At 35.5% G+C, this 45,826-nt stretch carries 47 protein-coding genes and 2 pseudogenes; 11 read left to right on the top strand and 38 right to left on the bottom strand.

The genetic code is table 11. The annotated features are described in order from the left end of the window. Positions 1-85: 85 nt before the first annotated feature. Both htpX and ADM33_RS07545 read right to left on the bottom strand, forming a co-directional pair. Positions 86-985, bottom strand: coding sequence for a zinc metalloprotease HtpX (gene htpX / locus ADM33_RS07550; RefSeq protein WP_049504226.1), 900 nt, complete (start codon positions 983-985; stop codon positions 86-88). A 1-nt stretch (position 986) separates the two neighbouring features. Continuing rightward, positions 987-1,547, bottom strand: coding sequence for a LemA family protein (locus ADM33_RS07545; protein WP_049504224.1), 561 nt, complete (start codon positions 1,545-1,547; stop codon positions 987-989). A 94-nt stretch (positions 1,548-1,641) separates the two neighbouring features. Between ADM33_RS07545 and rsmG the strand changes: the two genes are divergently transcribed. After that, positions 1,642-2,355: a 16S rRNA (guanine(527)-N(7))-methyltransferase RsmG gene (gene rsmG, locus ADM33_RS07540; protein ID WP_049504222.1), complete on the top strand. Its 714-nt coding sequence runs from the start codon at positions 1,642-1,644 to the stop codon at positions 2,353-2,355. Between the two features lie 310 nt (positions 2,356-2,665). After that, entirely contained in the window at positions 2,666-3,949 is a 1,284-nt protein-coding gene (locus ADM33_RS07535) for a uracil-xanthine permease family protein (RefSeq protein ID WP_045763816.1), read from the top strand. A gap of 134 nt (positions 3,950-4,083) precedes the next feature. Here the strand turns inward: ADM33_RS07535 and ADM33_RS07530 are convergent. The 6 genes and pseudogenes from ADM33_RS07530 to ADM33_RS07505 form a co-directional block, all read right to left on the bottom strand. Further along, positions 4,084-4,836, bottom strand: a pseudogene (locus ADM33_RS07530) (CPBP family intramembrane glutamic endopeptidase). A gap of 35 nt (positions 4,837-4,871) precedes the next feature. After that, positions 4,872-5,783 (bottom strand): DMT family transporter, encoded by a 912-nt coding sequence (locus ADM33_RS07525; protein ID WP_049504221.1) that lies wholly within the window; start codon positions 5,781-5,783, stop codon positions 4,872-4,874. 9 nt (positions 5,784-5,792) lie between these two features. Then, positions 5,793-6,725 (bottom strand): serine hydrolase domain-containing protein, encoded by a 933-nt coding sequence (locus tag ADM33_RS07520; protein ID WP_049504219.1) that lies wholly within the window; start codon positions 6,723-6,725, stop codon positions 5,793-5,795. Beyond that, positions 6,722-7,447 carry a CppA N-terminal domain-containing protein gene (locus tag ADM33_RS07515; protein ID WP_049504217.1) on the bottom strand — a complete coding sequence of 242 codons (726 nt, stop codon included), beginning with the start codon at positions 7,445-7,447 and terminating at the stop codon, positions 6,722-6,724. Before ADM33_RS07515 ends, ADM33_RS07520 begins: the two co-directional genes overlap by 4 nt. Before the next feature lie 149 nt (positions 7,448-7,596). Continuing rightward, positions 7,597-8,415 carry an endonuclease/exonuclease/phosphatase family protein gene (locus tag ADM33_RS07510; RefSeq protein WP_049504216.1) on the bottom strand — a complete coding sequence of 273 codons (819 nt, stop codon included), beginning with the start codon at positions 8,413-8,415 and terminating at the stop codon, positions 7,597-7,599. Positions 8,416-8,466: 51 nt separating this feature from the next. Further along, the gene (locus ADM33_RS07505; RefSeq protein ID WP_152906817.1) at positions 8,467-10,653 is read right to left on the bottom strand and encodes a PTS transporter subunit IIBC; all 2,187 of its coding nucleotides are present in this window, start codon (positions 10,651-10,653) and stop codon (positions 8,467-8,469) included. 191 nt (positions 10,654-10,844) lie between these two features. Between ADM33_RS07505 and ADM33_RS07500 the strand changes: the two genes are divergently transcribed. The 5 genes from ADM33_RS07500 to ADM33_RS07480 are packed head-to-tail and all read left to right on the top strand — an operon-like array spanning position 10,845 to position 15,541. Continuing rightward, on the top strand, positions 10,845-11,792 hold the full coding sequence (locus ADM33_RS07500; RefSeq protein ID WP_049504214.1) for a TIGR01212 family radical SAM protein: 948 nt from the start codon (positions 10,845-10,847) through the stop codon (positions 11,790-11,792). After that, positions 11,776-12,333, top strand: coding sequence for a tRNA (mnm(5)s(2)U34)-methyltransferase (locus ADM33_RS07495; protein ID WP_049504212.1), 558 nt, complete (start codon positions 11,776-11,778; stop codon positions 12,331-12,333). Before ADM33_RS07500 ends, ADM33_RS07495 begins: the two co-directional genes overlap by 17 nt. Continuing rightward, a complete protein-coding gene (locus ADM33_RS07490; protein WP_049504211.1) occupies positions 12,326-12,580 on the top strand; it encodes a hypothetical protein in 255 nt (84 codons plus the stop codon). The genes ADM33_RS07495 and ADM33_RS07490 overlap by 8 nt, the downstream gene beginning before the upstream one ends. An 11-nt stretch (positions 12,581-12,591) precedes the next feature. Beyond that, positions 12,592-14,646, top strand: coding sequence for a cation:proton antiporter (locus ADM33_RS07485; protein ID WP_049504209.1), 2,055 nt, complete (start codon positions 12,592-12,594; stop codon positions 14,644-14,646). A gap of 31 nt (positions 14,647-14,677) precedes the next feature. Beyond that, positions 14,678-15,541 carry a YihY/virulence factor BrkB family protein gene (locus ADM33_RS07480; protein WP_049504208.1) on the top strand — a complete coding sequence of 288 codons (864 nt, stop codon included), beginning with the start codon at positions 14,678-14,680 and terminating at the stop codon, positions 15,539-15,541. 227 nt (positions 15,542-15,768) lie between these two features. Here the strand turns inward: ADM33_RS07480 and ADM33_RS07475 are convergent, their stop codons facing one another. Together ADM33_RS07475 and ADM33_RS07470 are read right to left on the bottom strand one after the other, a co-directional pair. Further along, positions 15,769-16,710 (bottom strand): ATP-grasp domain-containing protein, encoded by a 942-nt coding sequence (locus tag ADM33_RS07475; protein ID WP_049504206.1) that lies wholly within the window; start codon positions 16,708-16,710, stop codon positions 15,769-15,771. A gap of 14 nt (positions 16,711-16,724) precedes the next feature. Next, positions 16,725-17,975 carry a dicarboxylate/amino acid:cation symporter gene (locus ADM33_RS07470; protein WP_045763826.1) on the bottom strand — a complete coding sequence of 417 codons (1,251 nt, stop codon included), beginning with the start codon at positions 17,973-17,975 and terminating at the stop codon, positions 16,725-16,727. Between the two features lie 251 nt (positions 17,976-18,226). Here ADM33_RS07470 and ADM33_RS07465 point away from each other — a divergent pair, with 251 nt between their 5' ends. Both ADM33_RS07465 and ADM33_RS07460 read left to right on the top strand, forming a co-directional pair. Further along, entirely contained in the window at positions 18,227-18,580 is a 354-nt protein-coding gene (locus ADM33_RS07465; RefSeq protein WP_060955976.1) for a DUF3397 domain-containing protein, read from the top strand. Positions 18,581-18,698: 118 nt separating this feature from the next. Beyond that, positions 18,699-20,360, top strand: a complete 1,662-nt coding sequence (locus tag ADM33_RS07460; RefSeq protein ID WP_049504229.1) for an N-acetylmuramoyl-L-alanine amidase — start codon at positions 18,699-18,701, stop codon at positions 20,358-20,360. Positions 20,361-20,406: 46 nt separating this feature from the next. Here the strand turns inward: ADM33_RS07460 and ADM33_RS07455 are convergent, their stop codons facing one another. The 24 genes from ADM33_RS07455 to ADM33_RS07340 form a co-directional block, all read right to left on the bottom strand. Next, positions 20,407-20,712 (bottom strand): hypothetical protein, encoded by a 306-nt coding sequence (locus ADM33_RS07455; protein WP_049504204.1) that lies wholly within the window; start codon positions 20,710-20,712, stop codon positions 20,407-20,409. 175 nt (positions 20,713-20,887) lie between these two features. Continuing rightward, positions 20,888-21,751: a DUF6287 domain-containing protein gene (locus ADM33_RS07450; protein ID WP_049504202.1), complete on the bottom strand. Its 864-nt coding sequence runs from the start codon at positions 21,749-21,751 to the stop codon at positions 20,888-20,890. Positions 21,752-21,932: 181 nt separating this feature from the next. Then, positions 21,933-23,066 (bottom strand): site-specific integrase, encoded by a 1,134-nt coding sequence (locus ADM33_RS07445; RefSeq protein ID WP_049504200.1) that lies wholly within the window; start codon positions 23,064-23,066, stop codon positions 21,933-21,935. 37 nt (positions 23,067-23,103) lie between these two features. After that, positions 23,104-23,439: a DUF771 domain-containing protein gene (locus ADM33_RS07440; protein WP_049504199.1), complete on the bottom strand. Its 336-nt coding sequence runs from the start codon at positions 23,437-23,439 to the stop codon at positions 23,104-23,106. Positions 23,440-23,496: 57 nt separating this feature from the next. Next, a complete protein-coding gene (locus ADM33_RS07435; protein ID WP_049504197.1) occupies positions 23,497-23,742 on the bottom strand; it encodes a DUF4160 domain-containing protein in 246 nt (81 codons plus the stop codon). Continuing rightward, positions 23,735-23,986 (bottom strand): hypothetical protein, encoded by a 252-nt coding sequence (locus tag ADM33_RS07430; RefSeq protein WP_000588738.1) that lies wholly within the window; start codon positions 23,984-23,986, stop codon positions 23,735-23,737. Before ADM33_RS07430 ends, ADM33_RS07435 begins: the two co-directional genes overlap by 8 nt. Before the next feature lie 49 nt (positions 23,987-24,035). Beyond that, complete coding sequence (locus ADM33_RS07425; protein ID WP_049504196.1) at positions 24,036-24,353, bottom strand: hypothetical protein; 318 nt, start codon at positions 24,351-24,353, stop codon at positions 24,036-24,038. Positions 24,354-24,414: 61 nt separating this feature from the next. Further along, a complete protein-coding gene (locus ADM33_RS07420; RefSeq protein WP_049504194.1) occupies positions 24,415-25,287 on the bottom strand; it encodes an LPXTG cell wall anchor domain-containing protein in 873 nt (290 codons plus the stop codon). 15 nt (positions 25,288-25,302) lie between these two features. Then, the gene (locus ADM33_RS07415) at positions 25,303-26,397 is read right to left on the bottom strand and encodes a phage tail tip lysozyme (RefSeq protein WP_049504227.1); all 1,095 of its coding nucleotides are present in this window, start codon (positions 26,395-26,397) and stop codon (positions 25,303-25,305) included. Further along, positions 26,397-28,463 (bottom strand): hypothetical protein, encoded by a 2,067-nt coding sequence (locus ADM33_RS07410; RefSeq protein ID WP_049504192.1) that lies wholly within the window; start codon positions 28,461-28,463, stop codon positions 26,397-26,399. Before ADM33_RS07410 ends, ADM33_RS07415 begins: the two co-directional genes overlap by 1 nt. Positions 28,464-28,472: 9 nt before the next feature. Next, entirely contained in the window at positions 28,473-30,980 is a 2,508-nt protein-coding gene (locus ADM33_RS07405) for an ATP-binding protein (protein ID WP_049504190.1), read from the bottom strand. Beyond that, positions 30,964-31,356, bottom strand: a complete 393-nt coding sequence (locus tag ADM33_RS07400; protein ID WP_049504189.1) for a TcpE family conjugal transfer membrane protein — start codon at positions 31,354-31,356, stop codon at positions 30,964-30,966. Before ADM33_RS07400 ends, ADM33_RS07405 begins: the two co-directional genes overlap by 17 nt. 9 nt (positions 31,357-31,365) lie before the next feature. Continuing rightward, on the bottom strand, positions 31,366-31,584 hold the full coding sequence (locus ADM33_RS07395) for a TcpD family membrane protein (RefSeq protein ID WP_049504187.1): 219 nt from the start codon (positions 31,582-31,584) through the stop codon (positions 31,366-31,368). 5 nt (positions 31,585-31,589) lie between these two features. Next, entirely contained in the window at positions 31,590-32,510 is a 921-nt protein-coding gene (locus ADM33_RS07390) for a conjugal transfer protein (RefSeq protein WP_414716792.1), read from the bottom strand. A gap of 8 nt (positions 32,511-32,518) precedes the next feature. Then, a complete protein-coding gene (locus ADM33_RS07385) occupies positions 32,519-32,992 on the bottom strand; it encodes a hypothetical protein (RefSeq protein WP_000561368.1) in 474 nt (157 codons plus the stop codon). Further along, positions 32,989-33,456 carry an antirestriction protein ArdA gene (locus tag ADM33_RS07380; protein WP_049504183.1) on the bottom strand — a complete coding sequence of 156 codons (468 nt, stop codon included), beginning with the start codon at positions 33,454-33,456 and terminating at the stop codon, positions 32,989-32,991. The genes ADM33_RS07385 and ADM33_RS07380 overlap by 4 nt, the downstream gene beginning before the upstream one ends. 22 nt (positions 33,457-33,478) lie before the next feature. Then, positions 33,479-33,847, bottom strand: a complete 369-nt coding sequence (locus ADM33_RS07375; protein WP_049504181.1) for a hypothetical protein — start codon at positions 33,845-33,847, stop codon at positions 33,479-33,481. Positions 33,848-33,906: 59 nt separating this feature from the next. Further along, complete coding sequence (locus ADM33_RS07370) at positions 33,907-34,179, bottom strand: hypothetical protein (protein WP_001152051.1); 273 nt, start codon at positions 34,177-34,179, stop codon at positions 33,907-33,909. An 81-nt stretch (positions 34,180-34,260) separates the two neighbouring features. Next, the gene (locus tag ADM33_RS07365) at positions 34,261-34,581 is read right to left on the bottom strand and encodes a hypothetical protein (protein WP_000568326.1); all 321 of its coding nucleotides are present in this window, start codon (positions 34,579-34,581) and stop codon (positions 34,261-34,263) included. After that, positions 34,578-35,807 (bottom strand): replication initiation factor domain-containing protein, encoded by a 1,230-nt coding sequence (locus tag ADM33_RS07360; RefSeq protein WP_049504180.1) that lies wholly within the window; start codon positions 35,805-35,807, stop codon positions 34,578-34,580. Before ADM33_RS07360 ends, ADM33_RS07365 begins: the two co-directional genes overlap by 4 nt. Positions 35,808-36,084: 277 nt before the next feature. After that, positions 36,085-37,836, bottom strand: coding sequence for an FtsK/SpoIIIE domain-containing protein (locus ADM33_RS07355; RefSeq protein ID WP_049504178.1), 1,752 nt, complete (start codon positions 37,834-37,836; stop codon positions 36,085-36,087). Between the two features lie 19 nt (positions 37,837-37,855). After that, complete coding sequence (locus ADM33_RS07350; RefSeq protein ID WP_049504176.1) at positions 37,856-38,314, bottom strand: hypothetical protein; 459 nt, start codon at positions 38,312-38,314, stop codon at positions 37,856-37,858. Then, on the bottom strand, positions 38,314-38,616 hold the full coding sequence (locus ADM33_RS07345; protein ID WP_049504174.1) for a hypothetical protein: 303 nt from the start codon (positions 38,614-38,616) through the stop codon (positions 38,314-38,316). The genes ADM33_RS07350 and ADM33_RS07345 overlap by 1 nt, the downstream gene beginning before the upstream one ends. Before the next feature lie 87 nt (positions 38,617-38,703). Next, on the bottom strand, positions 38,704-41,721 hold the full coding sequence (locus tag ADM33_RS07340; protein WP_049504173.1) for an SspB-related isopeptide-forming adhesin: 3,018 nt from the start codon (positions 41,719-41,721) through the stop codon (positions 38,704-38,706). A 910-nt stretch (positions 41,722-42,631) separates the two neighbouring features. Between ADM33_RS07340 and ADM33_RS07335 the strand changes: the two genes are divergently transcribed. Continuing rightward, positions 42,632-42,967: a helix-turn-helix domain-containing protein gene (locus ADM33_RS07335; protein ID WP_049504171.1), complete on the top strand. Its 336-nt coding sequence runs from the start codon at positions 42,632-42,634 to the stop codon at positions 42,965-42,967. Positions 42,968-42,969: 2 nt separating this feature from the next. Then, positions 42,970-43,395 carry an ImmA/IrrE family metallo-endopeptidase gene (locus ADM33_RS07330; RefSeq protein WP_049504169.1) on the top strand — a complete coding sequence of 142 codons (426 nt, stop codon included), beginning with the start codon at positions 42,970-42,972 and terminating at the stop codon, positions 43,393-43,395. A gap of 186 nt (positions 43,396-43,581) precedes the next feature. Here the strand turns inward: ADM33_RS07330 and ADM33_RS07325 are convergent, their stop codons facing one another. The 4 genes and pseudogenes from ADM33_RS07325 to ADM33_RS07310 form a co-directional block, all read right to left on the bottom strand. Next, positions 43,582-43,866, bottom strand: coding sequence for a hypothetical protein (locus tag ADM33_RS07325; RefSeq protein WP_049504167.1), 285 nt, complete (start codon positions 43,864-43,866; stop codon positions 43,582-43,584). Positions 43,867-43,970: 104 nt separating this feature from the next. After that, complete coding sequence (locus ADM33_RS07320; protein ID WP_049504165.1) at positions 43,971-45,191, bottom strand: hypothetical protein; 1,221 nt, start codon at positions 45,189-45,191, stop codon at positions 43,971-43,973. A gap of 4 nt (positions 45,192-45,195) precedes the next feature. Next, a pseudogene (locus tag ADM33_RS07315) lies at positions 45,196-45,525 on the bottom strand (type ISP restriction/modification enzyme); the annotation flags it as partial. Positions 45,526-45,732: 207 nt separating this feature from the next. Further along, positions 45,733-45,826 (bottom strand): choline-binding protein A (locus tag ADM33_RS07310; protein WP_049504161.1); only part of this gene is annotated, 94 nt, incomplete at its 5' end.

Raw genomic sequence — 45,826 nt, 5'->3', positions numbered from 1 at the left:
TTTTACAGCCCTACTCAACTGTGCGGAGGTGGGACGACGAAATCGAATTCTAACGAATTAACGATTTCTGTCCCACTCTCTCTTTCTACATATGTTGCAAACGTTCAATTCGGTCTGAGATTGGCGGATGGGTATAAAAGAGTTTTTGTAACCCACCTCGTTTTTGAGGATCGTTGATGAAAAGTGCACTGCTAGCATCATCTACATGACGGCTCATGGGTTTACTATTGTCCAACTTACGCAGAGCATTAATCATCCCTTGAGGATTACGAGTCAACTCCACACTTGAAGCATCTGCTAAAAATTCTCGTTGACGAGAGATGGCTAGTTGTACCAAAGTTGCTGCTAGGGGAGCCAAAACAATTGCTAGGAGAGAAACAACTAGCATAATAATTTCAAGTCCACCACTATCACGGTCATCACTTCTACGACCACGGCCTGCACCACCCCACCACATCATGCGTCCAGCCATACTTGATAAAAGCGTAATGGCACTGGCAAGGGCAACCGCGATAGTAGAAATACGAATATCATAGTTACGAATGTGACTGACTTCATGACCTATAACCGCTTCTAACTCTTCACGATTCATAACCGCTAAGAGTCCTGAAGTTGCTGCTACAGCTGCATTTTGGGGATTTGAACCCGTAGCAAAGGCATTTAAGCTGGCATCATCGATGATGAAGACACGTGGCATAGGAATTTGCGCCACCATAGCCATATCTTCCACAACATGATAAAGAGTTGGTGCGGTCTGCTCGTTCACCTCACGCGCACCATTCATACTCATGACTATCTCTGTCGATTGAAAAATCATGGACAAGGCATAGATAAAGCCGATAATCAGAGCGACAACTAAACCACCAAGACCAGACCGCATAAAGAGGTAACCAACTGCATATCCAACCAAAGCCAAAAGTAAAAAGAATACTAGTAGTAAAATCCAAGTTCTTCGCTTATTACTCGCGATTTGATCATACAACATCCTAGTCACCTAAACCACTAAAATCGACTTTAGGTACTGCCTTTTCCTCTTCAGGAGTTTGAAGAAAATCAGCGACTTTAAAACCAAAAAGTCCTGCAATTAGATTACTTGGGAAAGTCTCCAATTTAACATTATAGTTGCTAACAACACTATTGTAGAGTTGGCGAGAGTAAGAAATTTTATTTTCAGTATTGGTCAGCTCTTCTTGCAATTGTGCAAAGTTGCCACTCGCTTTTAGGTCTGGATAATTTTCTGCAACGGCAAAAATACCTGAAACCTGGCGTGTAAGAGCATCACTAGCCTTCATAGCTTCTGCTGGTGAAGTTGCTGCGGCTACTTGATTACGAAGTTCTGCAACTTTTTCAAGCGTTGAACCTTCATACTTTGCATATCCCTTCACGGTCTCAATCAAGTTTGGCAAGAGATCGTTACGACGTTTCAACTGAACATCAATCTGACTCCATGCCTCCTTAGTTTGCATACGATTTTTAACTAAACCGTTATAACTAACAATTACGAAAATAACAATAAGAGCAAGAACTCCAAGAATAATCCAAGTCATCATATAATTCCTTTCTGCTTTTAGATTAATACTAGTATATCAAATTTCCATCTTTTTGTGGTAAAATAAGATGATACTTAAGAAGGAAACTACTATGAAACCAGAAACATTTTATAACTTGCTAGCTGAACACAAGATTCATCTTTCTGACCAGCAAAAATTTCAATTTGAGCGTTATTTTGAACTCTTGGTTGAATGGAATGAAAAAATCAACCTGACTGCTATTACAGAAAAAGAAGAAGTCTATCTCAAACACTTCTATGATTCCATCGCTCCTATTACACAGGGATTGATTGAAAACCAGCCTATTAAACTCTTAGATATCGGTGCTGGAGCAGGATTTCCTAGCCTTCCTATGAAGATCCTCTATCCTCATCTAGATGTAACCATTATTGACTCTCTCAATAAACGAATCAACTTTCTGAATCTATTAGCCCAAGAACTAGGTTTAGAAAATGTTCACTTCTATCATGGACGTGCCGAAGACTTCGCCCAAGATAAGAACTTCCGTGCTCAGTTTGATATTGTTACAGCTCGTGCTGTTGCCCGTATGCAGGTCTTATCCGAGTTGACTATTCCCTACTTAAAAGTTGGTGGAAAATTGCTTGCACTCAAGGCTAGCAATGCACCTGAGGAATTAACTGAAGCTAAAAATGCCCTCAATCTTCTCTTTAGTAAGGTTGAAGAAAATCTCAGTTACACTCTTCCTAACGGAGACCCTCGCTACATTACTATTGTTGAGAAGAAAAAGGAAACTCCAAACAAATATCCACGTAAAGCTGGGATGCCTAACAAACGTCCGCTTTAGAAAGATTAAAAAATCTGCAAACTCACACCTCGCTTTCTCATTTCAAGCCTCGGGAAAAAATGATTTACAAAATCACACCTCGCTTTCTCATTTCAAGGCTCGGGAAAAAATGATTTACAAAATCATTTTTTTCTGCTATACTATCCTAAGCAAAGGTTTTTAATGTCATCCCGTGAGGTGACGAAGGCGCAGATCTATATAAAACTCTTTAAAACTTGATGAAGGAATCTTGTTTTAGAGAGGTCTTACTCTGGGAGCCTATTGCTATAAAATAATGGGCTCTTTTTTGATGCCCAAAAGTGAGGTTAATATGAAACAGGAATCAACTGTTGATTTGCTTTTAGACGTTGACCAACGTCCTTCAGCTGGAAAGGGAATTCTTCTTAGCTTCCAGCACGTATTCGCCATGTTTGGTGCTACTATCTTGGTACCTTTAATCTTGGGAATGCCTGTATCTGTTGCCCTTTTTGCATCAGGTGTAGGAACACTCATTTACATGGTTTGTACTGGCTTTAAAGTTCCAGTTTATTTGGGTTCTTCTTTTGCCTTTATCACAGCTATGTCACTTGCTATGAAAGAAATGGGGGGCGATGTATCTGCCGCTCAAACTGGGGTTATTCTTACAGGTTTTGTCTATGTCCTTGTTGCTGCAAGTGTTCGCTTTGCAGGTACAAAGTGGATCGACAAACTCTTACCTCCAATCATTATCGGTCCTATGATCATCGTTATCGGTCTTGGACTTGCTAGTTCAGCTGTTACCAACGCTGGTCTTGTAGCGGACGGAAATTGGAAAAACGCTCTTGTAGCAGTTGTTACTTTCTTGATTGCTGCCTTTATCAATACAAAAGGAAAAGGCTTCCTACGAATCATCCCATTCCTATTTGCCATTATCGGTGGTTACCTCTTTGCCCTAGCACTTGGATTGGTTGACTTCACTCCTGTTCTTGAAGCAAACTGGTTTGAAATCCCTGGTTTCTACCTACCGTTCAATACAGGTGGTGCCTTCAAACAATACGACCTTTACTTCGGCCCTGAAACGATTGCCATCTTACCAATCGCAATCGTAACCATTTCAGAACATATCGGAGACCACACTGTTCTAGGTCAAATCTGTGGACGCCAATTCTTGAAAGAACCAGGTCTTCACCGTACTCTTCTTGGTGATGGTATCGCAACTTCTGTTTCTGCCTTCCTTGGTGGACCAGCCAATACAACTTACGGAGAAAATACAGGGGTTATCGGTATGACTCGTATCGCTTCTGTCTCAGTTATCCGTAATGCTGCCTTTATTGCGATTGCCCTTAGCTTCCTTGGTAAATTTACTGCTTTGATTTCAACAATTCCAAACGCTGTACTTGGTGGTATGTCTATCCTTCTTTACGGGGTTATCGCAAGTAACGGTTTGAAAGTCTTGATCAAAGAACGTGTTGACTTCGGTCAAATGCGTAACCTTATCATCGCTAGTGCTATGTTGGTACTTGGACTTGGTGGAGCAATCCTTAAACTTGGTCCAGTTACCCTTTCAGGTACTGCCCTATCAGCTATGACAGGTATCATCCTAAACTTGATCTTGCCATACGAAAACAAAGACTAATCCATATAGAATCAACAAGAGGTCGGGACCAAAATCCCGACCTCAATTTTTATTAAAAAGAAGACTTTGACAGTGCCGTGCCCCATTGGGCTGTTGTCAAAAAATTAGGTTTCTCAATTTCCTGTCCTAAATTCCTAATTTCCCCAAGCAATCAAGAGATACAAGAGATACAAGAGACTTGAAGCAAACATATCTGCAAGAGCATGCATGATAAAGAATGGAAGTAAATTCTTGACCACACACTTGTACAAGAAATAATAAAAGAGACCATAAACAAACCCAATATCCAAGGCCCAGAGTAAGCATTGATAGGTATGGAAAGAAATTCGTATAATTACAGAATATACTAGAACCAGCCACTGATGCTTTTCTTTTACTGAAGTCAGCAATCCCAAGAAGAAAAATTCTTCATAAAAACCATTTAGAAGAGCATAACCAATGGCCATTGGCGTCAAAACCATAAATTTTCGAATGATTTCCATGGGATCAATAAAAGGGATCAACTGAGGTTTAAATCATTGTACTCACCACTAATGGTTGTTACAATATCACCAAATATCCCAACTACAGCAAAGATAAGGGGTACCCAAATTAAAACAGACCAGCTCCAGCGTATAGGTCTTGTTTAAAATCATAATTTCGAATCAAGAGATAAAGGAAAGTAATTCCTAACATCATCAATTGAAAAGTAAAATTACTAGAATAGGCCGCCCCATCACTAGCTACATTTGTCCTAGTTTCAGCAAAGTTAGTAAGAATTGAAGGTGATAAACTTGCCATAAATTGTTGGGCAGAACGAATGATAAACTCTCCGAACATTAAAACAGTCACGAAAAAATATCAAACCATTTTAAGGATCTTAAAGACTTAGATGGATGTAAACACAAAAAAACAGTCCTTGTAAAAAGACTGTTCTAGTAAATTACACTGATTGGTGTTTCTTTTCTAGCATTAAATCCTTTAATGAAATAATGGTTACAGCTAATAAAATCATAGCCATTCCAATAAAGTCTATAGGATAGAAAATATCTCCCATAATCATGAAGGCGAAAAAAACTGCTGAAATAGGCTCAATAGAGGCCAAGAGGCTAGACTTGACTGGGCCAATCATACTAGCTCCCTTAAGAAAGGCTGTATAGGCAAAGACCGTTCCGATAAGGATGATTCCTGCAAATGCAAGAAAGATATCAAAAGCTAAGGGGACACTAGCACCGATAATCCCAGTAAAAGGTATTGCTAGTATACCTGAGATGGTCATTCCAACACCAATAACCAACATGCTCCCCCATTTTTGAATCAATTTTATGGGTAAAATGATATAAAGAGCATAGGTTAAGGCCGAGAACAAACCCCAAAATAGACCAGCTGGAGTCATCGAGAGTTGATCCAATTGCCCATGGGTTGCAATGAGAAAGGTCCCACCTATAGCTAAAAACATAGAGATGATTTCTGAAAGCGTCGGAGCCACCTTATCCTTGATACAAGTGTAAGCAAGGATTCCAACTGGACAGACATACTGGAGAACTGTCGCTGTCCCAGCATTTGTCTCCTGAATAGCTGAAAGATAAGCTAATTGATTTAGAAAAAGACCAAATAAAGAAAATAACAAGAGAGAAAACAGACTTGATTTATCCTTCAGAAAAGCCATAAATTTATCCCTTGATTTAGTATAGGCAAGAAGAATCAGGAGTAATCCAGCGATTATCAAACGGATATTGGTCAGAACGAGAGCTGAAATCCCGTGAACCATCAGGTACTGACCACTGGTTCCCGACAAGCCCCAAGCAATACCTGCAATGACTGTATAAAGAGTTCCTTTTAAAGCTTTTGACATACTTCCTCCCTAGTCTGCCTCTCGAATCAAGTCCATGACCTGATTACGATCCAATATCCACTGAGCACGCTCATCTTTTTCATAAGTTCGATTGGATAAAAAGATAGCAGCTTCTTGTTTCTTACGATTCCACATGATAAAGGTTCCAGTATAGCCTGTATGGTCCAGCCAATCACCTTCAAGATTCCAGGCCAATGAGCGTTCTTTATCACTCAGATCCGAAAAATTCTGACTCAATCCTTCAGCAAAATCATCTTGCAAATAATGCTCTAAGAAGATTTTTAAATCCTGAACTGTTGAAAACAAGCCTGCACTACCTGCATGTTTTCCAAGCAATCGAGCTTTGGGATCATGGACCACTCCTGCTTTCTGTCCACGAACCGTTGGAACAGCACTACTAACTGGACCAAACTGTGTTTCTTCCATCTTCCACGGATCCAAAACTTGCTCCTGTAAAATCTGGTCTAAATCTTTCTTGAAGTAACTTTCCAAGAGAAAACCCAGCAAGAGAAAGTGCACATCCGAGTAAAGAAAGGCTCTCTTTTCACGTCGATTCAGATGAAACATAGCTTTTCTTAGCTGGTCAGCTGAAAGCTGATCCCTATTTGGGATAAAAGGATCTAAATCCGTCCCATGAGTTAGGAGTTGTCGAAGGGTGATGTCTGGATAATCCACCTCTGGAAGATACTCTCTTATGGAGTTATCTAGCTCAATCTTACCTTCCTTCCACAAGAAGATTAAGACAGTTCCTACTCCAACAACCTTACTCACACTGGCCAAATCATAGACCAAACCCTCACGAATCTGCTCGCCAATTTCTGGATTTGCTTCTCCTAGATACCAATCAGACCAAGCGCCATCCTGATAATATGCAAAAGAGGCACCAGGATAAATCCCTGCCTCAATTTGTTGCTTTATTTTTTGAATGATTTCTTGTTTCATACTTCTTCAAACCACAATTCGATGTTGTTGGCATCCTTACTTAGGAAAAACTTCTCAGATTTTGGAATAAAGTAACCAGCTTCTTCGAAACGCTTACGCAATACAGCAAGATCCAGATTCTCTACTTGAAATTTCAACATGGACAAGTCCCAAGTTACATTATTTTCAACCAGCAAATCACTACCTTGAGCTTGATTAAAAGCTAGTCGGTTTTCGATTTCTTCTTTTTCAAGCAGACTAGCTGTCTTTTCTGGCAAGTTGACTTCCACAGAGATTTCAAAGGCTGTCAAATATCTCATTTTCTCATTTTTTGAAAAAGTGACTTCTTCCTCAACTTTATTCAAATCTTTAATGTCATCTTCCGCATGGATAAGGACACAATCTCCTTCCGGAGAAAGAACCTCAAAAGCATAGCCCTTGTTTCCTTTATAGAGGCGAGGACGTTTTTCCATTCTAGCTAGTAAGGCTTCAATCTCAGATGCATTTTCTACCTTTACAAGTAGTCTAGCTAATTTTTTAATCCCTTCAACCTTACGGCTTCTCATACTTGGTGATTCTTCTAAAACTAACTTTTCAATACCTGACTGGTCTCCAAGTGATAGAAATGCAGACTCTTCAAGCAAGGGTTTCATCCCCAAAGTCTCAATATAAAATGATTCATTTAAATTTCTATTATTTACCTTTAGCGTCGGGATCATACGCTTTATTTGATTTACAATCATAAATTCCTCCAACACTTTTTATTTTAAAGGATTTTATCTTTTTTTACAAGTTATTCAATAAAAAACTTTAACTATATTAACTCCTTAAATAAATCAACCCCTTCTGCTAGTAGAAGGGGGACTGGTTTGTTTTTACTAAAATACCTTATTTAGTCTTTCCAAGCTAGTTCTGCTTGGAGACCATAATGATCGCTCACCTGTGGACTGTTTTTACCATCAAAGACGACGTGAAGATTTTCTACCTGCATATCCTTTGTCGTAAAGACATAATCAATTCGAAGTGGTTCGCTGTTCCCCTTCCAACCATCAATTTCAGGCGGAACGGTAAAGCTTCCACTTCTTTCTTTTGCAACTTCATATGCATCTTGTAAGACTAGTGGACTAGCTAGAATGGCTTGATAACCTTCCTGAACAGCAGGATTATTGAAATCACCTGCTAGTAAGAGTGACTTGTTCAATTCTTTCAGAACCGCTTCAAAGCGCGCCCATTCCTCTTGGAATCCTTTATCCCACCAAGAGAGATGGACACTGGCAACTGCAAGCTCTTTGCCTTCAACTACTGTTTCTGCTAAAGCAACTCGACGAGTGTGATAGTCTGTTGGATCATCTACATCTGAAACCAAAATTTCACGCGCTTCAATTGGTGTTTTAGATAGGATTGCAACACCTTCATGGTAACGATCATAACCGATATGATTGTAGGCCCAAGTCCAATAATAGTTTTGACCATGCTCAGCCAACTTCTCTACCAAAAGTCGCACATAGTGGTCTTGATGAATCGGCTCAGCCGATGGTAATGGCTGATAAAGTGGGCCTGTTTCTACTTGCGCCGAAGTAATTTCTTGGTTGATTTCCTGAAAACAAATCAAATCATAACTGTTTTCAAGAATATCTTGAAGTAAAAGTTGAAACTTTTGTTCAGGATCTTTTTCCATCCAACTATGGGTATTGAGTGTTAAAAACTTCATTCTTTTCTCCTATAAACAAGAGGTTGGAAACAGCTTCCAACCTCCTAAATATTACAATTCTACTTTTGCAACTGCTGTTTTAGCTGCAAGAGAACCTGTTTGTTCTAATTTAACTGATTTGATCGCGTCACCATTTGTGAAGACAACCACAGTTGTAGTTTCACGACCAGCTTCACGGATTGCACCCAAGTCAGCTGTGACAAGAAGATCACCAGCAGCAACCTGTTGTCCTTCAGTAACACGAACTGTAAATGGTTTTCCTTCAAGACTTACTGTGTCCAAACCAATGTGAACAAGTACTTCAAGGCCTGCTTCAGTTACAAGACCAAGAGCGTGTTTAGTTGGGAAGATGCTTGACACAGTACCTGATACTGGAGATACAATGTTTCCGTTTGCTGGTTCCACTGCAAATCCATCACCCATCATTTTTTGTGCGAATACAGGATCCTTCACTTGGTCCAATTCAATCACTTGACCGTCAGCAACTGAGTATACTTCTTCAGTCACACCTTTGTATACAACAGCATCTTGTTGAGCTGCTGCCTTTTGACTTGGAAGAGTTTCAGGAATCACTTCACCTGAGTCAAGAAGGTCTTGAATATCTGATTTCAAAACGTCAGCTTTAGGTCCGTAGATAGCTTGGACACCTTGTCCTTTCATGACAAGTCCCATAGCTCCTTCAGCTTTCCATTGTTCCTCTGTTCCAACTTTTTCAGCGTCTTTTACAGTAACACGAAGGCGAGTCATACATGCGTCCACATCAACGATGTTAGCACGTCCACCAAGAAGGTTAATGATGTTAACAGCTTGAGAAGCTTCTGCAACTTTTGACTCACCAGAAGCAGCAGATTCTGATGAACCTTCAGCAGTTTCGTAGTTTCCGTTACGTCCTGGAGTAGCATAGTTGAATTTTTGAATCATGAAGTTGGCGATAAAGTACATGATAACTGCAAATAGTGCTGTTACCCAGATAAAGTTAATGATATCCATACCAAGACCAGCATTGATAGCTAGTGGAGTACGAGTCAAGAATTCAATTGAACCGAATGAGTGCACACGAAGGTGAACAATATCAGCCATAGCAAAGGCAGCACCTTGAACAACAGCGTAGACAAGGTAAAGAGGTGTTGCAACGAACATGAACATATATTCAATTGGCTCAGTAACACCAGTCAAGAAAGTTGCAAGAGCTGTCGCAATCATCATACCTTTGTATTGGTGTTTCTTGTCTGCTTCAACATTACGGTAAATAGCAGCAGCCACACCCATCAAAATACCGAATGAACCAATCATTTGTCCAACTTTGAAACGAGCTGGATGAACTGTATCTAGCAATGTTTGGTATTGACTAGCATCAGTACCTTTAAGGTTTACAAGGTCTGTTACCCATGCAAGCCAAAGTGGATCTTGTCCAAATACTTGAGTGCCTTTTGCTGCACCAGTTAAAATATCGTAAGTACCACCAAGAGCTGTATAGTTCATTGGGATAGTCAACATATGGTGAAGACCAAATGGCAAGAGCAAGCGTTCCAAAGTACCATACAAGAATGGTGCAAGAACTGGTGCTGTTTCTTGTGAATTAGCAATCCAGATACCGAAGTTGTTGATACCTGTTTGAACAACTGGCCAGAAAGCTGAAAGAAGAATTGCAGCGATTGCTGAGCGAAGAATAACTACAAATGGTACAAAACGTTTCCCGTTAAAGAATGAAAGGGCATCAGGAAGTTTACGGAAATTATAGTATTTGTTAAATGCAGTCGCTCCAACAAAACCTGAGATAATCCCTACAAATACCCCCATGTTAAGGGCTGGTGACTCAAGTACACTAATGAAGTAATCAGCAACCTTGATAGATCCACCAAAGATTGTTGAAACCATAGCGTTAGGATCTTTCAACATATCCCCTGATACACCGAAGATTGTACCAGTGATACGGTTAATAAGGATAAATGCAAGACCTGCCGCAAAAGCACCACCAGCACGTTCTTTAGCCCAACTTCCTCCAATAGCGAGGGCAAACAAAATATGAAGGTTACCGATAACTCCCCAACCAATTTGCTCTAGTACGCCACCAGTAATAACTAGGGGAGCAAGGTTTGGGTCAATCATTGCAAGTGACTTACCGATTGAAATCATCAATCCAGCCGCTGGCATAACAGCGATAACCACCATTAGAGCCTTACCGAATTTCTGCCAAAATTCGAAAGACAAGACATTTTTGAATGTATCTTTCATCATTCAAATCTCCTTTTATATTTATTAGGCAAACGTTTTACGAAAACGTTTGCACTTGTTTGTGACTTAATTATACCACTTTTTATTTTTTTGTAAAGGCTTTTTTTAAAAAAATTTTCTGTCCAATCATTTCAATATCTCTCACTTATTTGCTGACTTTGAGTTTGCGGGTCTTTTCTGATATAATATTAGCTATGAAATCGTATAATACCTTGAATGATTACTATCGAAATTTATTTGGAGAAAAGACTTTTAAAGTCCCTATTGATGCTGGCTTTGATTGTCCCAATCGCGATGGAACTGTAGCACATGGGGGCTGTACTTTTTGTACGGTTTCTGGTTCTGGAGATGCAATCGTTGCTCCTGATGCTCCTATTCGCGAGCAATTCTATAAGGAAATTGACTTTATGCACCGTAAGTGGCCAGATGTTAAAAAGTATTTGGTTTACTTCCAAAATTTTACCAATACACATGAAAAGCTGGAAGTGATTCGCGAACGCTATGAACAAGCTATCAATGAACCAGGTGTAGTTGGCATCAATATTGGAACTCGACCAGATTGCCTTCCTGATGAAACAATTGAATACTTGGCAGAATTATCAGAGCGAATGCATGTTACCGTAGAGTTAGGCTTACAAACTACTTACGAAGAAACTTCAGAATTGATTAACCGCGCCCACTCCTATGAACTCTACGTGGAGACTGTCAAGCGCTTGAGAAAATATCCTAAAATCGAGATTGTTGCCCATTTGATCAATGGTTTGCCAGGTGAAACTCATGAAATGATGGTGGAAAACGTTCGGCGTTGTGTAAGGGACAATGATATCCAAGGGATTAAACTTCACCTACTTCACCTCATGACCAATACTCGGATGCAAAGGGATTATCATGAAGGTCGTTTGCAACTCATGAGTCAGGATGAATATGTCAAGGTCATCTGTGATCAACTAGAAATTATTCCCAAGCATATCGTTATCCATCGGATTACGGGTGATGCGCCTAGGGATATGTTGATTGGTCCTATGTGGAGTCTCAATAAATGGGAAGTTCTAAATAGCATTGAGGCTGAAATGAGACGACGCGGTAGCGTCCAAGGATGCAAGGCTGTAAAACAGGAGTTTATGAATGAAAAGACCACTTGAAATGGCGCATGATTTTCTTGCCCAAGTCATCACCCAAGAGGATATTGTCGTTGATGCGACCATGGGAAATGGCCATGATACCCTTTTTCTAGCTCAGTTAGCTAAACAAGTCTATGCTTTCGATATACAGGAACAAGCTCTGGAAAAAACTAGTCAACGCCTACAAGAAGCTGGTTTGGCCAATGCAGAATTAATCCTACAAGGCCATGAGACTGTGGACCAATTTGTAGGCGAAGTCAAGGCAGCTATCTTTAATCTAGGTTATCTTCCTTCTGCTGATAAAAGCATTATCACTCAACCCCATACAACCCTTGAGGCACTAGACAAACTCTGTCAATTGCTTGTTAAGGGTGGACGAATAGCCATCATGATTTATTACGGGCATGAAGGCGGAGATATAGAACGGGATGCAGTCATGGATTTTGTCAGTCACTTACCACAACAAGAATATACTGCTACGATCTATCGCACTCTCAACCAAATCAACAATCCACCGTTTTTAGTCATGATTGAAAAATTAGAAAGGTATCGCCATGGATAAACAATACCTACGAGATAAAATAGAAGGTCTTCGCCAAAAATTCGTTGAATCAACCCAACATGAACGAGCAGTTGGTATGTTAGATGAAGCTCATATGAGCAAGAAGATGTTAAAAATCAAGAAAAAAATGATAACACTTGAAATGGAGCGCTGTCAAAAGAAAATTGAGCACAAGGATTGCTCGAAGATTGATCAAAAAATCCAAGAACAAAAGGAACTTTTTGAAGCTTGTCGAAAACAAAAATAAGGAGGTAGAAGATGGATTTACTGTTTTATCTCTTGATATTTTTACTTGTTCTCATTGTTTCTAGTACGACCAATAAACTGCTTCCCTTTTTACCCATGCCCCTGATTCAGATTTTGCTGGGGATTGGGATTGGTCTGTGCTTACCGAATAACCAGTATCACCTAGACACTGAGTTGTTTCTAGCTTTGGTAATCGGCCCGCTCCTCTTTCGCGAGGCTCAAGAAGCAGATGTAACCTCTATATTAAAACACTGGAAAATTGTTCTATACCTTATTTTCCCTGTTATCTTTGTATCAACATTGAGTATGGGAGGCCTTGCCCATGTCCTTTGGATTGGCTTACCATTAGCTGCTTGCGTTGCAGTCGGAGCTGCACTTGGTCCTACTGACCTGGTTGCCTTTGCTTCCCTTTCTGAACGATTTACATTTCCAAAACGAATTTCAAATATCTTAAAAGGGGAAGGACTCCTTAATGATGCTTCTGGGCTAATTGCCTTTCGTGTTGCTCTCATCGCATGGACAACGGGAACCTTTTCAATCGCTCAAGCAGGAATTTCCCTAGCTATTTCCATCGTTGGAGGGTTTGCAGTCGGCTTTATAACAGCCTTAATCAATCGTTTCCTCCATACTTTTCTACTCAGTGTTCGAGCTACTGATATAGCCAGTGAACTTCTGTTAGATCTCAGTTTACCACTTTTAACATTCTTCATAGCTGAAGAGATTCACGTTTCTGGAATTATCGCAGTCGTTGTCGCTGGTATTTTAAAAGCCAGTCGCTTTAAAAAGATAAATCTTCTCGAAGCTCAAGTGGATACAGTGACTGAAACCGTTTGGCACACTGTAACCTTTATGCTCAATGGTTCTGTCTTCGTACTGTTAGGAATGGAACTGGAAATGATTGCGGAGCCGATTCTTAAGAGTGCTTTTTATAACAATGTGCTTCTTCTCGTCACAGTCTTTCTTTTAACCTTCCTACTCTTTGCCATCCGCTTTGTGATGATTTACGGCTTTTACGCGTTTCGAATAAAGAAACTTCAAAAAAGTCTCCACAAGTATGTCAAAGATATGCTCCTTCTAACATTTTCTGGAGTTAAGGGAACAGTTTCTATTGCTACTATCCTCTTGATACCGTCTAACTTAGAGCAGGAATATCCGCTCCTTCTCTTCCTCGTAGCTGGTGTAACCCTGGTCAGTTTTCTTACTGGTTTATTGGTCTTGCCACATCTTTCTGAAAAGCAAGAGCCATCTAAGGATCATCTCATGCACATCGCTATCCTAAATGATGTTGCCATGGAGTTAGAGAGAGATTTGGAACATACTAAAAACAAGGTTCCACTCTATGCAGCTATTGACAATTATCATGGACGTATTGAAAATCTTATTCTTAGTCAAGAAAACAAAGAAATTCAGGAAGACTGGGAAGCTCTTAAACTTTTGATTCTCAGTATCGAGAACGATGGTTTGGAACAGGCCTATGAAGAAGGCAAAATCAGTGAAAGAGGTTATCGTGTTTATCAACGGTACTTGAAAAGCATGGAGAACAATATTAAGCGAAACTTTGCTTCTCGCCTAACCTACTACTTCCTTGTTTCTATCCGGATTGTGCGTTTTCTCCTTCATGAATTGCTCACATTTGGAAAAACCTTCCGTTCTTGGAGAGACAAGGGAAATCAAAGACTACTAGCCATCGATTATGATCAGATTGCAGAACTCTACCTAGCCAACACTGAAATCATCATCGAAAGTTTAGAAAACCTCAAAGGGATTTATAAGAGTTCTCTGATCAGCTTCATGCAGGAATCGCGTCTCCGTGAAACCAGTCATATTACCAGTGGTGCCTTTGTAGAACGGGTTATCAATCGTATCAAACCCAATAATATCGACGAAATGTTGAGAGGCTACTATCTAGAACGTAAGTCTATCTTTGAATACGAGAAACAAAAACTTATTTCAGCCCAGTATGCTAAAAAACTGAGACAAAATGTGAACAACCTAGAAACTTATTCTCTAAAAGAATCAGCCAACACACTGCCTTATGATATGATGGAATTAGTTCGCAGAAATTAAGATTTAGGTTACTATTGTGGAGGATTATGCAATGAAAAAGTTGTGGAAACAACTAACTAATAGGCCTTTATTAAAAGCTTTTTTACACTACTATCATGTTTCAGATATTGAATTAACCAGTGTAGCTGTGGCTTATTATTGGTTGATTTCAATCTTCCCTTTACTTATGATAGCCGTCAATATCTTGCCTTATTTTCAAATTCCAATCTCTGATTTCTTGATTACACTAAAGGAATTTTTACCAGATACGATCTATGATGTAGTAGCAAAGATTGCTCGTGAAGTGCTGACACAACCATCTGCTGGACTATTGAGTTTTGCGGTGATATCAGCTCTTTGGACATTTTCAAAATCCATGAATTTCCTTCAAAAGGCCTTTAACAAAGCCTATGGAATTGCAAAAAATAGAGGAATTATCTCACACCAACTGATGAGTCTCCTAGTTAGTTTGGGACTTCAAATTCTCTTTGCACTTGCCCTATTCCTAAGTATGTTTGGTCATATGTTATTGGATCTGCTAAAAAACTACTGGAAATCCGAAAGTTCTCTATTTGCATATTTACAGGATTTTACAGGACCGCTGATTTATGCCTTACTTTTTGCAATTTTGATCATGCTCTATTATTTCCTTCCGAATGTGAAAGTCGGTCGTATTCGTTACGTCCTTCCTGGAAGTCTGTTCGTACTTCTTACTCTCATATCTCTATTAACGATCTTTTCAGCTTATTTCAACAATTATGTTAACTATCTCGTAGACGTTCGATTTTTCAGTTCCATCATCGTTGTTGTCATGATGTTCTGGTTTATAATCATTGCCAAGTTATTGATTGTCGGTGCAGTGATCAATGCCAGTGTTCAAAGTTTGAAGGATCCAGACTTTAAAGCAAAGCAATAATTTTTTATCGATTAATACTCAATGAAAATCAAAGAGCAAACTAGGAAGCGAGCCGCAGGTTGCTCAAAACACCGTTTTGAGGTTGTGGATAGAACTGACGAAGGCAGCTCAAAATACTATTTTGAGGTTGCAGATGGAAGCTGACGTGGTTTGAAGAGATTTTCGAAGAGTATAAACAAATCAATCCCCCAGTCATTTAATACTGGGGGATTTTTGAATTAGTTACTTTATTGTCCATTCGTTAGGGCTTGCAATTCTGTTTTTAGATAGTGAGCCAAATGTTGGTGAGCAAAAATATTGGCATTTTTTTCTGCGGTAGGATTGTAGTTTGTGTTGGTATTTACATCATAAACATAAATATCACCTCTCTCTGACTGAACCCATTCAATAGCAGCAACTTCAATCTGAGCATTTTTTAGGAAGTTTTCATAAGCTTCTCTTCGGTCATCTGGTAGAGGTTCTGTAATCTGGAATTTCTCAGATGTTTCCAGTTGCTCTGGTCTCTTGCCAATTTGGCAACCATCTGCTGGGCACAGTTGGAAACCATCTGAAGAATCGATTGAAACAGTATAAAGGAACTTCTGATTGATAAACTCTGAACGGCGGATGCGTCCATCACTTGGTTTGATGTAGGCTTGTAACAAGGTGATCCCGTCCACTGATGGTTCAAAAAGGGGACTATTGACATAAGCTTCCAATTCTTCTTCATTTTGGAAGAGTTGAACGCCTAACCCCTTACCTGCTCGATTATGCTTGGTAATCAAAGGATAGATGTTCAATTTTCTTGCGGCTTCAATAATGTTCTCTTGCCCTAAAACCGCAACTGTCGCAGGAGTCTCGATACCAGATTCGTTTAACTTCAAATATTGTTTGACTTTACTAATTTCAAGGTTGATAGCACCAGTACCATTCACAACTTTGCGCCCGTGTGCTTCTAACCAAGTAATCACCTGCTCTGTAAATTCTGGCGCATAACGATGTCCTCTTGTGTGAGAAGAGGCAGACATGCGATTGTAAAAGATACCTTGCGGCGGTGGGCTTTGCAAATCTAAAATCCCACTAGACAGATCCCATAGTTCATAAGGGACTTCTAGTTCTTCCAACCATTTGACCAAATGCTGGGTCCATTCAAGATTCTCATGGATTACATAAACTTTTGCTTCACTCATTACTTATAAACTCCTTAAGAAAAGCTGACTGATAATTGGCTTTCCTTTTCTTCTTCTAAAATATATCCTTCTGTTTTTTCGATAACGCTAACTGTTAAAATTTGACCCAAAACATTGATCATGGTACGGCCAGCATTGACAAAGAAATCAACTGCAAAAATCAAGGCTACTCCTTCAACTGGCAAGCCCAATTGAGGTGCTGCAGCTAATAGAACTACGATAGCTCCTGATGGCACAGTTGCTGCAGTTTTTCCAATCAAAGTCAACAATAAAACAGTAAACAAGAGACTTGATAAAGAAAATTGAATACCATAGGCGTGGGCGATAAAAATTGTCGCTACTGAGAAATAAACCGCTGCTCCTTCTAAGTTAAAAGTATATCCTAAAGGAACAACTAAATCAATTGTATGCTCGTCATGCCCCTGTTTTTTCAAATCTTTAAGAAGTGATGGCAAGACAACACTAGAACTACCCGTAACAAAGGCCAGTGTCAAGAGACTCCAATTTTCACGAAAGGCTGACAAATACGGAACTTTAAAGAAGACGGCAATCAAAGGGAAAATAAGAAGAACCAAAACAGCATAAGCCAAATAAGTTCCAATTACAAATTGACCAAGTCCAATCAATTTATCAAGGCCAGTAGTGGCAACATCTTTGGCGATAAATCCAAAAATTCCAATCGGTGATAATTTGATAATTACTGCAACAATTTTGTAGATGGCTTCAATCCAGATTTGGAAACCTTGGATAATTTTCTGAGATTTCTCTGATTTAAGATTACCGATTCCGTAACCAAGAAAGATGGCAAACACGATAATTGGCAAGAGGGCACCTTCTGAAAGAGACTTGACGATATTTGATGGAATAAAACCAAGCAAAAATTCGCTAAATTTTACATTATTGGCAATTCCATCAAGGTTACCACCAGTTTGACCGATATTCACTCCTTGACCAAATCCTAAATAGTAACTAGCAAATACAAACAAAAGAGTAATAGCAGTTGTTACTACGAAAAAGTAAACCAAACTCTTGGTCAAGATTTTCCCAAAAGATTTTTTCCCGATAACACCAGCTACCGCAACAACGATAGTTGGGAAGATTAAAGGAATGATAACCATATTGATCAATTTAATAAAGGCTTGACCTAAAAATTGATAAAAGCCTGCAAATTGTGGCCAGATGACTGCAGCAATCACACCCAAGACCAAAGCCACCAATAATTGGATACCAAGTGAGAGTTTTGACCATAACGTAACTAATTTCATAAGAAACTCCTTTGTTTTATTTGCTACTCATTCTACTACTATTCTTCACTTCTGACTAATATATATTTTCTATGGTGAACATAAAAAAGATTTATATTGAGGATACAAACTACCATTGTATCGAACACATGATTTATTCTGATCAAGCAGGAATTATAAAATCTGTTTCTTATCAATGATTTTTTGCTAAAACAGTGATAAATCAAGGAATTTACTTTTCTATTCTCAAAATTTTATGATACAATAATGGTATGATTTTAATGAAACTTGCTTCCATCTTGCTTTTGGTACTAACCTTAGCTCTGGCGATTATTTTAAGCAGACTCTTTAAGTTAAAGAAAAGGGGCATCAATGCTGCTGATTTAGCTTTTCCTTTTCTAATTTTTGAATACTATTTGATTACGGCTAAGATGTTTACACACAATCAACTTCCAGTATTGGGAACGGCCTTATCAATACTAGCAATTGTGCTAGTCTTTTTCTTCTTAAATAAAAAACGTAGTTTTTATTATCCAAAATTTATTAAATTCTTTTGGCGAGCTGGATTTTTACTAACACTGCTCATCTATATCATCATGATTGTTCAAATTTTCGTGATGAAATAGTCAACTATTACAATATAGCCCACCAACACCTCGATCTTGGTTTCTAGATATTCCTAAGAGGGGCTTTTCTAATGAAATTTTAAAAAAGATTATAAAAAATGTATAGGAGATGAATCAAGTGAAAAAAACGCTCTTGGCAAGCGCCATTACGCTTTCAGTTTTTGGTCTAACAACCAACCTTAGCTATGCTGAGGAAAACAAAGTACAATCAACCCCAGTAGAAACAACACACAGTGAAACCTCTACTGACCAAGTAGAGAAAAATAGTCTTCCTGCCAAGGAAGCTGAACCTTCAACTGAAGCAAATGCCAATCAAACGACAAATCCAGCTAAGAAAGAAGAAGACAAGTCACCAGAAGTTCAAAAAGAAGGTTGGGTATTAGAGGAAAACATCTGGCGCTTCTATGAAAATAATGCCCCTGTTCTTAACTGGAAAAAAATCCACGGAAAATGGTACTACTTCAACAAAGATGGCATCATGTTGAGCGATACTATTTTTGACGGATATATCCTTACTAGTAGCGGGGCCATGGTCGATTCTGGTTGGAGTAAACTCCAAGAAAAATGGTATTACGCTAACGCTTATGGAAAAATTTCTCAACAAAAATGGGAAAAGATCGGTGGTGTCTGGTACTATTTTGATCAAGACGGTGTCATGCTCAGCAACACGATTTTTGACGACTATCTGTTTACTAATAGTGGTGCCATGGCTGAGAGTTCTTGGGTAAAACAAGATGGACAATGGTACTATGCCCTTGCTTCTGGTAAATTAATCAAAAATAAGTGGGACAAAATTAGTGGGACCTGGTACTACTTTAACAAAGACGCCACTATGGCAAACAACCAATGGCAAGGTAGCTACTACCTAAAAGCTAGCGGTGCTATGGCTGAAAAAGAATGGATTTTCGATAAAAACTATGATAGTTGGTTCTACTTGAAATCTGGTGGTACCTATGCAGCGCGTCAATGGGTTGGTTCATACTACCTCAAGGCAGGTGGCTACATGGCTAAGAGCGAATGGATTGACGATAGTTACTATAAAGCTCGCTACTATGTAGATGAAAATGGAGTCTATGTTACAGGTACCTATAAAATCGATGGGAAAGACCAGCAATTTCAAAGTGATGGAAAATGGCTTGGAGAAGCTTCTACAAGCCACGGGTTTGAAAAGGGGAAATATAACAATATCATCTTCCTAGATCCAGGCCATGGTGGTAAAGATCCTGGAGCATCTTATTATAACATCACCGAAAAAGAACTGAACATGCAAGTTTACCAAAAGCTACGCAAGGAGCTTGAAGGACTCGGCTATACTGTTCTTTCTTCAAGAGACAGTGATGTCTTTGTAGACTATGTCACCGAACGTTCAAGAATGGTTAATAAGACTGACTCAGATATCTTTATTAGTATTCACTTCAATGCTAGTGGTAATCCAGCTTCAAACAGAGCTGGAATCCAGACTTATTCTTATGAAGAAGCTGCTGGTTATCCTTCTAAGATCAATCCTTACTGGCATAACCACCCTGACAGAATCAGTGAAAGCAATCGCCTCGCGGCAGATATCCACTCTTCACTATTAGCTGAAACTGGTGCTAAGGATGCAGGTCGTCTACGAAGTAGTTTTGCTGTCCTTCGAGAAACTAATAAACCAGCCGTTCTATTGGAATTGGGATATATTGACAATTTCAATGAGAATCAACAAGTCCGCAGTGATGCCTACCAAAACAGATTGGTTGCAGGTATTGTAAAAGGGATTCAAAAATATTACGCAGGTCAATAAAGAAAAAATCTCGAGAAAATCTCGAGATTTTTTTGTATTATTTTTCTTACTTATTGGCTTCAGGAAAAAGAAATCCAATTCCAACGCAAGCCAAGACTCCAGCACCGATAACCAAACCGCTTGAAAGTGGCAAGATATCAAGAATGGCATTGGCGATGATAAAGGCAATAATCAAGCTCATGAGACTGGCCTTGTAATCTTTTTTCACCAAATTCTCAAGGGTAAAAAATAGGAATAAACCTACTGGAAAGAGGGCCCAGATATTGACATCCAAACTTGGCCATCCAACAAAACCAAAATACAAAACTGCTACTGCAACGACTAAAAATCCGATACCTACTACTTTTTTCATGATACGACCTCATTTTCTATTTTGTTAGGAAGTTTTATCTCCCTTTAACAATTACAACTATAACAGAAATAAAAATCGCAAACAATAGCTTTTGTCTATGTGGCAGACATGATAGACTATGTGGTCAGAATTTTTCTAAAAAAGAAGCCATTGCTGGCTTCTTTTCATTCATTTTTCATTTTTCTTTAGACTCTAAAGCTGATTTGATGGCATCACGATCAGCTTTCAATTTCGCTAAATTCTTCTCTTCTGATTCTAATTGGCTCGTATCTGGTTTAACACGATAGTAAACATTTTCTGGATGCATCAACATTCCTTCATATTGTTGTCCTGCAAAGAGTCTATCCTCAGTGTGATTGGAATTGTCTGTTATTTTTCCATCACCACCAGGTTCCATGACAACACCACTTGGTACAACAACTACCACAAACCCTCCCGCCTGAGAACCTTTTGCCCAAGCACCAAGGGCTACTGTTTCTGGGTTGCGATCATTCTGACTTTTTGATACTTTCAATTCAACAATAGACTCATGCTTTTGATCATTGTATATCCAAGAAGATTGGACTTCCCCTGAATCATTAATGATATATTCATTACCAGACTGTGTCCGCCAAGTACCCTCTAAACTTGAAAAATCATTATTTCTGAGAGCTTCAATATCTAATTTGGGAACAGAAGCTTCTTTTTTTAATTGACTAACATGCTGCTCCGATTCTGAGATCTTGGTATCCAAATCAGCCAATTGCTCCTTTAGCTTTTGAATTTCTTCTTCCTTTACCTTATCCTTATCATCCTCTTTCCCTTGACTTTTTGTCGTCTCTTCAGTCTTAGATGAGGAAGAAGTTTGATTTGCTTCTTGCTTAAGATTAGGTGAATTTAAAAAGATGCTAGCAACAATGATTATAACTAGAGCTGTTATGGCAAGACCGATATACATTTTTATATTATTAATTGTGGAAAGGGTTTCTGCCAATCTAGATGAAGTCCCTTTTCGACCATGGGTCTTCTCAACATGTTTCATCCGTTCTTTCTTGTTCATGATACTCCTCCTCATTTTGATGAGTATTGATGATTCTAATAAACTAATATAATATTTATTTTATTGCTCTTTCTTATGCCGATTGCAGGGATAAGAAAATATCTCAGAAATATTGTATTATCAATGCTTTTGATACACTTGGTCAAATTTTGGTCAATGAATTTGCTTTTATTTTTCTTCTTTAATCGACCAATAACTGCCTAACTGTATCATACTCTTTATCGATCACTTCTTGCAAAACATGACCATATGTTCTAATAATTTGCTGAATATCTTTATGTCCCATCAGCTTTGCTACTATCCATATATCCACCCCCTTTGCAAGTAGAAATGAACCGTAGGTATGTCTACCTGAAGTTGCTGACATTTCTTGACTACCAATTCCAAGTTCTGATAAACAAACTCTTAAATATTTATTAAGACCTGCATTTGTTGGGATTCTATATCTTCTATCATAAAAAACTAAATCTTCTTTATTCAAATCTTCACGATCATAAAGAACTTTAGACTGTTCTGCTTTTAAATCTTCTAGAACTTGCAATAATTTTTCATCAACAGGAATCTCTCTAACAGAGGTTTTCGTCTTTGGGGGAGTAAACTCTTGTCGATCTCCTGAAAATCTTCTATATGTTTTAATGGTCTTGTTTTCAAAATCAATGTCAGACCAGCATACTGCCATACCTTCTCCAACTCTAAATCCAGTCTTAAATAAAAAGTATAATAGATAAGCCATCACCGATTCTCGATAATTAAATTTTGACCGTAGATGAGATAACAAACTTTTATAGTCAGAAATACTATGGAGATATTTATCATCAATATCTTTACCAGACAGACCAAATATTTTTACACCTTCAGTAAAATCATTCAAAACTAGACCATTTCTCTTGCTAAAATTGACTACTGTTCGAATATCAGCATTTAATCGACTCACATGATCTTTAGTTACTTGTTCACCATATTCATTCAATTTAGACTGATATTCTTTATGATTAATTTGAACTGCAGGTATGTCGGAAAAGATTTTCTCCATCATCTTTCCTCTATAAGAATAGCCTTCTTTTGTCGATTTTGCCTTTTCTGATGGAAGAATCACTAAATCATACCAATCCTGCCAAAGCTCATACAGTGTAGCCTTACTATCGAATTTGATTGTATAGTTTGATTGAAATAATTTCCTCTCTTTTTCCTGCGCTTCGTTCATAGCCTCACGTTTTGTTCTAAAACCTGAATTTGTTGCTAGAACTTTTCCTTCCTTATCAAATATTCGATAATCCCAAAGTTTGTTTTTTCCGCGCTGTCTATAACTTGCCACATTAACCCCTTTCCGAATGGCAACTTTCTCCATTCTATTATAACATTAATAATATTTTTTTATAATTTTTATCAAAATATTCCCTTGTTTTTCTTGCTAAAAATCTATAAGGTGATCCCTTACTTTTCGGATATAAGACAAATCCTTCTTTATTTTGCTCAATATCTAATTCATTTTTGATTGTTGGATTCAATAAAATATCATTTACCAATTTTGTTTTACTAATAGATAATAATTCCTCAACCTTATCAATAGTCCACCATTGACCAATTTCTTCTTTCTGGATTAAATCTAGATACTCGGAACGACTGATCAAAACCATATTAGAAGGAATTGGAACTTCAATATTAAATACTTGTTTCGACTCTTTCATTTACTACTCCTTATACAACAAAAAAAAACAAGCCATTTCTGGCTTGAATTTATTTTCTTAATACTCACTTTTTTGATATTCATCCCATAAAGCTTGAAGTTCATCTGCATTTTCTAAAACATACTGCCTTACAATCTTCATATCTTTTGATTTCAATCTACCATCTCGAAGCTCTCCAGTCAAAAACATTGAACCTACTTCCTCACCATGGATATAGATATGAATATGTGCCTTCTGACCTTTATGATTATGCTCATTCGGACGAATCTCAATACCATATTTCAAAAAAGAATACTTAGGCATGTAACAACCCCACGTAGTCCTTCCACGTTTCAAGGTAGTTATCACGATTCAATTCAATTTGTTTTTGAGCAAACCGAATATCATAATCAGCCAAGTCCAAGTCCTCTAAGACTTCACCTGTAAGAATATTAAAAGTTCCAATCAATTCTTCATCATCATACATACGTAAAATAGGATTATTGGGATTTTTAAAAATATCTTCTTTTGTGACTTCTAGATTTGTAACACCAAACTCTTTAATCATGATTCATTCCCCTTTCACTTTCTTTTATTATATCACATTTTCAATTATTTTATAATTGTTCTAACAACTTCTCTATATTTGGAAAATAAGTATAAGCTACTCCTCTAGTAAAATCAAAAGAGTAACCTTCCTCAACTGACACAGATACACTCGCATAATTTCTTCTTGGTAATTTTTTATTAACATGACTCCCTTCATAATCATAAATAACTTTAACAAACTTCGCATTTTTTATAACTTCAACTATCATAGTTTCAATACCATGATCAGTTACAGAGTCAGCAATAAACTCTATAGATTCTTGATTTTCACCTAACCTACTAGCTAACTTCACAGCATAGATTTTTAATAATTCTACTTGATCCATTTTAACTCCTTAAACCAACAAAAAACAAGGCAAGTTTTACCCTGCCTTGACTAATTTTGTGCTACTTAACTTTTCGTTTTCCAAAAAATGTCGCAACTAAACCAACAAATCCCCAAATAGTTGCAAAAATTGTGCTAGCTGTTCCAGTATTTGGAAGAACTTTTAGTTCCCCTTCCTTATCTTTCAAAGCGATTGTTCCATCTTTTTGTTTGACTGCTCCCACTTCATAAGGCTCTTTTTCTACATAATTACCTTCACTTTCTTCTACAACTACTTTGCCTTTATTAGTGCCTACAATCTTATATCCTGTATTTGTTTCGATAGGTTTTTCCTTAATTTCTTCTTTAGTCACATTCAAGGGTTTAGGTTCTTCTTTTTCTTTTACTCCAACATTATCCTCTGCCTTTTGTTTTTGTTCCTTCACTTCTGGAGTATCTTCTTTATTTGGTTTCGTATTTTCTTCTCCCTCTTTTGATTTATCCGAAGTTGAATCAGAAGATTTTTGATCTACTTGTTTATCATCACCTACATTTTCAATAGGTTTTTCTTCTTTAGATTTATTGGTAGAAGGACTTGTTGGCTCCACAACTACTCCTGTATGATCGTGTTCCTGATTCTTATTAGTATCTTTTCCAAGTTCTTCAGATGGTTTATCTTTTTTTGGTTGTTCTGTTGGCATTATCTGCTCTACAACTACTCCTGTACTATCCTTGTCCTCTTTTTTATCCACACTTCCACCCAAATCTAGATTTTCATTTACTGTTGGCGCTGTAGACTCCTTAGGAGCTTCTGCAGGTTTTTCTGAAACTACTAAACCTGAATTATCATTTGAAGTTGAACTATTTCCACCCAAATTAATTTCGTCTGCTAAAATTCCATTTGCGACTGAACTCAATACAGCCACTGACAACAATGTTACAAATTTTTTATTCATTTTTTTCCTCTTTTCTTATTTACCAATTACATATAAAAAGTTTTTTGCTTGGTCAGCAGTAAAGACTCGATAATCTGTAATTCCTGTTCCTTGCATTGGTTGAATCACATTACATTCAGAAATCAATATCGAGCCATCATCTTTAACATCTTCGACAAAGGCAACATGACCATAAGTTGCATGACTACCTGCTTGTCCTCCTTGAAACGAAACAGCAGAATGTTTAGTCGGTGTATTTGTCACCTCATATCCATCCTTGTGTGCCCAGTCCTGACCATTTCCCATATACGGATCAAAGTTTATTCCAAATTCTTTTGCCCGATTGAAAACATACCAAGTACATTGACCATACGGATAAGACTGAGTGATATAGCCATCTTGATTTATTTCCTTATCAATCGAAAATCCACTAGGTAATTCAGTCGAAACCTGACCAAATGGAACATCTACGCTACCTGCTATTGAATTGCTACTTGATGAACCATCTGATTCAATCGTACCTTTAAAGACTTCATACCACTTCTTACTGTCCTTTTCCAGCTTCTCTAGTTTTGTTTGACCGTCTGATAACAATACACCTTCATAATGTTCAGACCAATACTTGGCACTTTCAAAAGGATCAGTTGCCTTTTGCATATAATCTTTGACTTTTTTATAGCCATGATTTAATTCATAGCTCATTAGTTCCAGCTCTACTGTACTATCCAAAGTACGAGAACTTGCATTTCTCCATCTATCACCATTGATAGTATTATCCCAACCTGACCATTGGAAATATCCAGCAACTCCACCTGAAGGATTCGTTAGTTTAGGATCAAATCCACTTTCTCTTTCAGCATTTGCAAGAGAACCACTAGCACCCTCTAAAGTAAATTTCTCTTTAGATAGTTGCCAGTTAAGAATCTTAATGACATCTTCTGCACGTTCCACCGATATATTCGCTTTTTGAGCTACTTCTTGTGCTGTTAAACGTGTTCTCTTTCCAGTCGTACTATCAGATGGACTACCTGAAGCAACACCTACAAATCCAATCATCAGAATCAAGATTAGAAATAAGGGTAGAATTGTCGCAATTATAGAACCAAAAATCTTTGCGTATTTTTTAGCTATCACTTCCTACCCCTCTTTCTTTCAATATTTACATTTGGAAGTTCTACTTTTTTATCTCTTCCCTTTTTCTTTAAACTACTAATCTTACCTCCTTTCATTCTTTTACTTTTCGGAGAATTAATCTTTGGTTTTTGAGGTGAAACTTTATTCAAAGGATTCACTTGATTCATTCTCTTGTCTACCTTGGCTTGAAATTCTGCTTTCTTTCTGGCCAAACGTTTTTCTCTCAAACGTTTCACCTCATTACGAGAACTATTTTTCATTTTCTCATGATAATCTGCCTTTGTTCCAAAAGATTTTCTTTTTGAATTTAAGTCTATAAACTTATTCGATTCTTGATTTCTAAACGCATTTGTACGGACTTCATAAAGGAAAGACATCGCTCTATTTCCTTTTTCTTTCAGAGCATTAACCGTACCTGTTGTTCTATGTTTGACAGTCGCATAACCATCTCTAACTCTACTATAAGTTTCATTTTCGTTAGTATCAGATACCTGTTCTTTAGCCAATCCTTGTTTTTTATCCAGGTTATTAGTTGGCGAGCTTAAATTTTTAAGACGAGCTTGTAGACTTTCTTTCCCCATCTTCAAACCACCTTTTGCAAACTGACCACTAACTACTAATCCGTCTTTACCTGTCCTATACAATTTCTCTCGAATCGTTTTAGTTCCTTTATTCAGATTAAGTCCATTCATTCGACTAACAGGCAAACGCCCAATTCGTGAGAACATAGATAAAATCATTGCTCTATTCTTAATCATTAAAACTAACAATATCGCTTTTACAAATATCACAACTAATACATTTTCACCAACTGCATAGCCAATGAAATCTGTTAAAGAATTATAGAAGAATACAAACAATGTTGTAGCTAATAATGTTACAGATGATAAAATCAACATAGATATAGCTTTTTTATTGAATCCATGAATCAAATGTTCCATCTTTGGAAATAGACTGATCAATAAAATAAATGGCAATATCAAAATTAAAAAGATATAAACCATTAAAAAGAAAAATCGTGATAATCCTAAAACAAGATAAACACTACCAACTACAATTACATCAACCAGTGAAGCAAAAGCATAGCTAAATTTTGCTCCCCACTCATTTTTCAACATCTTATTTTCAGGATCTTTGTCTTTGGCAATATCCTTAATTTTTTTCTCACCGACAAGATGATCTCCATCACCCTGCTTATATCCAGCTAAATCTTCAAATTCCTTATCAGATAGTTGAAATGAACCATCTTCCTTTACTGGAGAGTTCATATACTTATAAGCCTTGATAATAGTATCATTAAAATAAGCATCAATCTCATTGGAACTTTCTGAAGTCAGAGTTTTTGTTATCTCGCCATTAAGCGTAATTGTTGTTGTTCTAAATCCATCATATAAGTGAGCCAATAAATATTTATTTTGACCGTCCACATTGAATCTTATAAAATATAAACCAATAAGAGTATAGATCAGTACCATTTTAATAAATGATTTCATCACACTACCCTTACCAGTCGCAAACAAATACAATAGATAAACTGCCATACTAGCACCAACAACATAAACAACTTCTTTACTGAATAGAGAAGAAAATACTTTACTAGAATTGTCTATCGTATTATTCAATAAAGAAGTTATATCACTCATTCCATCAACTGCACCATAAATACCAGCAATAATCCAAAAGATAAATTTTGATACCCAAAATACAGCTTGCACAATCGAATTGAAGAAATAATTCATATTTGAATCAAATCCAAAAAATTTCTTATCAAAATAAACCTTACTAGTCAAATCAGACATTTTGGACTTATAATTTTCAAAAGTCAATTTACTTGATTCTTCTTCTTTTTTCTTTAAGACATCTTGTGTTTCTTTTGCCTTTTTGGCATTATCCAGTATTTTTTTTGCATTTTCAGCAGGATCGGTTAATTTTGGAGTATTTGTATTTTTATCAAACTCAATAATATTAAAATTATTATTCGATAAAATTGGCTCAGTAGCACTAGCTACAAAAGGAAAGAAAAATATAGACAAAATAAATCCTAATAAAATATTCCTTCTCATTTTTCCCCCTTACTGTACTGATACTAAACTAGATTCAACTGTTTCAAATAATGGTAAAAACTCAGGGAAAATTGTACCATCTACTGTAATACGTTCTTTTCGTCCGAAAGTATCGTAATAGATACATTGACCCATTGTTTGATTTTCTAACCACGCTCTTGATAATTCATCATTTTCAACTCGTAAATGTTCCAGTATTGCTTCTGTTTCTGTATGTTCAGGAAAAGCAAAGACTGTACCAAATCCAGTTGTATCATCACTTGTTTTCAAGTCTTTTACAGATTGAGTCACCAATACCAAGAAATTGTTAAAGGAACGTCCTGTACGTTTGATACGGTTAACTACTTGTCGTCCAGCAGGAGTTGACATAATCTGCCATGCTTCATCAAGGAATAACATTGTTTCCTTATCTTTCTCACGTTCACCAAAAATCGCACAGAAATAAGTTAAAGCATACATAACGGTCAAACTTCTCAACTGAGTTTCAGTCATTTCAGCTTTATTTGTACCTTTAGGCATATCAAGACCCGTAATTTCAACAATAATCACTTTATCATCTGTTTTCAAAACTTCTTGACTACCATCAGAGAAGCACAAAGATAGCAGTGAATTCTTTGAAATTCTCTTCAGGAAATAGCCAGCAGTAGCAACTTCTTCTTTTGCATTGCTTTCCAATTCTGCAAATACCTGCAACATACCAACCTTTTCACCAGTATTTCTACGCTCAAATACCTTATCAATCGCATCTAACAGATAGGGTTGAATCTTGATATAAGAATCTTTATCCAATACAGAAGCTACAAGTACTGTTGCTAATTCTGTCAACTCTCCTTCGTCTTCTAAAAATGAGAATGGATCAAGAACCCCTCTATTTTCCTCTTTTCGCATATCCAAAGTGATAAAACGAATAGAGTGTATAAATTTTTGAAGTGGTTTATAAGTACCAGCTTTTTCTAACTTAGCTAAAACTGACAAAAACTGTTTCTTCATTTCAGCTTTGGGATCGACATATAATACTCTAGCCTTAAATAGAGCATGAAAAACAAATAATAACTTTGTCAAGAAAGATTTTCCATTCCCAGTCGCACCAGTAATAGCTGTATGAGGATTGCTTGTCTCCTTTCCATGAATACCAATTTTATTCGCTTGTAGCAAGTTCGTAAACACAATATTGGTACTTGAATCCAAAGCACGTTTAAAATCTCCAAACCATGAAGCAATTTCTTTATCAATTCGAGCAATAGGAAAGCCAATATCTGTACCTACTTTTTTCTTTGTAAAGAAAAGATTCTCACATAATCCACGCAGACTTGAATATTGTAAATAACTTTCTCTTTTATTATCAATCAACTCTGTCAAACGACACTTATAGAATAAATAAACTTGATCTGCAACAGCCTTGACAATTTCAACTTCCATATCTTTCAATCTTGAAGCTAATACATCATACTTCACATTCAATTCTTCAATACTGTCACCAGTAATCTGTAACAAGTGAAGATACGTTACCATCAATTCCTTATTATCATGCTTCTCTTGAAAATCTTCTAACAACTCATGACTTTCCAAAACTTCAATCTTTTGAACATCATCATTCTCAGCAGTTTCATTTACTGTATTCCCAAGATTTTTACGTTTATTTCTTGCTTTTGTGCTCAAAGAATAGATTCCACTTCTTGTTGAAAAACGAACTTTCAACACACTATTGACAGGAAAACCAATATTCTTAATTTCCTCTAGTAAATGTAGATAAGAAACGTTTTTGGGATAAGCATATACAGGAATCGTTGCAACATAACTTTCTTCTTCACCATTGATCAGCTTCAAAGCATTTCCAGCACCAACTTCAATAATTGTTTCGTCCACATTCTCAATCGAATTTTCAAGCGCAACAATTTCACTTTCCTTATCATAGTATTGACCATTCAAAAAATGAATTCGATTCAATAGCTCTAAATCAGTTTTTTCAACTTCCTTAATAGTTAAAGCGTGTAACTTTGTTTGAATTAATTCTTTCTGTTTTTCCCAATCCTTCCACCATTCAACTTTCGGCAACTCCTCAAAGCCAATCATTTTCATAATTGTTCTTCGGAAAGTCATAATTGTCTGCTTAATCGTCACCTTAAAATCAGACGACACGTTGACCGACTTTAAAGGTACAACTAAATAATCTCTTGATTCTGTTAAATATGTAACTTCTTCCTCTAGCCTTTCTTCTAGTTTTGAAATCACATAATTTCCTAACGGACTTGTACCAACATCTTGTTCAATATCCTGAGATAGTAAAGCTATCTTCTTTGCTAAATCTAAATCAAAGTTAATAGTATGAATCGCAAGATCATTGTATTCAGCAACACTAGACAAATTATTAAATACTAGGTCTTTGCTGTCCTCTTTCTCACCATCTTCAATCGTATTGATGACTTGTGGCTCTACTTCAAATACAGCCAGCACACTTCCATCTTTTAAGAGAATCAAGCTATCATCTATCGCCCAGATGTTATTCGTTAATTCCACGATAAATTCTTCTCACTTTCTCATATTTTTTTCCTTTACATAGATACATTGTTGTCCGTTCTCTATCATACTCAACCCAAAACTTGAAATAGTCTACTAGAAATCGAAACAATGTTTTTCCATCAATCTTATTCTCAGATAATATGTTTCCACACCACCAACCAGCAAACAATGAAGTTACAAAACGAAAACCCCAATCCAATAAGGGTACATACCCTAGTAAGAACCATACTAAAACAAAACTTACTAGAGTATAGACTATAGTCGACATTTTTATCGCAAATGGTAAACTGAAATCCTCATTTATTTTATGTACCCAAATAGGTTGTTTAAAAGCAGTAGTATAAACATAGAGTTTTTTATCTTCCCTCCTCATAACATTTTCCTACTTGAATAATTCAAGGGCTTTAGACCAAATAGGCTTCGTAGCATTTAATACTGTCTCAGGATTTTCAAAAAAGAAAAGAATGAATCCTGCAACCAAAACAATCACAACAAGTTTTCCTAACTGCTGCTCCTTCCATGCTTTAAGAGCCTTCATACCAGCAAAAAATGCGACTGCTGGAACACCAAGTTTTGATACTAAAAATTGAAACAATGCCATTTATTCTATTCTCCTTTTTCTTCCTTTTTATTAAAATCAGATGGAATTATGTGTTCCATCTTTTCTACAAAATAACTATCTTTATCTTGTCGTAACTCAAAACTAAAATTTTCGCTATGAGTTGTCCCAGCAACATCAAGAGTGATTTGAGCATAAGCAAGTATTTTCCCATCTTTTTCCTTGAAATAGGTATAATCCAAACTCTTGAATGTTGCTCCACCAATAGACTTAATTCCACTAGAAATCAAATCTAAGTTTGCTTGACTAGTCGTATAATTTTTAAAGAACAATTCCATGAAAGATACCAACTTTTTACGTTTTCCTTCTTCCATTTCATCATTCGCAACTAGAGATACATGATTCTCTTTTTCTACCCCATCAGCTTTAAAATCACTTACAGGAGAAAACCAAGACAATCCAGATACATAATACTTACCATTTTTTTCACCGTAAGGAATCGAAAATTCAATCCCTACTCGCTGGCTTTTATCTCCATTTTTTGTATCATAGATCACACGGTAAACAGCAATTCCATCTTTAGCACTTAACATTCGAGCACTAACAAGATTCATTTCCTGTTTTGTCTGACCTTGATTTTTTACATCAGGAACACTTCCATAATAGTCATTCAGTTTGGAGATATTTTCATCAGATGATCCAGCTTGTGAATCATAAGTAAAATATCTACTCACATAGCCATCTAAAAACTGTTCCAAAGTTCGATCTGTTTCTTTTCTTGCTTCGACAACAGGAGATTCAGAAAGTCTTGCTTTCATTTTTGCAGTAGTCGATAAAGAAACAAACATAGAAAAAGCTCCGAATAAGACAAAAAAAGATAAGCCAGCTAAAAAAATCAAATTCGATTTTTTCTGGCTTATTTTTTTAATCTTTAACTGTTTGTCTTTTCGTGGCTTCTTTAAAAACATATTCCTCATTAAAAAGAAACCTTTCTATAAAATCCATTAGGAGTATTCAAAACTTCTCCTTGGTTAATAAATCCTTGAAATACTGTCACCCAATTCCCACACTTAAAAAAATAATCAATAACCGATTTATAATCTAACTCTTTCGTCAATTCAAAAATTGTATCAACTTCATCTTTAGAACAAAATCTATAATAAGTCGTTGCAATTTTTGTCACAGGAATATAACGCTGTAATTGAAATTTGACAATGTATTCATCACCATCATATAATTCCAACACTGCTTTCTTCAGCAAGTAAACCTCATCTAAAGACATAATCTTATCTACTTCCCAATCAGAAATCCCACAAATAAAAAAATTATCTTTTTCAATTCCTCTATCTTTCATTCTTTCTAGGATTTGATCTCGACTGTACTTCATAATATCCAATTCACAAAGAAATTCAAAATTACCTTCGTTCAGAACCCTTATATTCGCTATCATCTTGATACAAAGTAACCTTTATCAACAAAGCTACCACCTTCTGAAAGGCGAACATCACGTCCATACTTTTCATAGTCTAAATAGAGTTCTAATTGTTCCCTTGACAATTCAACACCCATATCATCTACAAGATATTCACCCAGTTCTCGATCAGTTGTAATATCAGGATAAAACCAGCAATCATCAAATTCAGCATTTAATAAATCCTTTGGATCAGAGCTATTTGATTCAATGAATGATAAAATAATATCTTCATCTACATTTTCCAACTTTTCAGCAAGTTCATTTGCTAAATCCAAATTCAATCGTTCACAATCCAAATCAGGCAATCCCTCAATCGAATCAAATGTAACCTCAATCTCTTGACCTTCATAGCCAAAGCGTTCAGCAAGTTCTTCAATAGAAATCGGAAGCAAAACTCGTATAGCAATTCCTTTATAATCAACTAAAACCATTAAATCCATTTTTATTTCCCTCCTTTACTTTCTACTGCAACAAAAACCAACTATCGCCCTCATGACCTAAATAGGTATATGATTCACTCAAACGATTGATGATTTCTTCTTTATGTTCTTCTACATAAGCAAATAATCGCTCTTCATTGACTAACTGCTCATATTCTTCATGGTTTATAATTTTAGCAAAATCAATCAATGATTCCTTCGTATCAACTTCTGTAAATGAATTGATTGCTACATTATCAGGATTACAACCTTCAAATTCTTTAAACTCCACACCATCAAAACATTCATCTAACTTAGCAATAACTTTCTCAGGTAAATCCAATAAGGTTTTCCCATGCACATAGTTTTTACATACATCAGAAAAATTATCGTAAACTACTTTAACACTCATTTAACTCTCCTTCCAAAAAATAAAAAGGAAGCCATAATTGACCTCCTTCACAATTTTCATTAAATTGAAGCTGAACGCTCAAAACTACAACCAATCGCAAATGCTCGATTTGTAACTTTATTAAGTTCCTTATTCATCGCATAATAACTAGACAGGTCTTTCTTGATACATTCAATAACTTGATACGGTAGTTGCAATTCTTCTTCATTTTTAAGAAGTGCACTCAATTCACCAGCCATAGTCCATGCTTGCTTAAATTCTTGATCCTTCAGTTTTTTTGCAAGTTCATTCGACAAATCAATAATTTGTTTATCTTTTCCAGCTAAAGCCATTTTTAATACCTCTTTCCTTTCATTTTTATCTTTTACATTTTCTAATTAGACAGGCTGGGGAACGTTTCTTAACTTTCATATTCACATCCACCCCTCTAAATGAAATCGTTGAATCAAATTCAAACATTCATTTTCCATTTCTTCTTTGCTCCTTCTCAACAATCCAAACCATAATAGTTTTCGTTTTACATCAACTTGACTTGCCAAATATGATTCGTACTCAGTAATCAATCGTTTCAATTCAATCCAATCATTCCTTTTTTTAGTTTGATGATATTTCTGAGATTGAAATTCAATATAAGCTTGATACTCTCTTGCTAATTTACTATCTGTCAAACCATCATAAAAATTTCTTGCAGGAATCAAATATACAATTTTTTCAATGTCTTTATAGTCAATCATTCTGCCCTCCCTAACTGATTTTGAAGAAACTCTAATTCTTTTCGCTGTCTAGGTGTAAGTTCTCCTGAATCCATTATCTTTTTCATATTCTCTTGCATGAACATTCGATCAATCTCAGACACAAATAATAATGAATTAGAAACCCTTTCTACCAACCATCTAATCGTCCTTTCCACTGAATAAGGTTCAGGGATAACTGTTAGTCTGACTGCTTCATGATTTCCGAAAAGTTGTTGCCACTTGCTATCATACTTTCTAAAACCATGTTCATCAGTACCATCATAGATTTGTATCGCTCCTTGAAAAATTGACCTCGTTAATTCTGCAATCTCACTACCAGCTAAGACTTCTGAAACGAATGCCCTAGCTTTTCCTTGCGAAAAACGAACTTCATAGCGATTCCATATCCTAAACAGTCTGACACTAGCTGATACGCTAATTCCTTCTTTCTTTGCTATCTCGTATCTCTTTTCATAAAAGTTAAAATACATTTCAGATTGACGACTACCAAGATAGATTGATAAGCCTTGCCTATTTTCTGATTCAAATGGATTTTCAAAATCAAATCCTCCACCACCGACAAATGAAAAGCTCTTCAAATAAGGTGATACAATCTCTTGTTGATAGTATCTAGTCACTAGTGTTGACAAATCAAAATTCTCCTTCGTATCCTCCATTGCCATTTCATCAACTGCAACATCTATTCGAGTTACACTAAAATCGCCTCCATAACACTTCTGAAACCTTTTTATAAAGTCAGGCCACGTTAGGTTACTATTTTCAAGATACATTTCTAATTGACGACAGCCTTGACCACTTAATTGAACCGTAATCCTATTTTTATCCTCTCCATTTTCACTAAAGCAAGAATTAAAGCCGAAAAACCAAATATCACCATAACGATACAACAGTTCATATTTCATAAATGAAGTTGTTTCAGGTCGAAGCATAACATCAAATCCAAAAAATTCTTTTGCCACAAAGTATACATCTGTTTCATTGTGAAGTGTAAATCTGAAATAGTCAATCATGTATCTTGTTAGATTAGTATCACCGTTTTTAAAATTGAACTGATTTTTTATTTCTATGAAATCTTCCTTTTTCAATGTTCTATACCCATTTTCATAGGCTTTTAGGGTAGAAACAGGGATACCAGTCTTTAATGACAACTCTTTTCTTGTCATATTTCGTTCTTTTCTAAATTTTTTTAAGTTTTTTCCTTCCATTTCTCCTTCAAAACTCCATTTTTTACCAAAAGGGACACAAAAAATCACTAAAGGGACACATCTTTATCCCTTATCGCCGTAAGCGTAAAGTGCATTTTGTAACTTTTGTTACCCACCTATTAGAATAGGTGGGTTAATTAGTATAGTCCAGCCCTCTAGTGAGCGCTAGTGAGCGCAGGCGCTCGTTGCTTCGCTTCCTCGCTTCTGCTACTAGCTACTAAAGAGCTGGACTACACCAACTACATATAAACAAAGAAAAGGGGGATATCCCCTCTTCTCATAGTTCGTATTCATCAAATGGAAAATCTTCCAAAATATCAGACCATTTTTGAGTTCTTGTCTTTTTCAACTCAAACAAATCTCTAACCAAAAGAACCTGAGCCTGATTCATCACAATTATTCCATCTTCCCTCATAATCGTAATTTTTCCTAGTTCTTCTAACTTCTTCAGTAAATTTTGAACAGAGGAGAAACTAACCCCAATATCCATAGATACATCACTTGCTTTAGCAAGACCCTTTTCATCTTTCTTTATTTCTTTCTTACTAGCCATCAACTCTTGCACCATTTCAGAATTAGCTTTTTTAACTTGCCCTTTTTGCAATTCTTCTTTAGCTTGCATTTCTTCCTGTAATACTTGTTTTTCTTCTTCAGATAATCCAACACTAGGATTCTCTAAAGGATTGAAGGGATTTTCTCGTCTATCTATCTTTTCATATTCATCATAAAATGATAATTTTCTTTCAAGTAACGGTGAATAAAATTCCCTCGCTACTTCTCCATAAACACAAGCATAACCACGACCATAAACACGCTTACCAGCAAGATATTTCACATACTTAAATTCCTTGTTCCTATTGACTTCCCCAAAGGATAGGTCATAACCTACCTCGTCCAATCGACCAACAGAAATACGGAAGTTAATATTCGCTTGTAGTTTAGAGCCTAAGTCTTCTCTCGAAGGTTTCTGCATCGCTATTACTCCAAAACAACCAGCTTGCCTTCCTAAAAGTAAGAATTGCCCCATAGCATTGTCTAAACGCTGTCTTGTTTGAAAATCAAGCATAGCACACAAGGCATTATATTCATCACAAACTAAGAAATAAGGCTCTAAGCCATACTCATAGAACTTCTTCAAATCCTTATCACCATGTTCTGCACGTTCCTTGCGCATATAAGAATAACGAGCAAACATAATTTCTACTGCTCTTTCAACCATAGAAACTATATCTTCTGCTTCATAAAAAATACGACTTTCAAAAGCTCTTTGTTCTGCCATAGTCACAAAGTCAGCTTGTTTTGGATCACCTATATCCACTACACCAACTTTAGCCATTGCACGAATCAAAGTTCTCAATAATACTGTTTTACCACCACCAGTACCACCAACAACCAACAAATGAGGATCATCAATAGGATTCCAATAAAGATTCTTCATCAATTGAATACCTTTATCCGAATAGTTGACATCAGTAACCTTAATCCGATTCAAAAACGCAGAATAGGCAAGTTTATAAGTCTTAAACTTAATATCGTCCTGAACTTCCATAAAGTCCATGAAAAAGGTTGTTTCAAGTTCACTAGCAATCTTTTTAAACTTTTCCTGAAACTTATTTCCAGCCATTTTAAAGGCTACATCTAAATCATAACGATTCTGTTTCAAGTAAACAACAGGGAAGACAACTTTATCAATCGTACCTGAATCTCTTTTCACCTTTTTTGTATAAGAATATCCATTTTCTTTCAAAAAGAAAGCCAGTTTAGATAGTCTTTCCAACTTTTGAAATAGGAATATTCTTTCTTGTGAAAACCATGTTAAATAGATACTTAAAACAACAAATACAATCAACAGGATCACAGAGATAACAATTGATGATATATCCAAATTCTTGATTTTTTCAAAATTTTGATACACATAGAATCCAAGTACAGGACTAAATATCAAAAAGAAAAAAGAAAAGATAAAGTATCTAAGATTCACCATATAAGGCTTAATCTTAATTCCCCTATACGCAGGAAATAAACCCATATCTTTTCTCCTTTAGCAATTATCCTTTATGTTCTTGTTTCTGTTCGTGCTTTTGATCCTGTTTAGGTTTGGCAGCAGTTTTTTTTAGCTTATCAACTACAAATACGAATCGGTGCTTATTAGGCTCAACTTGATTTCGATCAGCCTTACGCATACCATGATATGCGATCAACAACGTATCAAAATCAATAGTTTCTTGATATCCAAGATTCAAAGCATCAATTTCTTCTTCTGATTGTTCAGTTACTTTCAAGAATACAGTGTCTTCTTGTCCTTCTGAATATACTAAAACTTCAACACCATCATAATCACCTTCTCCTGTTTCGAGATCAATATTTAAAAACTGTGCCCCTTCATTCTTAATAAATTTACAATTCCCCAAAACTTCCTTTGAATTTAACAACAAGTCATTCAAAATACGATATTTTTTTGAAAAAATTTCTACACGCTTTCCAAGTTCTAGTCCGTTTTTAGCCATTATTTATTACCTCCTACACGTTTAAGTCCTTTAGCAAATACATTTGTTGAAGCAGAGAAATTCGATCCTTCAACATAATCTTCTAGGAAAATTGGATCAATAGGTTCAACTTCCTCATTTACTTGATATGTAGCCATATCTTTTGGAGTGATAATTGAGAACATACCGTGCTTCCCATTCATCACAATATGTCGAGTCCCCTCAAAAGGCTTACCTTCAATAATTGCTGGTGCTTTTTCAGAGCGTACATAGTTAGCTTTCCCAATAGCTTCAGGATTGAATTTAAAGTTTTCAATTTTCATTTCTTATTTTCCTTTTCTATTTACATTTTTAAACAAAATAAAAGGACGATAATCCTGTTCTATTATCGCCCAACAACACAATCTTCACTAATCTTTTTTACGTTTAAGACCAGCTAGACCAAGAACAGATAAAATAGCAGTACCTATCAATCCAAGAGAACTTGCATCAGTACCTGTATTTGGCAACTCTTTAAATTCTACAGATTGTTCTTGTTTAACAGATTCAACTGCCTTGGAAGGTTCAACTGTTTTAGATGGCTCAGTCGGTTTAACTGGATTAGGTAATTTAGGTAATTCAGGAGAATTAGGAACTTCAGGAGTATGAGTCACTACTTTAGCTTCCATCTCTTGACCATTGACAATATTGACAAATGTGTTTTCAACTTTCCCACTTGCGATACGCTCAACTTCGATATAGAAATCAGCATCGAACGTACCTTGTACTCCTAGAGAGTTTAGGAACTCTTTATCAATAGTGTAAGCCCACTTACCGTCTTGTTCATTCCATGTTACTTTAACAATCTTCTTGATAAAGTCAGAGTTTGTACTTTGATCAAATTCAAATTTAAAAGCATAAGCAGAACCTTTCACGATCTGATCTCCTGCCTTAACCACTTTACCGTCAGCCAAGACGACATCATAAGGAAGAACTAAGTCTTTTTCAGCAAGGTATTCTGAACCACGAATGATTCCTGACCAATTGCCAGTATAACGATCATGTCTAACATCTAACTTATCAATGCCATCATACTGATAAAGAGTATCATGTTTTGCTGGAACAGTTACACCGTACAAAAGATAGCGTAGATATTCCCCAATTTGAATTTCTTGACCGTCCCGAACTTTAGAATTATCTTTGTGATCCAAAGCATGTTTTTCAGGTTTCAAGTTAGGAACTTGAACAGTTACCAAGTTAGAAACATAGCCATTTCCAAAGTCAATTTGGTGGAAATCGTTCTTCACAATTTGACCTTTTTCTACAAACAAATGAGCAGGAAGATCAATCGTGATATTCTTAGCCTGTCTTACATAATTCTTATAGAATGAAGCCGAGTCTTTCGCTACAAACATATAGAACTCACCTTTTGGATTCAAGCCTGCCTCTTTCAAAATGTTTTGAATTTCCTGTGTACATTCTTTTTCGGAAAGAACATGATACATATTAAATAAAGCCTTTACATCTTTTCCAGTAGAATCCTTCATTGTGATTTTGTTATCATCTACCATGTAAGCACCATCTTGTACATCATCTACCATTGCCCAAGTCTTACCATGAGTTTTAGAATCAGCAGTAAATGTTGAATATGGTTTGTAATCCGTTGTCAAACTGAATTTCACATTTTTATCAAATGTATTTGCGCTATCAATATTGTTTCCAAAGTTATCAGTAATAGCCTTCACAGGTTTTGGAGTTGAAGGGTTTACACGCAAGCGTCTATATTTAATTTTTACAGTTGGGGCATCAGGTTTATTCGGTAAATCTTTTGGTTTTCTCAAAACAAGCTTTATTTCTTTAGTATCCTTTTTCTTCCACTCAGGTTCAACTGGTGGCTTAGAAAGGATAGTCACAGGCACTGTTGAACTTGCCTTACCAAAGATACCAACAGCCCACCCATCTTGATAGAAAATATCTTCATCTTTCAGATTACTTCCTGCCGAACCAAGCTGTCTTTTAACTTCGGCTCGTTTGGATTCAATTTCTTCTTCTCCACGCACACCTACTCCATTGTGATAAGCAAAATTCAACTTAGAACCATATCCAACAGAAAGAAGCGAACCTAGAGGAATATCTGATTCATCCCCTACGTTAGCATATCCAAGATCACCTGCTTTTACTCCCAATTCAGGGACATCATGAGTCCATGGGGTTTTATATTCGCCTTTATAATATTCCTTATTATCACGGTTTACTTTCTTAACTTCTGAACCATTTGGATTTAAAACAATTCCTTCTGAACCATCTTGATAGGTAAAGCGTAATTCTTGTCCATAATCAATATCATTAAAAGTAGCAGCGATAGCCATCCCAACTTCTTTTCCTGACTTTTCATCAAAAAAGTCAATTTTGGTGTCAAATTGAACTAGATTCCCAAACAAGAAATTGATTGAACCACTACCATTGTCTTTTCTAATAAAGATCTTTGTAGCACTTAATGGCTTGCCATCCTTAACCCACTCAGCTTCCACACTATTGAAAGTAAATCGAGCAGATATTTTCTGACCTTCTTTACTTTCAGCAACATTATGGAGCGTGAATGAATCACCTACTTTTGGATTCACAATTTCAGCAAAAACAGCATCATTTTTTGAGAGCAAGTCTGTACGCCTTCCACTAATAGTCGTATCTGAATGTAGTCCAATATAATCTTTAACAGCAGTTAAATCTTCTACTCCTTCAAATGAAACAGTTAGGCTTCTGTAATAACCCACACTGCCACGTTTGCTTTCATCATAATTGCCATAAACTTTAATATGAGTATTTTCAGTCTTCAATCCTTTCTTAGCAAGTTCTTCTTTTTGCTTGTTGTAAGCAGTCAGTTCCTTGTTGTAGTTTTCTAGTTTCTTGTCATACTGCTCTTTTAGTTCAGTATTTTCCTTGTCAACCTTCTTATTATAATCTTCTTTAGCTTTCAGGCTATCTTTGTAGTCATCTTTTTTCTTTGCATTATCACGTTCGATACTCTTGTTTTCAGCTAAAACTGCTCGACGTTCAGCTTCGTTATTTGTTTTAGCTTTCTTATATTCGTCCGTTTTCTGTTTGACTTCTGATTCATGTTTTGCATAATCAGCTTCAATTTCTTTTTGCTTACTTACGACTGTTTCGCTTGTTGCAACTCCTTCATCCTGAACATCATCAATTTCAACATTTACCCCAGCTTCTTTAGCTTCAGTCATAGCTTTATCAAGCGATTCATGAGAAATTGCAACTTCAAATTCTGCTTTCTTTTCTACAGCTACAGGGGTATTCACATTTACCTCATCAGCAGTTACAGTTGAAGAGAGAGCCATTCCCAACATTGCAAGTGCAAGGATAACTCCACATGCACCACCAGATTTCATCTTACGAATAGAACCGTAAGCCTTAAATTCTTGATTTTTCAACATTTATTATTAATTCTCCTTTTATTGATATTTTTATTTTTTAATCTCGTCACTTTCAAGAAGGGGAACGAGATCGCTTAGCTACTACAATCATTTTTTCTCCTTTTCTACAAATAAAAAAGCCAGTTACCCAACTGACTTTAAAAATAATAATTCATTTTTGTATGCTATCTTTTGAAATATCTATTCATTGATTGTTAAAAACTATATAATCTTGCACATAAATTTTGAAGAACTCTTTATCACCTCATTTCCTATTGTTAATTCACATAAAAGAATACAAGTATATTCTCTTGTGAAAACTAACAATAAAGCTTATTGTTAATTTTCTAATCAGTAAAGATTTTTCTCTAATGTCTTTACTGATTCCTGATTATTTATATGCTCATATCTTCGCATATTTTCAGCTTCTAAGCCTACTACCTTCGCCAAAGTCACGAATTTAAGAATAACTCAATATCCCCTCTTTCTTACCTAAAGGCATTAGCAAAAGTTAATTACTCAACTCTCACATACCGACCATACGACATATAGACTTCACTATCTCTCTCTAGCTACCTTCTACGAAGTATCATTGACTGTTTTCAGCCGTCAGTTCCCTTTACTTATCTACTAAGGCGAAAGGACGAAATACCCAACGTGATCTTAATAAAAGCTTAGTAGATATAAAAACTAGAACTACTAACAGACTTGACTTTTAACCATAAATCACTTATAATAAAGTTGCAACATCAATTATTCGTGTTTGGTCAGTGTAAATCATTGCCTGACACGTTTTTTTATTAAATTTTCAAAGGTCAATCATCACAGAAAAATGTAATCATTTGATTACATCGACTATTATATAATCAAATGATTACTTTGTCAAGACTTTTGTAAAATTATTTTATTATTTCTTATTACGGTACTTATTATGGAATTTAAAGATAGATTAAAAGAAATTCGACTGAACAATAAACTCACTCAAAAAGAGGTGGCAAACCACTTCCAAACTTCACCCCAAAGTTATGCCCAGTGGGAGAAAGGGCTAAGAAAACCATCAGCAGAAAATCTTCAAAAACTTGCAGATTTTTTCAACGTTTCAACTGACTACCTTTTAGGGAAAACTGATTTTCCTGAACCTGATTCGGATATTGATTTAGATACTGCTATTGATAATTCAGTCGCTTTCGATGGTACGCCTATCACAGATGACGACCGAGAAATCATCAAAAATTATCTGAAAGATTACTTCGCAAATAAAAAATAAGTATGAATCTAAATAAAGTTATAAAAGAGATTGAGCAATTAAACTGCCAAGTTGTCATTCTTGACAACTTATCCTGTAAGGGGAGATATGTACTTGCAAATAACAAACACTTTATTTTCCTTAGTTCCGATACAACAGATATTGAAAAAATAAATATACTTCTTCACGAAAAACACCATCTCATTAATGATGATTGTAACAACTCTTTATCTCAGATCGAGACTTTTAAAAATCATATTGAGTCTGATACTGAAAAAAGAAGAATCCTTGATTTTATGAGTCTAGTAAATAGTGAATACCCAATTGATGAAAGTTTTAATTATCAAAACTATATTTCAAATGCAGAAATTCCAGCAAAATATGAAAATTATGTTAAAGAAATAGCTAGACAATTTTACAATGATAACAAAAAAAATAACATTATCTGATGATAGTGTTATTTTTTGACTCTATAAAATTTGTAGAAATTTAATCCATCACATACTTTTCAAACACATATAAAAACGTCGTTGAATTTATTTGAAATTACAAAAGAAAGAATCACTGATTCTCTCTCGTTCTTAGCAATATATATACATTATAGTCTACTACGAATAATATTTTTTCTCACTTTATTATTCTAAAATTACAGTTGCAGATAGTTCATTATTGCAATAAATATCTAATTCATTTTCAGAATTACCACTAAACACACTACCACCTTTTTTTCTAAAGATAAACTTAACGAAATAAACTTCTAAATTGCCTTCATACTCTACATCAACTTCAAAATTAGAACCTGCTTCTATGTCTTCTATCTGAGCAGAATAATCATTTAGAAAATCTCTTGCAAAATAATTTAATTTAGGTTTTAAAAATTGTGGTACAGAATTGTAATAAATTACTTTTTTTAACTCCATTTGAGTTCTCCTTGATACAATAAACTTGCTTATTTAGATATTTTACTCAATTTTTTATTGGTTCTAAATTCAACCATATAATAATTTATCTCTTAAGTACTTAATTAGCTAAATAATTTTTTTACAATATAATGAGCTAATCTAAAGAGGAAATAAATAAAAAGGAGGATATAAAATAGATAATTTCCAATAATAAATATACCAACGATAATTACTAAAATAAACAAAAGAATAAATACTCCTATAAAAGCTATGCGTTTTAAAACTTTGAACACTTTACTTCCCAATGTAGGATTAGCCGTGAATTTAAGAAGCACTTTTTCGAAAAAAGTAATTTTATTATACTCAATTTCAGCACCTAAAAATAAGATTTCAAATATTGTTATTAACTTTTTTATTTTCTCCGTGGATATACTTATACCATTTGGAGTTTTAACGTCAATTAGACATGGAGTAGAATTTTTTGACCGTCTCTTAAAAACAAATGTATACTTCTGATTATTAAAAATAATTCCAGGAATTTCAATTCTATTTGTATTATTTTCTATATTATACACAAGTTTTTTCCCTATACTCGTAAAATTTTTAGGAAAAGTGATTTTAAACATCTCTTCTATCTTTATGATTCCAATATTTAATAAACAGATATTCTCATCAGTGAAAACGAAATCATTAGAGTTTAAATCTCCTATATTTTTGTTGTTTTTAGAGTAAGTTATCACATCTTCTATTATATGCTTCCCTTGCTTTTTTAAACTATATTTTTTTATAAAATGTCTATTATCAAGGAATAGAATAATAAAAAAGAATAAAATAGAAAATAAAATCAAAATAACCGATGCTAAAAAAAGAAATATTTGATTTAGTTTTTCCGGCTCACTTAAAATCTGACTTGGTTGTTTTAATAAATTATTAAAATTTTCTTTGCTAAAATATTCATGAATATTTTTAAAATTAGAAAGGAGTTTATCTAATTCTTGACCACCAAAAAAAGCAATAACGACTGCTATAGAATTCTTTAGATAAGATGTTTTATTTTCTGTTTTAATGTATTCTGCTAGAGTTTCTATATAAATTCCTTCTTGGTCAAATTCATATAATAGATTTCTATAAATTATTTTTAATTTTGGGTAGTATTCTAGGTCTTGAAACTTAAAAAAATATCCAGAATAATACTTGTTCATAATTTTTTCTATACTTCTAAAATTAGGATTTTTTAATTTTTCTCTATTTCTATTCCTTACATAGAAGAATAAAATTATTGTTACCATTATAGAGTTCATCAATAAAATGATTATATTTAAAGTATTATTAATGCTATCCATAATTTTACTCCTCCACTTCAAATTTAAGTAAACTATTGATTAAATTAACCGTTTGGATAGATACATTGATGATTCTCAATAGCAAATTAAAAATGTACTTTTCATCATCACTATAATCATTTGTATCATCTGTAATTCCAGATTTTTTATCAATTTTAACTTGATATTGATCCATTATCCATTCAATAGTGGATCTCCCATTTACAACATATTCATACGCTTTTTCAGGAATATTTCTAATCGTGATATCGCTGTTAAATATGATTGTTGATAGATCTCTTATCGTTTTTCCTTTTTTATCCTGCTTTTGGATGAATCTCATCTTGGTTACTTTTTAAAATAAAAACTTGTATGTAATCATAGCAGAGAAAAATTAGAATAACTGTTATTTCGTTACTATTATACCATACTTAAAAGGTGAATTTATAATAATCAAATAAAAAATATAGAATAAAATAGACCAGTCCTGATCTACTTTATTCTATATTCATTAACTAAAAAAGAAAATCTACCTTCTCAGTAGATTTTCTCTGTTTAAAATTTATTTCCAAGCACCACTGGCATCTACATAATAGCCATCTGGTGTGCGTGTATTGCTAAGCATATTACCAGATGAAGCCAGATAGTACCACTTA

The sequence above is a fragment of the Streptococcus oralis genome (genome assembly GCF_001075875.1).
GTDB lineage: Bacteria > Bacillota > Bacilli > Lactobacillales > Streptococcaceae > Streptococcus > Streptococcus oralis_I.
The sequence above is the reverse complement of the archived record's forward strand: the minus strand, read 5'-3'. Positions and strand labels throughout refer to the sequence as shown.

Bases quoted from the DNA above. Each gene is read 5' to 3' on its own strand.
- htpX (WP_049504226.1), bottom strand. From the start codon at position 985: ATGTTGTATGATCAAATCGCGAGTAATAAGCGAAGAACTTGGATTTTA.
- ADM33_RS07545 (WP_049504224.1), bottom strand. From the start codon at position 1,547: ATGACTTGGATTATTCTTGGAGTTCTTGCTCTTATTGTTATTTTCGTA.
- rsmG (WP_049504222.1), top strand. From the start codon at position 1,642: ATGAAACCAGAAACATTTTATAACTTGCTAGCTGAACACAAGATTCAT.
- ADM33_RS07535 (WP_045763816.1), top strand. From the start codon at position 2,666: ATGAAACAGGAATCAACTGTTGATTTGCTTTTAGACGTTGACCAACGT.
- ADM33_RS07525 (WP_049504221.1), bottom strand. From the start codon at position 5,783: ATGTCAAAAGCTTTAAAAGGAACTCTTTATACAGTCATTGCAGGTATT.
- ADM33_RS07520 (WP_049504219.1), bottom strand. From the start codon at position 6,725: ATGAAACAAGAAATCATTCAAAAAATAAAGCAACAAATTGAGGCAGGG.
- ADM33_RS07515 (WP_049504217.1), bottom strand. From the start codon at position 7,447: ATGATTGTAAATCAAATAAAGCGTATGATCCCGACGCTAAAGGTAAAT.
- ADM33_RS07510 (WP_049504216.1), bottom strand. From the start codon at position 8,415: ATGAAGTTTTTAACACTCAATACCCATAGTTGGATGGAAAAAGATCCT.
- ADM33_RS07505 (WP_152906817.1), bottom strand. From the start codon at position 10,653: ATGATGAAAGATACATTCAAAAATGTCTTGTCTTTCGAATTTTGGCAG.
- ADM33_RS07500 (WP_049504214.1), top strand. From the start codon at position 10,845: ATGAAATCGTATAATACCTTGAATGATTACTATCGAAATTTATTTGGA.
- ADM33_RS07495 (WP_049504212.1), top strand. From the start codon at position 11,776: ATGAAAAGACCACTTGAAATGGCGCATGATTTTCTTGCCCAAGTCATC.
- ADM33_RS07490 (WP_049504211.1), top strand. From the start codon at position 12,326: ATGGATAAACAATACCTACGAGATAAAATAGAAGGTCTTCGCCAAAAA.
- ADM33_RS07485 (WP_049504209.1), top strand. From the start codon at position 12,592: ATGGATTTACTGTTTTATCTCTTGATATTTTTACTTGTTCTCATTGTT.
- ADM33_RS07480 (WP_049504208.1), top strand. From the start codon at position 14,678: ATGAAAAAGTTGTGGAAACAACTAACTAATAGGCCTTTATTAAAAGCT.
- ADM33_RS07475 (WP_049504206.1), bottom strand. From the start codon at position 16,710: ATGAGTGAAGCAAAAGTTTATGTAATCCATGAGAATCTTGAATGGACC.
- ADM33_RS07470 (WP_045763826.1), bottom strand. From the start codon at position 17,975: ATGAAATTAGTTACGTTATGGTCAAAACTCTCACTTGGTATCCAATTA.
- ADM33_RS07465 (WP_060955976.1), top strand. From the start codon at position 18,227: ATGATTTTAATGAAACTTGCTTCCATCTTGCTTTTGGTACTAACCTTA.
- ADM33_RS07455 (WP_049504204.1), bottom strand. From the start codon at position 20,712: ATGAAAAAAGTAGTAGGTATCGGATTTTTAGTCGTTGCAGTAGCAGTT.
- ADM33_RS07450 (WP_049504202.1), bottom strand. From the start codon at position 21,751: ATGAACAAGAAAGAACGGATGAAACATGTTGAGAAGACCCATGGTCGA.
- ADM33_RS07440 (WP_049504199.1), bottom strand. From the start codon at position 23,439: ATGAAAGAGTCGAAACAAGTATTTAATATTGAAGTTCCAATTCCTTCT.
- ADM33_RS07435 (WP_049504197.1), bottom strand. From the start codon at position 23,742: ATGCCTAAGTATTCTTTTTTGAAATATGGTATTGAGATTCGTCCGAAT.
- ADM33_RS07430 (WP_000588738.1), bottom strand. From the start codon at position 23,986: ATGATTAAAGAGTTTGGTGTTACAAATCTAGAAGTCACAAAAGAAGAT.
- ADM33_RS07425 (WP_049504196.1), bottom strand. From the start codon at position 24,353: ATGGATCAAGTAGAATTATTAAAAATCTATGCTGTGAAGTTAGCTAGT.
- ADM33_RS07420 (WP_049504194.1), bottom strand. From the start codon at position 25,287: ATGAATAAAAAATTTGTAACATTGTTGTCAGTGGCTGTATTGAGTTCA.
- ADM33_RS07410 (WP_049504192.1), bottom strand. From the start codon at position 28,463: ATGAGAAGGAATATTTTATTAGGATTTATTTTGTCTATATTTTTCTTT.
- ADM33_RS07400 (WP_049504189.1), bottom strand. From the start codon at position 31,356: ATGAGGAGGGAAGATAAAAAACTCTATGTTTATACTACTGCTTTTAAA.
- ADM33_RS07395 (WP_049504187.1), bottom strand. From the start codon at position 31,584: ATGGCATTGTTTCAATTTTTAGTATCAAAACTTGGTGTTCCAGCAGTC.
- ADM33_RS07390 (WP_414716792.1), bottom strand. From the start codon at position 32,510: ATGTTTTTAAAGAAGCCACGAAAAGACAAACAGTTAAAGATTAAAAAA.
- ADM33_RS07385 (WP_000561368.1), bottom strand. From the start codon at position 32,992: ATGATAGCGAATATAAGGGTTCTGAACGAAGGTAATTTTGAATTTCTT.
- ADM33_RS07380 (WP_049504183.1), bottom strand. From the start codon at position 33,456: ATGGATTTAATGGTTTTAGTTGATTATAAAGGAATTGCTATACGAGTT.
- ADM33_RS07375 (WP_049504181.1), bottom strand. From the start codon at position 33,847: ATGAGTGTTAAAGTAGTTTACGATAATTTTTCTGATGTATGTAAAAAC.
- ADM33_RS07370 (WP_001152051.1), bottom strand. From the start codon at position 34,179: ATGGCTTTAGCTGGAAAAGATAAACAAATTATTGATTTGTCGAATGAA.
- ADM33_RS07365 (WP_000568326.1), bottom strand. From the start codon at position 34,581: ATGATTGACTATAAAGACATTGAAAAAATTGTATATTTGATTCCTGCA.
- ADM33_RS07360 (WP_049504180.1), bottom strand. From the start codon at position 35,807: ATGGAAGGAAAAAACTTAAAAAAATTTAGAAAAGAACGAAATATGACA.
- ADM33_RS07355 (WP_049504178.1), bottom strand. From the start codon at position 37,836: ATGGGTTTATTTCCTGCGTATAGGGGAATTAAGATTAAGCCTTATATG.
- ADM33_RS07350 (WP_049504176.1), bottom strand. From the start codon at position 38,314: ATGGCTAAAAACGGACTAGAACTTGGAAAGCGTGTAGAAATTTTTTCA.
- ADM33_RS07345 (WP_049504174.1), bottom strand. From the start codon at position 38,616: ATGAAAATTGAAAACTTTAAATTCAATCCTGAAGCTATTGGGAAAGCT.
- ADM33_RS07340 (WP_049504173.1), bottom strand. From the start codon at position 41,721: ATGTTGAAAAATCAAGAATTTAAGGCTTACGGTTCTATTCGTAAGATG.
- ADM33_RS07335 (WP_049504171.1), top strand. From the start codon at position 42,632: ATGGAATTTAAAGATAGATTAAAAGAAATTCGACTGAACAATAAACTC.
- ADM33_RS07330 (WP_049504169.1), top strand. From the start codon at position 42,970: ATGAATCTAAATAAAGTTATAAAAGAGATTGAGCAATTAAACTGCCAA.
- ADM33_RS07325 (WP_049504167.1), bottom strand. From the start codon at position 43,866: ATGGAGTTAAAAAAAGTAATTTATTACAATTCTGTACCACAATTTTTA.
- ADM33_RS07320 (WP_049504165.1), bottom strand. From the start codon at position 45,191: ATGGATAGCATTAATAATACTTTAAATATAATCATTTTATTGATGAAC.